The following is a 51,654-nucleotide window of genomic DNA, read 5'->3' as shown; positions in this document are numbered from 1 at the left end:
CGCGGCGGCGGCGCGCAGGGTGGGACTGCCGGCCAGGGCCTCCTCGATCAAGCGGTCCAGCTGGGCGTCGCTGTAGCGGCGCCACCAGTCGCGCTGCGGCCAGGCGGCGGGCGACAGCGGGGACTGGCCGAGGGCGGCCTGGGACGGCAACTGGTCGGGGTCGTACAACCGCGCCTGCGGTGTCAGGCCACCGTTGCTGGCGCAACCGGCCAGCAACGCGGCCGCGCCGGCCAGTGCGGCCAGGCGCAAGATGGGCTTGCTCATGATGATTCCTTGTGGAGAATACGATAAGCCCAGTATGGTTTATTGCATTTGTAAATTAAATCCCGGGCTGGGCGGGATGGCGGCCAATCGTCGGCGGTTTGGGGACAGGCGTGCAAATCGCGCGTCGCGCGGGGCCATAATCGACTATTTGCACATGTCAAACATTGAGGATTTTGTAGCGCTGCCCGATATCCTGGCACCGGCGCTGCGCGTGGTGTTTTGCGGTATTAATCCCGGCGTCGAGGCGGCCACCTGCGGTCACCATTTTCTTGGCCGCGGCAACCGCTTCTGGCCGGTGCTGCACGAGGCCGGCTTCACACCGCACCGACTGGTGCCGGGCGAGGACCGCGACGTGCTTGCCTACGGCATCGGCCTGACTACGGCGGTGGCGCGGCCGACCCACAGCGCGGCCCAGCTGCGGCAGGAAGAGTTCGCGGCGTCGGCGGCGGCCTTGCTGGACAAGCTGGCGCGCTACCGGCCGCAGTGCATCGCCTTTCTCGGCAAGGCGGCCTATCTCGGCATCACCGGCCAGCGCGACGCGGCCTGGGGCGCGCAGGACCAGCCGCTCGGCCCGAGCCGCGTCTGGCTGCTGCCGAATCCCAGCGGCTTGAACCGCACCTTCAGCCGCCAGCAACTGGTGGATGCCTACAGCGCCCTCAACCGCTCGCTGTCGCTACGCCGCTGATCAGCGGGGAGGCGATGCGCCCGCGCAGGCGCGGCGCCACGAAGTCGAGAAAGGCGCGCAGCTTGAGCGGCAACGGCGACTGGCCCTTATGCATCAGGCTGACGGGCAGGGGCTCGGCCTCGTAGTGGTCCAGCACCACCTGCAAGCTTTGCCGGCGTAGCGACTCCGCCACCTGGTAGGACAGCACGCGGATCAGGCCCACGCCGAGCGTGGCCGCATCGATGGCCGCTTCCGCCGTGTTGACCGACAGCCGCGAGTGCACCGGCACCGACAGTTCCGTCTTGCCGGCGCCGAACACCCAGGCGCGCTTGGATGCCAGCACCTCGAAGGTGATGCAGTCGTGCGCCGACAGCTCGCGCGGCGTTTTCGGCGTGCCGTGCGCGGCGAGGTAGGCGGGGCTGGCGCAGATCACACGGCGCACGCTGCCGACCCGCACCGCCATCATGCTGCTGTCGGGCAGCTGGCCGATGCGCAGGGCGACGTCGATCTGTTCTTCCATCATGTGGGTGACGCGGTCGGTCAGCACCAGGTTGATGTTGATTTCCGGGTACTGCGCGAGGAATTCCGCCACCACCGGCACCATGTGCAGGCGGCCGAACACCACCGGCGCCGTCACCACCAATTCCCCCTTGGGCATGGCGTATTCGCCGGTGGCGGTGCGTTCCGCCTCGCCGATTTCCTCGAGGATGCGACGGCAGGCGCCCACATACGAGGCGCCGGCCTCGGTCAGCGACAGCTGGCGCGTGGTGCGCAGCAGCAACCGGGTGTTCAGGTGACTCTCCAGCTCGCCCAGCTTGCGGCTGACGGTGGCCAGCGGCATTTCCAGCTTGCGCGCGGCGGCGGACAGGCTGCCGGCATCCACCACGGCAACCAGGATGGACATGGATTCCAGGCGGTCCATACGAGATCCTATCAAATTTTGGAAGAGTGATTCCCGATCTTATGGGATTCTCTTTGTGGGCGCAAGTATCTAGACTGCAAGTCATGACTTCAATCAATGGAGAGATGCCGTGAGCGCCCAGACTATCCATCCCGCCGACGTACCGGTCCAGCCGGTCGCGTCGCGCGCCAGAATCCTGATGATGGCGGTGATCGCGGGCGCCGTGATCACCAACCTGTACTGCATCCAGCCGATTCTGCCGCTGATCGCCGCCGACCTCGGACTCGACCTGGCCACCGCCGACCTGGTGGCCAGCGTGGCCTTGCTGGGCTTTGCCACCGGCCTGGCGCTGTTGCTGCCGCTGGGGGACCGTTACGACCGGCGCAAGCTGGTGCTGGTCCAGATCGTGCTGGCGCTGCTGCTGGCGGTGGTGGCCTCGCTGTCGCGCAGCGTGGGGCTGCTGATGGCGGCCTCGTTCGGGCTGGGCGCGGTGGCCTGTGTGCCGCAGCAATTGGTGCCGTTTGCCGCGGTGATGTCGGCGCCGGCCGAGCGTGGCCGTTCGGTCGGCACGGTGGTCAGCGGCATCATGGTCGGCATCCTGCTGGGCCGCACTGTCAGCGGCGCGGTCGGCGCGGCCTGGGGCTGGCGCGCCGTGTATGGCGTCGAGGCGGCATTCATGGTGCCGGTCGGGATCGCCGCCGCGCTGTTGCTGCCGCGTGGGATGGCCGGCACCACGCTGTCCTACGGCCAGTTGTTGAAATCGATGTGGCCGCTGATGCGCGACCACCGCGCCATCCGCGCCTCCATGCTGATCCAGGCGCTGCTGTGGGCCTGCTTCAACGCGTTCTGGGTCAACCTGGCGGCGCTGCTGGCCAGCGGCCCCTGGCACCTGGGCAGCGGCTGGGCCGGCGCCTTCGGCATCATCGGCGCTTCCGGCGCGCTGGCGGCCTCGTTCAGCGGACGCGCCACCGACCGGCTGGGCGCGCGTGCCGTGATCGCCGCGGCGATCGGCATCGTCACCTTGTCCTATCTGCTGCTGGCCGGCGCCGCCACTTCGCTGGTGCTGCTGGTGCTTGGTGTGATCGTACTCGACATCGGCGTCCAGGCCGGTCTGGTGGCCAACCAGACCCGCGCCTTTGCCGCCGATCCCAAGGCCCAGGGCCGCATCAACAGCCTGTACATGACCGCCACCTTCGGCGGCGGCGCTCTCGGCGTGGCCGCCAGCGGCTGGGCCATGAGCCATTACGGCTGGAGCGGCGTGTCCTTGTCCGGCATCGCCCTGGGCCTGATTGCCGCGCTGTGCCACTGGCGCCAGCGCTCTTGAACCCCCGTCTTTTTTCACAAGGAGTCTCATCATGTTACGTACCCAAACCCTGATCGCCATGGCCCTGGCCGCAAGCGCCTACAGCATGACTGCCGCCGCGGGCGAAATCGACGCCAAATACTACGGCGCGCCGGCGGCGGCCAGCGCGGCCAGCCGCGTGATCGAAATCGGCAGCGACACCCGCCACGTGCAGGTAACCAACGGTGAGGTCATCACCTTCAGCGTCGGCGGCCAGCAGTACACCTGGAACTTCCAGGTATATGGTCAGAGCCGCGCCATCGCGCTGGCGGCGCTGCTGCCCAAGACCATGCATGCGGACGGCGTGACGGTCTACGTCGCACCGGATCCGCTGTACCGTTAAATCTCGCGCGGGAGCGGTCCGATGAAACTCACTTTACTGATACTGGATGGCGTGCAGGCGCTCGACGTGGCCGGGCCGCTGGATGTGTTCAGCGAGGCCAATCAGTTCCTGGCCGAAGCCGACCGTTACGAAGTGACCCTGGTGGGCGAGCAGGCCGGCAGTGTGGCCAGTTCGAGCGGCATGGAGTTCAAGGTGTCGCACGGCTACCAGGATTTCAGCGGCCATAGCGATCTGCTGCTGGTGGCCGGCGGACCGCGCTATCCCGACTATCGCCCCGTGCCGGCGCTGGTCGGCTGGCTGGGCCGGCAGGCGCAGGCGGCGGGGCGCTACGGCGCCGTCTGCAACGGGGTGTTCCTGCTGGCGCATGCCGGCCTGCTGGCGGGGCGCGAAGTGACCACCCATTGGGATCACACGGCGCGTTTGGCCCAACAATTCCCGCAATTGAGCGTGCGGCCGGACAAGATCTTCGTCCGCGACGGCAACGTGTTCACTTGCGGCGGCGTCAGCGCCGGCATCGATTTGTGCCTGGCGCTGGTGGCCGAGGACTGGGGCCACGAGCTGGCGGCCAAGGTGGCGGAACGTCTGATCGTCTACCTGCGCCGCGATGGCGGGCAGTCGCAATACAGCCCGTATCTGGCGGCGGCGCCGGAGGAGGAAACCCTGGTCACGCGCGTTTGGAAATACGTCACCGACAATATCAGCGTAGCCTTGAGCATCGAGGAGATTGCCGATGCGGTGGGCGTAAGCCGGCGTACTTTTTCACGGGCATTTGCCAAGCATATGCATGTGACGCCGTCGGTGTTTGTCGACCAGTTGCGGGTCGATCACGCGCGCAAGCTGCTGGAAGACAGCGATATACCGATGAAGACCGTGGCCTTCCAGAGCGGCTTCAATAGCGCGACGCAGATGCGCATGATCTTTTCGCGCCAGCTCAACACCACGCCGCGGTTGTACCGCGAGCACTACCGCAAGAATGCAAGCATCAACTATCCAGGAGGACGATATGATCACCCAACTCAATCTGCGCCAGAATCTCGACGACTTTGAAGCGCTGTACGACATGCTGAGCGACTCGCAGGAAGGACTGGACACGCGCCAGTCCGAAATGTTCAACGCCCAGCTGTTGCTGCTGCTCTGCAATCACATCGGCGACATGAAGGTGCTGGGCGAAGCCTGTGCGCTGGCCCGTGTGAAGATAGAGATCGCTCAGATGCCGAACTGACGCAACGGAGCGTTTTTCCATGCAAATAAGCATGGCGTTGGTCAGACTAGCGCAAGCCAGCGCTTGCGATACTCGTCCCAGCCGCGAAGATCGGCTGGCGCGCACAGGGTGTTGGCGCCGACGGGCCGTTCGCCCCAGTGGTGCAGCATCCAGCCGCCGCAGGTGGTGCCGGCGGTGTCGTCGGAGCAGAAGATGGTCTGCCTAGGACGCAGCGCCGCCAGCAGCGGGCCGAAGTGCGGATTGCCGGTGTAGCTGCCTTCCACCACCACCGCGCCGGCGGCGCCCAGTGCGGTCAGACAGTGGTCGCTCATCAGCACGCAGTACAGCGTCGCCAGCGCGTAACGTTCCTGCGGGCTTTGCGGCGCCGGGCCGGTGGTGCTGCCGGCGCGGCCGGCGAAAGGGCCGCCGGCGGCGGAGAAGCAGGGCAGGGCCATGGTGCCTTGTTCGATCAGGCGTTGCAGGTCTGCCACGCTGCAGACGACGGCATCGGGGCCGGCCAGTTCGGCGAATTCGCGGCCTCCCATGAAGCGCATGCAGGCCACAGGCTGGCCGAGGGCATTACTGTTGGCCAGCATGTCGGCTTCTTCGCGCAGGCCGTCCAGCGGCATGCCGATGGCGGCGGCGATGACCCAGGTGCCGGTGGACAGCACGCTCAGTGGCTGCCGGTCTGCCGCGGTCTGGATATGGCGCAGCAGCGAGGCGTTGCTGTCGTGGATGCCGCAGATGATTTTGCATTGCGGCGGCAGGCCGGTCTGCTCCGCCAGCTCGGGCTTGATCTCTCCCAGCACCGCCCAGGCGTCGCGCAGCGGCGGGAACAGGGCGCTCCAGCCCATGCGCCCGACCAGCGATGAATACTGTTTGCGCGCCGGCTGCCACAAATCCGTATGGCAGCCGAGCGACGTCACCTCGCTGGCCGCCATGCCGGACAAGCGCCATGCCCAGTACTGCGGGTACATGAGGATGTGACGCGCACGCTGGAATTCGGCGGGATGGCTCTGCGCCAGCCACACCAGCTGGCGGCCGAGATTCAACCCCGCCGGCAGCAGCGGCGAGCGGGTGGCTTCGTAGCCGGGCCGCAGCGCGCGGTAGTCGGACTGCGACGCCGGCGGCTCGAACTCGTAATCGAGCACCGGCAGCACCAACCCGGCATCGTCCACCAGAGCGGCAGTAGCGCCGTGGGTCACCGGCACGATGGCATCCACCTGCGCCATGCCGGCAAAGGCGCGCATGGCGTCCAGCATCCAGTGCCACATGCGGTCGGTGTCGTAGTGCGGATACGGGGCGTCGTGCAGCACCGCATTGGCCATGCGGCGCTCGTCCAGCACTGCGCCGGCGCGGTCCAGCAGCGACAGTTTGACGTTGGTCTTGCCGATGTCAAGAACCACGGTCGCATCAGCCGTCATTTGGCGACCTTCTTCCCGCGCAGCAGGCGTGGCAGGGCGATGGTCACCAGCAGCAGCACACCGACCACGATGGTCATATAGATGCCCGGGATATTCGCCAGCGACAGGCCATAGGTGACCGTGCCGAGCGTCAGCACCGCCAGCATCACGCCGCCGATGGTGCCGGCGCCGCCGGCGATGCTCACGCCGCCGAGGATTACCATGGTGATCACTTCCAGCTCCCAGCCCATGGCGATGTTGGGGCGGGTGCTGCCGATGCGGCCCGTCAGCAGGTAGGCGGCCAGTCCCGACATCAGGCCGGTCAGCATGAACAGCGCCAGGCGGTAACGCTGCACGGCGATGCCAGAGAACAGCGCGGCGGTGGGGTTATTGCCGATGGCGTAGATGCGGCGTCCCCAGGCCGTGGCGTGCAGCACCACCGCGAACAGCGCGGCAAACCCCAGCAGCAGCACGAATTCGCGCGGGATCACGTCGAAGAAGTAGCCCTGGCCCCAGTCGGCCATGACCTGCGGGTAGCCCGTGTAGGCCTTATCGCCCAGCACCACGCTGGCCAGGCCGCGGAACAGCGACACGGTGCCGATGGTGACCACGATGGAGGGCAGCGCGAAGCGCGTCACCAGCAAGCCGTTCAGGCAGCCGCACAGCGCGCCGGTGGCCAGCGCGATCGGCAGCAGCGCTTCCGGCGGCGCACCGGCCGCCTTGGCCATGCCCATCGCCACCGAGGACAAGGCCAGGATGCCGGACACCGAGATGTCGATCTCGCGGATGATGATCAGCAGCGCCATCGGCAGCGCGATCAGCGCCTTTTCGCTGAAGTTGAAGGTGCCGTCAGCCAGGTTGTAGGGATCGAGGAAGGCCGGCTGCAGTACGCCGTTGACCACGAAGGCCAGTATCAGCAGCAGGGCGAGCAGGGCTTCCCAGCGGCCCAGCGCGGCGGTGAGTTTAAAGCCGGGTTTATCGGCGATGACGTAGCGTGAGGTAGTAGGCACGGATTCAAGTAAAGTCGAGTTCAAGCGGTGCTCCCGGTATTCAGATGCAGCGGCAGGATCTGCCGCCCCTTGCTGCGGCCGCCGCGCGAATTGATCAGCACAGCGGTCAGGATGACGATGCCGGTCAGCGCACTTTGCCAGAAAGGTGAGACTTTGACCACCGGCAGCGCGTTGCCGATCACCGCCAGGAACAGGCCGCCCAGCGCGGCGCCAGCCACGTTGCCGCAGCCGCCGGCGATGCTGATGCCGCCGATGACGCAGGCGGCGATCACGGTGAATTCGAAGCCGTAGGCGATTTCGGTGTAGGCCACGGCGTAGCGCGCCACCCACAGGTAGCCGCACAGGCCGGCCATCAGGCCCGAGATCCCGTAAGTCCACAGCAGCCGTCGCGCGATCGGGATGCCGACGTAGCGCGCCGACGCCGGCTCGTTGCCGATCGCGTACAGGTCGCGGCCGAAGCGGCTGTGGCGCGCGATGAACCAGGCGGCCAGCACGGTCGCGGCGGCGATCCACACCAGGTGGGTGATGCCCAGCAGCCGCCCGAGCGGGAAGGCGATGAAGTCAGCCGGCATCTGGTGCGACGAGACCCAAGCGCCGCCCGACAGCACGAACACCATGCCGCGGTAGACGCTCATGGTGCCCAAGGTGACCACGATGGGCGGCAGCTGCAGGTAGCCGATCAGATAGCCGTTCACCAGTCCCAGCGCCAGGCCGATGGCGGCCGCCGCCAGCATCACCAGCGGCAGCGGCAGGTCGGGATTGTGCGACGCCAGCAGCGCCGACATCATGCCGGCCAGCGCCAGGCTGGAGGCCACCGACAGGTCCACGCCGCGCGTGACGATCACCAGCATCTGCGCCAGCGCCAGCATGATCAGCAGGGTGGAATCGGTGAGCAGGTTGCCCAGACTGGCGGCGCTCAGGAACACCGGCGCGCGCCAGCCGACCAGCAGGATCAGCGCCGCCGTCAGCAGCGCCAGCTGGATTTCGCGTAGTTTCAATAGCTTCATGTGGATGCTCCCGATTCAGTGGCCGGCGCAGCTGTGCGCACCGGCGACGCCGCGCTTATCGCGGCTTTGTGCGCCGCGGTGACGCCCGATGCGGCGGCGACGACGACTTCCGGCGTCGCCTCGGCGCGGCTGTATTCATTGACGATATGGCCCTGGTGCATGACCACCACGCGGTCGGCCAGGCCCAGCACCTCCGGCAGCTCGGACGACACCAGTATCACCGACATACCCTTAGCCACCAGCTCCGCCACGAAACGGTGCACGGCGGCCTTAGAGCCGATATCGATGCCCTTGGTCGGCTCGTCGAGAATGATCACCTCCGGATGGGTTGCCAGCCATTTGCCCAGCACTACCTTCTGCTGGTTGCCGCCCGAGAGCTCGGACACCAGCTGGCACAGGTTGTGCGCCTTCAGCTCCAACTGCTCGGCGTAGTGGCGTGCCACGGTATTTTCGCGCTGGCGGCGGCCGCGCAGCACGAAGCCGATCTTGCCCAGGATGGGCAGGGTGATGTTGTGCAGTATCGGCAGCGACAGGTGCGCGCCCTGGTGCTGGCGGTCTTCCGGCACATAGGCGATGCCGCGGGCGATGGCGTCGGCCGGACAGCCTATCTTCAGCGGCCGGCCATGCATCCGCACCTGGCCGCGCGCGCCGGCGCTGAGGCCGAACAGGGCCTGCATCACCTCGGAACGGCCGGCGCCCACCAGCCCGTAGAAGCCGAGAATCTCGCCGCGCCGCAGCTGGAAACTGACATCGCGGAACTCGGTCGGGTGGCAGAACTTTTCCACTTCCAGTATGACTTCGCCGGGTGTCACCTCGGCCTTGGGATAGGCCTGATGCACGGCGCGGCCGACCATCAGCGCCACCAGTTCCTGCTCGCTGATGTCGTCCAGCGCGCCCTCGGCCACGAACTGGCCGTCGCGCAGGACGGTGTAGCTGTCGGCCACCGCGTAGATCTCGTCGAACTTGTGCGAGATGAAGATCACCGCCGTGCCGGCCGCGCGCAGTTGGCCGATGATCCGGTACAGCTCGTGGATCTCATGTTGCGACAGCGCGGCGGTGGGCTCGTCCAGGATCACCACGCGCGCCTCCTGCGACAGCGCGCGCGCGATCTCGACGAAGTGGCGCTGCGCCACGCTCAGGTCCTTGACCCGCGCGCGCACCGGCAGCGACACTTCCAGCCGCGCGAACAGCCGCTCGGCCTCCTGCTCGATGCGGCGCCAGTCGATACGGCCGCCGTTGCGGCAGGGCTGGCGGCCGACGTAGATGTTTTCCGCCACCGTCAGCTCATCGAACATCACGGTTTCCTGGTGCACGGCGGTGATGCCGGCGCGCGTGGCGTCCTGGGCGTTGTGGAAGCGCAGCGGCTGGCCGTTCAGCTCCAGCGTGCCTTCGTCCGGCTGGTAGATGCCGGTCAGCGTCTTGACCAACGTCGACTTGCCGGCGCCGTTCTCGCCCACCAGGGCCATCACTTCGCCGGCACGCACGCTTAGCGACACCTTGTTCAGCGCCACGATGCCGGCAAAGCGCTTGCTCACGCCGGACAGTTTGAGCACCGGCGCGGCATCGCGCCGCAGGGCGGGGCGGGCGGCGTTTTCACGCCGCGCCGTCGGATTCATATGCATGCTCACCGCCTAGAAGATCTTGGAAAACTGCTCGACATTCGACTTGTCGTAGACGAAGGGCGGCGCCATGGCGCCGTCGCCGCTGGCATCCAGCGCGATGGTGCCCATGCGGCCGGCGCTGACGCTGCCGCCAGGTTTGGCCGAGGGATCGCCCTTGACGAAATCGTAGGCCGCGTAGGTGATGGCGTAACCGAGATCGATCGGATTCCAGATCGCGAACTCGCGCACCGCGCCGCTCTTCACGTGACCGGCCATCTCCGACGGCAGACCCAGGCCGGTGACGTACACCTTGCCGACCAGGTGCTCATCCACCACCGCCTTGCTGGCGGCGTTGATACCGACCGTGCTCGGTGAAATGATGGCTTTCAGGTTCGGATAGCTGCGCAGCAGGCCGACCGCCTCGCGATAGCTCTTGTCCGACTGGTCATCGCCGTAGGCCGTGGCCACCAGTTTCAGCTTGGCGTATTCCGGCTTTTCCAGCACCTTCTTCATCACGCCGATCCAGATGTTCTGATTGGTGGCCTGCGCCGACGCCGACAGGATGGCGATCTCGCCGGCGCCGCCGACGGCCGCCGCCGCCATCTGGATCTGCTTCTCGCCGATCAGTTCCGCGTTGGAGGGATTCAGTTGCATCAGCCGGCCCTCCGGCGCCAGGCCGCTGTCGAAGGACAACACCTTGATGCCGCGTTGCATGGCCTTCTTCGCGATCGGCACCAGCGCGTTGGGATCGTTGGCCGAGATGACGATGGCGTTGACCTTCTGGCCGATCAGCGAGTTGATGATTTCGATCTGGCCTTCGGCGCTGGGCGTGGTCGGTCCGGTATAAATGATTTCCACATTTTTCAGCTCGGCCGCCGCCTCGTCCGCACCACGGTGGGCGGCATCGAAGAAGCCGTTGCCCAGGTTCTTGACCACCATGGCGATGCGTACCTTGCCGTCGGCTTCGTGCTTGCCGCAGCCGGCCAGCGTGCCTGCCGCGAGCAGCGCCGCCGCCGTGGACAGGGCGCTCAATAATTTATTCAGTTTCAATGCGAAATCTCCTGATACAGGTCGGTCAGTTGGTAGTCGAAGGCGCTGCTGAAACTGGCCGGCGAAATCATGGCCGGCACCGGTTCCGGCTCCACCGTCACCACTTTTACGCCGTGCTGCTCCAGCAGCTGCACCGCCGACTCCGACGCATGGGTATCGGTGATAACACAGGACACGCGGTTCAGTCCACACAATATCAAGCCGGCCTTCTTGGCGAACTTGGAGCTGTCGGCCAGCACGATCAGTTCCTCGGCCTGCGAGATCAGGCGCTTTTCGGCCTGGATCAGCAGCGGGTCGGCTTCCATCAGGCCAAGCAGCGACAGGCCGTAGGCGCTCATGAACATCTTGGCCGCGTAGTGGTGTTGGGTGATGTCGTTGTCGAAGGGGCTGAGGATCACGTTCTGTTCGCGGTAGACCTGGCCGCCGGGGACGATGATCTCGTTTTCGCTGGAAGTCAGCAGGCGTTCCGCCATCAGGAAGGAGTTGGTCAGGATCTTCAGGTGCTGATCGACCAGGAATTCCGCCATCATGAAGGTGGAGGTGCCGCCGTTGATGATGATGGTTTCGCCTTCGCTGCACATGCTGGCGGCGTAGCGCGCGATCGCGCGCTTGCGTTCGGCGTGGCACTGTATGTTGTGCTGGAAGGTCTCGCTGGTCAGCGGATAGGCGCGCTTTTTCTGTTCCAGGTTGGCGGCGCCGCCGCGGGTGCGCGTCAGCAGGCTGCGCGCCGCCAGCCAGCTGATGTCGCGGCGCACCGTGGCCGGTGAGGCGTTGAGCCATTCCACCAGTTCCGGCACGGTGGCGCTCTGGTGCTCCGCTAATAATTTCAACAAACGTTTGCGGCGCTTGTGATTGATCATTTTCGTCTCCAGTTTTGTCTCGCAACCCGCAGAGCCAGGTTGTCGTTTTATTTATTTAGATTATTCACTTCGAAAACCGCCGTCAATCAGCACTTGATCAATCTGGTGATTGTTTGGGTCGGCATTTTGCGGGGCGCTCAACTTGTTGATTATTTCGGCCTTGCTCATCTTCTTGATCAGTCGCCGATTGACACTCACGGCCCGCTGATTTCTACTGACTGCGCTTGCCAGCCCGGCAAAACAGGACACATACCAACGGAGATCAGCAATGAATGTACCGAAGCAGAAAGAACCGATCAGCTCCCTGTGGGACGACAGCCTGGCCGCTCAGATGAGCGAGCCGGAGTTGCTGTTGTACCGCTCCAATTTGCTCGGATCGGATCTGCGCATCACCAATTTTGGCGGCGGCAATACCTCGGCCAAGGTCATGATGGCCGATCCGCTCAGCGGCGAGCAAGTGGAGGTGCTGTGGGTGAAGGGCTCCGGCGGCGACTTGGGCAGCATCAAGCTGGATGGCTTCTCGACCCTGTACATGGACAAGCTGCGGGCACTGAAGCAGCGCTACCGCGGCCTGGAACATGAGGACGAGATGGTCAGCTATCTGCCGCACTGCACCTTCAACCTGAATCCGCGCGCGGCCAGCATCGACACGCCGCTGCACGCCTACATCGCGCGCAAGCACGTGGACCACATGCACCCGGACTCGGTGATCGCCATCGCCGCCTGCGCCAACAGCCGCGAGCTGACGCAGAAAATCTTCGAGGGCGAACTGGGTTGGCTGCCGTGGCAGCGTCCCGGCTACGACCTCGGTCTGAAACTGGAAGAAGTTTCGAAGGCCAATCCGGCGCTGAAGGGTATCATCCTGGAGGGCCACGGCCTGTTCACCTGGGGCGATACGGCCAGGTCCTGCTACGAAAATACGCTGGCGGTGATCAAGCGCGCCGGCGAGTGGCTGGATGCGCACGTCCGGCAGCCATCGTTCGGCGGCGCCGTGGCGCAGCCTTTGCCGGCCGAGGAGCGCGCGGCATTTGCGGCCAGGCTAATGCCTCTGCTGCGCGGCAAAATCAGCAAGGACGAATTCAAGCTCGGTCACTTCGACGATCAGGACGCGGTGCTGGAATTCGTCTGCAGCCGCGACCTGCAGCCGCTGGCGGCGCTGGGCACTTCCTGCCCGGACCACTTCCTGCGCACCAAGATCCGTCCGTTCGTGGTGGATTTCGACCCGGCGCAGCCGGATTTCGACAAGCTTGTGGCCGGCCTGGATGCGGCGCTGGAGGCGTATCGCGCCGACTACACGGCCTACTATGAGCGCTGCAAGCGTGCCAACAGCCCGGCGGTGCGTGACGCCAATCCGATCATCTACCTGATCCCCGGCGTCGGCATGCTGTCCTTCGCCAAGGACAAGGCCACCGCGCGTATCGCCGGCGAGTTCTATGTCAACGCCATCAACGTGATGCGTGGCGCGAATGGTGTCGACAAGTATGTCGGACTGCCGGAGCAGGAAGCGTTCGACATCGAATACTGGCTGCTTGAGGAGGCCAAGCTGCAGCGCATGCCCAAGCCGAAATCGCTGGCCGGCCGTATCGCGCTGGTGACCGGCGGCGCCGGCGGCATCGGCCAGGCGGTGGCGAAGCAGTTGCTGCAGGAAGGCGCTTGCGTGCTGCTGACCGATATCGATGCCGAGGCGCTGGCGGAGGCGCAAGGTGCGCTGGCCAAGGTGGCAGGTAAGGACAACGTCGCCAGCGTGGTGGCCAATATTACCAGCGAAGAGGCTGTGGACGAGATTCTGAAAGCGTCGGCGCTGCAGTTCGGCGGCGTCGATCTGCTGATCTCGAACGCCGGCATCGCCTCGTCGGCGCCGCTGGAAGACACCACGCTGGAGGTGTGGAACCGCAATCAGGACATTCTGGTCAAGGGCTACTTCCTGGTCAGCCGCGCCGCCTTCCGTATCATGAAGCAGCAGAAGCTGGGCGGTGCCATGGTCTTCGTCGCCAGCAAGAACGGCCTGGTGGCGTCGGCCGGCGCCTCGGCTTACTGCACCGCCAAGGCGGCCGAGATTCATCTGGCGCGCTGCATCGCGCTGGAAGGCGCGGCGCATGGCATCCGCGTCAACGTGGTGAATCCGGACGCGGTGATCCGCGGTTCGCGCATCTGGGACGGCAAGTGGAAGGAAGAGCGCGCGCAATCGAACAAGATCGGTGCGGATGATGTGGAAGAGTTCTACCGCCAGCGCAGCATGCTGAAACTGAGCGTGCTGCCGGAAGATATCGCGGAAGCCGTGTATTTCCTGGCCTCGGACAAGGCGGGCAAGAGTACCGGCAATATCTTGAACGTCGATGCGGGCAACGCTGGGGCATTTACGCGTTAAGATCGCCGCTCAGGAATTTGCCGGCAGCTCCCGAAAGGGGCGATAACAATATGAAGGAGACATCATGAGCACCATCATCGACCAAAATCTGGTCGCCAGACACAACGGCCAGTTGCAGGCCAATCTGCACGCCGATTACGACGCCCTGGCCGGCGTGCTGTCGCGTCGCGGCGTCGATATCGAAACCCTGACCGTCCACGCCCAGCAATTCGCCGTGGCCCTGCCCAGCTGGGGCGCCGGCACCGGCGGCACGCGGTTTGCCCGCTTCCCCGGCAAGGGCGAGCCACGCAACGTCTTCGAAAAACTCGATGACTGCGCCGTGATCCACCAACTGACCCGGGCTACGCCGGGCATTTCGCTGCACTTCCCGTGGGACCGAACCGATGATCCCAAAGCACTGCGGGAACAGGCCGAAAGCCATGGTCTGTACTTCGACGCGGTCAACTCGAATACGTTCCAGGACCAGCAGGGCCAGGAGCACAGCTACAAATACGGCAGCCTGACCGCGCAAAGCGCCGCCACCCGTGCGCAGGCCGTGCAGCACAATATCGATTGCATCGAGCTGGGACGTGCGCTGGGTTCGAAAGCGCTGACGGTGTGGATCGGCGACGGCGCCAATTTCCCCGGCCAGCACAATCTTCGGGGGTCGCTCGAACGCTACCTGGACAGCATGCGCTCCATTTACGCGGCGCTGCCCGACGACTGGCAGGTCTTCATCGAACACAAGCTGTTCGAGCCGGCCTTCTACGCGACCACCATCGCCGACTGGGGTACCAGCTTCGCCTGCGCCCAGCAACTTGGGCCGAAGGCCAAGTGCCTGGTCGATCTCGGCCACCATGCGCCGAACACCAACATTGAGATGATCGTCGCGCGGCTGGCGCAGTTCGGCAAGCTGGGTGGTTTCCACTTCAACGACAGCAAGTACGGCGACGACGATCTGGATTCCGGCTCGATCAATCCGTTCCAGCTGTTCCTGGTGTTTAACGAGCTGGCCGACGCAGCGCAGCGCGAGGGCGCTTCGTTCAAGACCGCGAATATGCTGGATCAGTCGCACAACGTCACCGACCCGATCGAGAGCCTGATGAGCAGCGCGGTGGAAGTGCAGCGTGCTTATGTCCAGGCGGCGCTGGTGGACCGCGCGGCGCTGCGCGGTCATCAGGAAGCCAATGACGTGCTGCAGGCGGCGCAGACGCTGAAGCAGGCTTTCCGCACCGACGTCAGCCCGATTCTGGCGATGGCGCGCCAGCGCTCGGGCGGCGCGATCGATCCGGTCGGCGCTTATCGTGCGGCCGGCTATCGCGAGCAGGCGGCAGTCGCGCGTCCTGCCAGGGCGGGCGCCAGCAGCAGCGGCATCGTCTAAGCGCCGGTGGTCACGCTCATGAACCAGCATACCCCGCGTGGGCGGGCGGCTTGCCGCCTGCTGATCTTCACCACTTGCCTGACTGCCGCAGCGCACGGCCGGGCCATGCCGGCGGCCGATGCGGCGCCGCCAGGCACTGCGGCCAGCATCGAAGGCGTCGCGCCGGGTCGCGCGCTGGCCGCTGCCGCTGTGGCGGGCGCCGCCGATGGCAATGCAGCCGACGGCGTTACCCATTTCTCGACTGTCGCCGAGGTGCAGCGCCATCTGGCCGCGCCGCCGGACGATGCCCGCCCGATGGTGCGCTGGTGGTGGTTCGGTCCGGCCGTGGTCAAGCCGCAGCTGGAACGCGAGATGCTGGCCATGAAGCAGGGCGGCTTCGGCGGATTCGAGATCCAGCCGGTCTATCCGATGGAGCTGGACGATCCGTCGCGCGGCATCCGCAACCTGCCGTATCTGTCGCCGGAATTCCTGGACGCCGTCAGCTTCGTCAACCAGAAAGCGCATGAGCACAAGCTGCGCGTCGACATGACGCTGGCCAGCGGCTGGCCCTATGGCGGCCCGCACGTGCCGGTGACGGAGGCCGCATCGCGCATGCGCGTCGCACCGGTCGATTTGCCTGCCGGCGCCGACTCGGTGGCGCTGCCGTCGATCGGCAGCGGCGAACGTCTGGTGGCGATCTTCGTCGGCAGCGGCGACGCCAGGAAATTCGACGCCACCGCCCTTAAACTGGCCGCACCCGCCCAAGCCAATGGCCGCGCGCAGTTCGCGCCGGCCGATGGCGCACGCGTGGCGGTGTTCTACATCGCCAGCCGCACCGCCCAGCAAGTCAAGCGCGCCGCCCTGGGCGCCGAAGGCTTCGTGCTCGATCACCTGAGCCGCAGCGCCATCGACCATCATCTGGATCAGGTGGCGGAACCGCTGCTGCGCGCCTTCGGCGACCAACCACCTTATGCCGTGTTCTCGGACAGCCTTGAGGTGTATGGTACCGACTGGACCGACGACTTCCTGGCCGAATTCCAGCGCCGCCGCGGCTACGATCTGAAACCGCACCTGCCGGTGGTCTACGGCGGCCAAGGCCAGGACGCCGGCGCGCTGCGGCGCGACTGGGCGCTGACGCAGACGGAACTGGTCAACGAGCGCTATCTGACGCCGGTCGATGACTGGGCCAGAAAACATCACACGCGTTTTCGCTCGCAGACTTACGGCGAGCCGGCCGTGTCCCTGTCCAGCAACCGTCTGGTGGCGCTGCCGGAAGGCGAGGGACCGCAATTTCGCCAGTTCTCCTTCACCCGGCTCGCCACCTCGGCCGGCCACCTGTACGGTCGCAACGTGATCTCGGCCGAGACCTGGACCTGGCTGAATTCCCCGGCCTTCAGCGCCACGCCGCTGGACATGAAGGTGGAAGCCGACCGCATGCTGCTGCAGGGCGTGAATCTGTTCATCGGCCACGGCTGGCCTTACACCCCGCCCGGCGTGCAGGAACCCGGCTATGCTTTCTATGCGGCGGCCGTGTTCAACAACCACCAGCCCTGGTGGAACGTGATGCCGGACGTGACCTCCTACCTGGCGCGCACCAGCTATCTGCTGCGTCAGGGCGAGCCGGCCAACGACGTTGCGCTGCTGCTGCCCAACGATGACGCCTACGCCGAAACCAGACCGGCCAAAGTCTCGCTGTCGGCGGAGATGCCCCACTTCGTCACCCCGGTCCTGATGGAACAGATCCTGGACGCCGGCCACAACGTCGATTTCCTCGATGCCGAGGCGCTGCGCGACAGCGGCAAGCATTATCCGCTGATCGTGCTGCCGCACACCACGCGCATGGCCCCGGATACGCTGGAAAGGCTGATCAGGCATGTGAGCGCAGGGGGCAAGCTGATTGCAGTGGGCAGCAAACCGTCGCTGGCGCCGGGTTACGCGGACGCTGCCGCCGTCACCGCCAAGGTACGCAAACTGAGCGAACAGCTGTTTAGCATGCCCGGCGTGCAGCTGGTGGCGGACGACGTGGCGCTGGGCGCGGCAATCGGCAAGGCGGTGGCGCCTGACTTCCGCGCGGCGTCGCAAGCGGCCGGCCTGGGCTTCATCCGCCGCAAGCTGGCCGACGGCGACATCTACTTCATCGCCAACACCAGCAACCGCGAAATCCGCACCACGGCCACCGTGGCCGCCAGACGCGCCAACGCCGCCTGGTGGAACCCGCATGATGGATCGGTGACGCCAGCCCAGGTTGTGCCGTCGATGGGATTGGTGCTGGCGCCGTACGAATCGCGCGTGCTGGTGCTGTCGGACAGCGTCAAGGCGACTGGCACCTCGCCGACGGCCGCACCCACGATCGTCACGCTGGCTGACCTGAGCAACGACTGGCAACTGAGCTTCCCTGGCGCCGGCGGCGCGCTGGAGCAGCCGCGTGGTCTGGCCAAACTGGGTTCCTGGGCCGACGACGCGGCCACGCGCTATTACTCGGGCATCGGTGTCTACCGCAAGGACGTTGCGCTGGACGCCGCCCAGTTGAAAGGCGGCCGTATCAAGCTGGACTTCGGCATCGGTACGCCGCTGGAGTCCACCCCCACGGTGCCGTCCGGGATGCGCGCCATGCTGGACAGTCCGATTCGCGAAGCGGCCGTGGTCTATGTCAATGGCCAGCGCGCCGGCGCGATCTGGCATCCACCTTACCAGCTTGATGTCGGCGCCTTGCTGAAACCCGGCGCCAACCGCATCGAGGTGCAAGTGGCCAACCTGTCGATCAACCTGATGGCGGGCCAGGAGCGGCCCGATTACCGGCTGCTGTCGGCACGCTATGGCCAGCGCTTCGTCCCGCAGGACACGCACCTGATCACCCCGCGCCCATCGGGCATGCTGGGCACGGTGCGCCTGCTGTCCGTAACCAATCCATGAGGTGGCGATGAAACCGGGTATATGGCTGCGCTTTGCCGCGCTGATGCTGTTGATGCTGGGCGGCGCCGCATCCGCCAGGGATTATGAAGCGACGCAGTTCGGCGCAAAAGGCGATGGAGCCACGCTGGACACGGCCGCGATCCAGAAGACCATCGACGCCGCCGCCAGGGATGGCGGCACGGTGGTGTTTAAAGCGGGCACTTATCTGAGCGGCTCCATCTTCGTCAAGAGCGGCGTCACGCTCAGGATCGACAAGGGCGTGACCATCCTGGGCTCGCGGCGGCTGCAGGATTATCCGGTGATGCCGACCCGCATAGCCGGCATCGAGATGCGCTGGCCGGCAGCCCTGGTCAACGTCTATGAGCAGAACAAGGCGGCGATCGTGGGCGAGGGCGTCATCGATGGCGACGGCAAGGTGTTCTGGGACAGTTACTGGAGCCTGCGCAAAACCTACGAGCCGCGCGGCCTGCGCTGGGCCTCCGACTACGATGCCCAGCGCCCGCGCCTGATCCAGGTGTTCAATTCGAAGGAGATCAAGGTCGGCGGCGGCCTGCAGTTGCGCCGCTCCGGCTTCTGGACCCTGCACATCTGCTATTCCAGCGACGTCACCGTGGATGGTGTGGTGATACGCAACAACGAGGGCGGACTGGGACCATCGACCGATGGCATCGACATCGACTCATCCAGAAAGGTATTGGTGCAGCATGCCGACATCGACGTCAACGACGACGCCTTGTGTCTGAAAGCCGGCCGCGACTCCGACGGACAGCGCGTGGGGCGCAGCACAGAGGACGTGGTGATACGCGATTCCATCGTGCGTTCCGGCGCGGCGGGCGTGACCTTCGGCAGCGAGACGTCGGGCGGCTTTCGCAATATCGAAGCCTACAACATCACCACGCTGAAGGGCGTGCCGGTGGGGATTTTGTTCAAGTCAGCCCACACGCGCGGCGGCTTCGGCGAGAACCTGCGCCTGCACGACTTCAGGATGATAGACACGCCGGTGGTCCTGCGCATCACCATGAACTGGAATCCGAGCTACAGCTACGCCAAAATCCCGGACGACATCAAGGACTATCCGCCGTACTGGAAAGTGCTGGCCACGCCGGTGCCGCGCGAAAAGGGCATCGCCCATTTCCACGACGTCCGTATCTGGAACATCCACGCGCGCGGCGCCGCCACTGCATTCGAGGTGGACGGCTTCCCGGAGGCGCCGCTGACCCGCTTCGCGCTGGAAGGCCTGGACATCGAGGCCGCCAAGGGAGGCCATATCTACGACGCCAAAGACTGGACCTTCTCCAAAGCGCAGCTGAAACTGGGCGTGCCCGTGGCGCTGGAAAACGACACAGGCGTACAAGGCTTGCCGGCGGCATCAGTCAAGGTCGGCCCGCGCGCGCAGAAGGAAGACCCATCCAAAAAGAGTTTTGAACAACAGGACAAGAGCTGAATATGAGACTGAAGAAAATCGCCTTACTGGTCACCCTGGGCCTGGTCAGCAGCATGACGCTGGCGCAGCAAGCGAACTACCCGCTGCCGACGCCGGCCATGCAGGCCATCATCGACAAGGATACCAGCCGCTTTTTCGGCGACGCGCCGGCCGACGCCGGTCCTCTGGCTACAGATCTGTCGCCTGCGCTGACGCCGGCCGCCATCGACAAGGCCATGCGCAAGGTGGCGGACTGGCAGCTGCCGCGCACCATGCGCCATCTGGACAAGATCTGGACATCGGCGGTGCTGTTTGCCGGCTTCATGGCCGCCTCGGAATCGAGCGGCGATCCCAAATACCGCGACGCCATGCTGGCCATGGCCAATCAGTTCGAGTGGAAGCTGCGCACGCCATATCCGAATGCGGACGATATCGCCGTGGCGCAGACTTACCTGGAGCTGTACTTCCAGCAGCCGTCGCCCGAGCGCATCGCCGCGACCAGGACGGAGCTGGACAGCCTGATCAACCTGAAGACACTGCGTCCCGGCGACGAGCGCCAGCCATGGTGGTGGTGCGACGCGCTGTTCATGGCGCCGCCGGTGTGGGCCAAGATGTACAAGGCCACCGGCGAGCGCAAATACCTCGACTACGTGCACACGCAATGGCGCGTGACCTACGATCTGCTGTACGATCAGGAGGAGCATCTGTACGCACGCGATGCCAGCTACAAGAGCAAGCGCGAGGCCAACGGCAAGAAGATCTTCTGGTCGCGTGGCGAGGGCTGGGTGATGGGCGGCCTGGCGCGCACGCTGGACTACATACCGGCCGACGATCCGCAGCGGCCGTTCTACATCCAGCAGCTGCAGCAGATGGCCGCAAAGATCGCGCAGATACAGGGGCCGGACGGACAGTGGCACGCCGGGTTGCTGGACCCGGCGACCTATCCGCTGCCGGAGACCTCCGGCGCTTCGCTGTTCGTGTTCGGCATGGCGTATGGCGTCAACCATGGCTATCTGGATGCGAAGACCTATCGCCCGGTGATCGAGCGTGCATGGGCGGGCTTGCTGAAGAATGTGTATGCGGACGGCCGCCTGGGCGGGATACAGCAGACCGGCGCGGAGCCGGCATTTTACCTGCCTTCGTCCAGCTATAACTACGGCGTCGGCGGCTTCCTGCTGGCGGCGGCCGAGTTGAAGAAGATGGCGAAATAAGTAAAGAGTGGAGGCCGCGCGGCCTCCCTTACGTCTAGCGCGGCCCCTGGTACATCAAGCCGCTGTCGTTCAGGCCGAACTTGTACTTCCTGTTCATCGCGATGATCTCGGCTCCGGCCAGCAGCACGGGACCGTAGCCGTGGGCGGCGCGGGTGCTGACCGGGCGATAGTAGTAGAACGCCGGATCGAATGCCATGCCCGTGCCCACGCACACGCCTTCCACCTCGCCCTTCGCGTTCACCTTGGCCGCCACCGCGTTCCAAGCCAGGTTCGCCATCGGTCCGAACATCTCCTTGTCCAGATAACCGCGATTGACGGCGCGTGCGATTGCGTAGGTGTAGATCGCCGAAGCCGACGTCTCCAGATACGAATCGGGCCGGTCGATCAGCTGGTGCCACAGGCCATCCTTGTCCTGGAACTTCGCCAGGCCGTTGGCATGCGCGCGCAGTTGCGCCTCGACCGCCTTGTAGTCCTTGTGATTCTTCGGCAGCACCTCCAGCAGTTCCACCATCGCCATCAACGCCCAGCCGTTGGCGCGCGCCCAGTGCATCTCGGGATGATCGCGCATGCCTTCCACGTAACCGTGCATGTAGATGCCCAGCTGCGGATTGAACATGCGCCTCGAGAACTGCAGCACCTGGCGTGCCGCGTCGTCGTAGTATTTGCTGTTGCCGGTGGCCTTGCCCATCAGCGCGATGGTCGGTATGCCCATGAACATATCGTCCAGCCACAGCGTATCGGCCAACGGCCGCTGTCGGATCCTGCCTTCGGCATCGGGGCCGCCGCGCGCCAGCGTGCCATCCTTGAGGCGATATTCCTTCTCGGTGACGAAGGCGCCGCAGATGCCCACCAGCTGACCGTAATCGACCTTGATGCCGGCGTTCTTCGCCTGCAGGAAGCTCATGCACAGGGCGCCGGCATCGTCCAGGGCGTGCGGATTGAGCAGCCCCTTGATCGGCGCCTGCGCGTTTTGCTTGTCGGCCTGCACCGCCGGCGCGTAGACGCGTGCCAGGTCGGACAGCAGCTGATGGCGCTTGACGGTGTAATCGGTGTAGCGATGGTCGCCGGTGGCGGCGCCGGCGGCCAGCATGCCGGCGTAGGTGACGCCCCATTCGTAGCTGGTGAGGCGGAAGTCGCCGGGCTTGAGTACCGCCTCCGGATCGGCCTTGGCCGGCATGGCCATGACGGCGTGCGTGTTCTTGTTGATCAGTTCCGCCGGTGTGACGGCGTCCAGGTAGGACAGCACGCGGTCCAGCACCGCCTTGACTTCGCCGCTCTCCATCACCCGGTAGGGATTCGGATAGTGCACCGCTTGCGCATGCAGCATGGCGTCGGCCGGCGCCGGGCCTTTTTCCTGCACCGGAGGCGCTTCCTGCGCCATGGCGAGGCCGGTGAACATGGCGCTGGTCAGCAGACTGCATGCCTGCATCTTGAATTGATTGAGCTTCACTGAGCGGCGTCTCCAATTTTAGTTATTCGCTCCATCACACTAGCGGATCCGCGCGCACCTCGCAATGCGGTGAGCGCCACGAGCGCGTAATAGTCGCGCAGTTGATTGAAGTTGTGCATTTCCTCAATCAATAACTTGAGTATTTGCGCGAATCAAGGGGACACCCCATTGCAGTGATCGCGTGTGTGGACGACGATGATGTCGCAGTCAAGACCTACAACAGGAGACAGTCAGAAAATGAGTACAAAGAAAAGACCAGCCTTTCAACCGACCCTGATCCACATCGCCGTCATCGCCATGCTGGCCGCCGCGCAGGCGCAGGCGCAGGAAGCCGCTCCCGTCGCCACGCCGCCGGTGGACCCGAACAACGACACCGTGGTGGTGGTCACCGGTTTCCGCGCCAGCTTGAACAGCGCGCTGAACACCAAGAAGAACTCCGACGGCATCGTCGACGTCATCAAGGCCGAGGATATCGCCAAGTTCCCCGATGCTAACCTGGCCGAATCGCTGCAGCGCGTGCCCGGTGTGGCGCTGGCGCGCGGCGACGGCGGCGAGGGCAAGCAGATTACCGTGCGCGGCCTGAACGCCGGCTTCACCCGCGTGCGCATCAACGGCATCGAAGGCGTGGCCGCCACCGGCGCCTCGGACATCAACGGCAGCACCAACCGAGGGCGCGGTTTCGATTTTTCCGTGTTCGCGTCTGAACTGTTCAACAGCCTGGAAGTGCGCAAGACCTCGGAAGCGGCGGTCGAGGAGGGCTCGCTGGGCGCCACCGTCGACCTGCGCACCGCGCGTCCGTTCGACTTCAAGGGCCGCACCGTCAGTATCGGCGGCCAGGAGTTCCATAACGACCTGACCGACAAGACCCAGCCGCGCGTGACCGCGCTGTTGTCCGACCGCTGGGACACCCCATACGGCAAGGTCGGCGCACTGATCTCCGGCGCCTGGTCCAAGCGCCGCGCCACCGAGGAAGGCTACGAGGCGGTGGAACTGCTGAGCGCCAGCGCCGACGGCGGCTTTTGCTCGCCGCTGGGCGCGGCGGTGCAGAACCCGGTCAACACGCCATCGAAAGGCATCACTGCCGCCAATTGCGGCTTCGGCCAGCCGCGCACCTCGGTGCCGGCGGCCTATAACGACGTGATGAGCCGCCTCGATAACTACGGCGGCACGGTGGCCAATCCTGCCGCGGGTTCGGGCGCCTTCGCGCCGCGTATCCCGCGTTACCGCCGTTCGCAGACGGACTACGAGCGTACCGGCATCACCAACTCCTACCAATGGCGCCCGAATGCCGATACCGAGATCAACCTCGATCTTTTGTACGGCAAGTTCGCCAACACCCGTTACGACAACTACATCGAAGCAATTTCCTTCGGCCGCACGCTGGGTGCCGCCAACGGCAAGCCGCAGACTTCCATCCTGGACGCACACTTCGACCAGAACGGCAGCTGGGACTACGGCAAATTCGATGGTGTCGATGTGCGGACCGAGGGTCTGGTGGACGTCTACACCACCAAGTTCCGGCAGCACGTGGTGTCGGGCAGTCACAAGTTCAGCGACACGGTCAAGATGGACTTCATGGCCGGCAGCTCGAACTCCAACCTGAATGAGCCGATGCGCGCCACGGTACAGCTGGATGCGCCCAACGTCAACGGCTTCTCCTGGGACTTCCGCAACAACCGCAACGTGCCGACGCTGAACTTCGGCATGGACATCACCAATCCGAACAACTTCAGCTTCGCGCCGCAGGATGCCGACGGCACCGTGCATGGCCAGTTCGTCGGCCGCTATCTGGACACCACGAACAAGCTGCAGACCACCGCCGTCAACCTGTCGTGGGAAATCAACGACAACCTGACCACCCGTTTCGGCCTGTCCAAGCGCAAAAACACCTGGAGTAATATCGAACTGGCCTCCGGCGGCAACGGCCTGACGCTGCCGGCTGGCGTCACCATGTCCAGTATCACCAGGCAGCTGACCGGCTTTGGCAGTGGCCTGGGCGGCAGTGGCGTTCCGAGTTCCTGGGCCGCGATCGACCTGGATAAATTCCGCCAGGTGTACGACATCGAATGCCATTGCTCGGCGGTGTCGGGATCGCAGTACAACCTGCTGACGCAGAATAACCGCCAGGTGGAAGAGAAGATCGATGCCGCCTACGGCATGGTGGACTTCAATTACGACCTGCTGGGCATCACCTGGCGCGGCAACCTTGGTGTGCGCGGCGCCGACACCACGGCCACCTCGACGGCGCTGATCAACGTCAACGGGCAGATGCAGCCGAATACCGGCGTGAAGAAATACCGTGACTGGCTGCCGGCGCTGAACCTGACCGCGCAGCTGCCGAAAGACGTGTTCCTGCGCTTCTCGGCCGGTAAAACCCTGTCGCGTCCAGAGTACGTCGACCTGGCGCCGTCGGCATCGGTATCGACCACCTCGCAGGCGGTCACCATCGGCAACCCGAACCTCGACCCGATCCGTGCCAAGACCTACGACCTGCAGGCCGAGTGGTACTACGCCAAGAACGCCATGGTCTCGCTGGGCTACTTCCACAAGGACATCGGCACCTTCATCCAGACGGTGAACGAGCGCGCGGTGTATTCCTCGCTGGGACTGCCGAACGACCTGCTGGTGTTCAACGGCTGCTCGATCACCGGCGCCACGCCGGCTTGCCCGACCTTACCGAGTTCCGAAGTGGTGGTCAGCCGCAAGGTCAACACGCCGGGTGGCCCGCTGAACGGCATGGAGTTCAACCTGCAGGCGCCATTCAGCTTCCTGCCCGGCTTCTGGAGCAATTTCGGTCTGCTGGCCAATGCGACCCACGTCAAGTCGCGCATCACCTACATCACGCGGGTAGACAATCCGACCACGCCGGCCAACGAGCAACTGACCCAGGTGGCCAACTTCACCGGCCTGTCGCCGAACACGCACAACCTGACCTTGTATTACGAGGACCAGAAATTCAGCGCGCGCGTCTCGGCGGCGTATCGCTCGGCCTACATCCTGTCGGTGCTGGGTGACGTGACTGGCGCGGACTACACCACGGTGGACGGCTCGACCAACGTCGACATGAGCATCTCCTACAACCTGACACCGAACCTGCGGGTCAGCCTGGAAGGGCAGAACCTGACCGATACGCCGTTGCGCTATGGCCGCGACAACCAGCGTAACGACACGCTGTTGTACGTGCATTCGGGCCGGTCATTCGTCGTTGGCCTGAACTACAAGTTCTGACCATGGTAACCATGGGGACAGACCACGATTTTAGAATATTGCAAAATCGTGGTCTGTCCCCTGTTTGCGCATGCTTGAACACGCCCGTGCGCCCGCAGCGCCGTCGCCAAGCAGCAGCGCCAGATCGACTTCGACGATCCGCAGCCGTTTGGGCGTGGCATCGTTGCCAGCCCAGGTCGATGCGGAAAATTCTGTTCAATTCTCTGATTGATTGCCCCGCGCCGTAGGAAAACGCCGGCGGCCGCTTCATACTGCCGTAGACATTCTGGAGGGACTCGCTTGTACAACACCACACGACGACATTTCTTGCAGCGGTCGGCCCTGCTGTGGGCCGGCCTCGGTATGCCAGCGCTGGCACAGACGCAGACGCAGGCGGCGACGGCGGCTGGCCGCCTGAACTACCTGTTCAATTTCGGCTGGAAGTTTTATCTGGGCGACGTGCCCGACGCCAGCGCCGCCGCGTTCGACGACAGCGCCTGGCGCGCGCTCGACCTGCCGCACGACTTTCAGATCGAGCAGCCATGGGACAAATCGGCCGGTGAGGCGCGCGGCTTCAAGGCGATGGGTGTGGGCTGGTATCGCAAGCACTTCAAGGCCGATGCGGCGTGGCAGGGCAGGAAAGTGCTGCTCGACTTTGAAGGATTGATGCTGTTCGGCGAAGTCTGGCTGAACGGACAAAAGGTCGTCGATATCGATTACGGCTACCTGGGCGCCGAGGCCGATGTCAGCAAGATCCTCAACTACGGCGGCGACAATGTGGTCGCCGTGCGCGCCTCGACTGGCAAGACCTGGCAGCAGCGCTGGTACACGGGCGGTGGCTTGTTCCGCGATGTGTATCTGGTGGTGAAGGAGACGGTGGCCATCGCGCGCAATGGTGTCTTCATCAGGACGCCGCAAGTGTCCGAGCAGCGCGCCGAGGTGGCGGTACAGGTGGAGTTGGACGGCATCTCCAATCAAAGTTTGGATGTGACCCTGTTGACCGTCATTTACGGTCCAGATGGTGCCAGGCTGGCCGAGACCCGCACGCGGGCGCCGCAGGGCATCCGGCTGGCGACGGTGGAAGCGGCACTGCCGGCCATCGGCATCAAGGCACCCAAGCTGTGGTCGTGCGAAACGCCGCACCTGTACACGGCTGACATTTCGCTGCTCAAGGACGGCAAACTGGTGGACCGCGTCAGCGAGCAGTTTGGCATCCGTACGGTGGAATTCAGCCGTGAGAGCGGCTTCAAATTAAACGGTCGAAAAGTCTTCCTGCAAGGGATCGCCAACCACCACGACCTCGGGGCGCTGGGTGCCGCGGTATATGAGCGCGCCATCGAGCGTCTGTTCCTGCAATTGAAAGCCTTCGGCTTCAATCACGTGCGGACTTCGCACAATCCGTATTCGAAGTCCTTCATGCGGCTGGCCGACAAGCACGGCATCCTGGTAGTGGACGAGCTGACGGACAAGTGGAGCGAGCGTGAATACTGGCCGGGCCAGAAACCGTTCTCGCAGCTGTGGTACAGGATGATCCCCGAGTGGATCAAGCGTGACCGCAATCATCCTTCCGTGATCATGTGGAGTTTGGGGAATGAGCTGCAGATGCGCGAAGACTACGCCGGCTTTCCGACCGGCGACTGGGGCGTCACCACCTACAAGCTGCTGGATACGCTGGTGAAGCGCTACGACGCCACGCGCAAGACCACGGTGGCCATGTTCCCCTCGCGCGCCAATGGCGGCGTGCGCGGCACACCGGAATTCAACACCAAACTGATTCCACCCGAGTTGTCTCTGGTGACGGAGGTCGCCAGCTTCAACTACCAGTTCCCGGCCTACCAGGCATACCTGCAATATGCGCCGCACCTGATCATCTACCAGAGCGAAGCCGCCACTTCAACCCTGACCGGAGCTTACTTCGGCATGGACAAGGACAAGATGGTTGGCCTGGCCTACTGGGGCGCGGTGGAATATTGGGGCGAATCGAACGGCTGGCCCAAGAAGGGTTGGAACTTTTCCTACTTCAGTCATGCGCTGGAGCCGTTTCCGCAGGCTTACCTGGTCAAGAGCGCGTTCAGCGACATGCCGCTGGTGCGCATCGGCGTGGTCGACGGCGTCGGTGAACAGCTCGAGTGGAACGATGTCCAGGTGGGTAAGGTCAGCGTCTCCTCGCACTGGAACCGCGCCTCAGGCAGTCAGCTCAATCTTTTCACCTATACGAATGCCGATGAAGTGGAATTGCTGGTCAACGGCGTTACGGTTGGGACGCAGCAGAATCCGCGCAACGATCCCGCCCGTCGAAACATCATTTACTGGAAGTCGGTCGCCTATGGCAATGGTGGCCAGGTCGTCGCCGTGGCGCGCACGCAGGGCAGGGAAGTGGCGCGTCATGAGCTGCAAACCACGGGCAAGGCGGCGGCGCTGTCCATCGAAGTGGAGGCCTCCGATTGGCAGGCTGGCGGCATGGACCTGAAATACCTGAAGATCCGCGCGGTGGATGGACAGGGCCATCCCGTGCCGACCGCCGCCGGCGATGTCACGGTGGAAGTCAGCGGTGACGCCAGCCTGCTGGCGCTGGACAATGGCGATCACTCGACCAATGAGCTGTTCACGGGCAAGCGCACGACGCTGCACAACGGCTTTGCCCTCGCCATCCTGCGTTCGGGGATGGCGCCGGGCGTCGTCAACGTCAAGGTGTCGGCGCCCGGCCTGGCGAGCGCGGTTAAAGTGCTGAGGACTGATCGCTCTCCGCCTTTGGCGCTTGCGTGAGCACCCATATGAAGTAGAGCCCCCTGGCTGCCTTGGCGCGCGCCAGATGACGGGCAGGGTCCGACCGGGACGCCGGCCAGTTTCAACTCGTTTGTGCGCGCCGCAGGCGCATGGCGAAATCGCGCAGGAAGTCGGCGCGCCACTGGTTGACGGTCTTGACGCCCTGGTTCTGCCCTTCGGCGTACTGTGGCGCGGGATCGTCCGTCCACCAGTTCGGGTAACGGGACGAGGGCTGCCGCGCCTTTTCCGGCGCCGGCATCACGGAAGTAAAACCACCGGTCTGGCCATCCAGGCCTGGATGGTTGCTCTTGATGCGGTAGCTCCAGCGCTTGTCCTCCTTGGGCGAGAACAGGAAGTGCCAGGCGCCGTCGTCATGCGGATAGCCGATGAATTCCTGCTTGTCGACCTGCAGCACGGCGTTGGCCCGCGCCGGCGCCGGGCCGGATGGCCGGTACACCAGATCGATGACGGCAAACGTCTCGACCACGTCGGCCTGGCTCGGCGGCCGCGTGTACGTGATGCGCGGACGATCCCAGGCGCGCACGAATCGTCCACCCCAGCCGCCGGCATCGGGCCGCTCGGGATGTTTGCCGAACAAATAGGTCAGCGAAGGCGTATCGCCCATCTTCACCTGCGGCGCGATGCCGGCGAAATAGTCGCCCAGCGCGCCCACGCCTTTTACATGCTCTTGAACGAAGCGCGCGTTTCCCAGATCGCCCGACTGGTCGCCGCCGCTGAACCAGCCGCGATAGGTGGAGTTGTTCTCGATGGTCCAGAGATCGGGATGCTCGCGCGCCAGATAATCGTAGGCGTTGACCGACCATTTTTTGTTGGGGCCTCCTATCATGTAGACCCGCAGTCGAGGCTTGATCGCGGGGTCGTCGTGCAGCGCCTGCGCCAGGTCTTCGAAGCCGCCCCACAGCAGCACCCACAACGGCCGCGCATCGTCGCGCCTTGCGCATTCGATGATCCAGTTCGAACCTTCGGTCGCCTGGTCCCAGCCTTTGGGGCCGGCCAGGTCGGAGCCACCCTGTTTGCAAATGCCGCGCAGGCGTTCCGGTGTCGGATAGCGGTCGGACCAGGTACGCAGGTTGGGATAGTCGTTCTCGTAAGCGTCGATGATGGACAGCAGATGGCGCTTGCGGTTGCGGCCTTCGCCCCATGGCGAGGCGATCAGGCCTTCCAGATCCAGCATGTCGGCGTACACCAGCAGGTGCACCAGCGACTGGAAGTCGTCGAAGTCGGTTCCGCCGATGTCGGTGGATACGATCACGCGCGGGCGTTGGTCGCTGGCGGATGCGGCAAATGCATGCTTTCCGAACGGAAGGGTGAGGCTGAGGCCAAGCAAATCTCGTCGCTTCATTGTGCCGTCCCGGGTTATATTTTTAAGAAGTCTCCAACGAAGACATTCAAACGCAGATGAAAAAACTACTTTCCCTTTTGCTGCTCGCCTGCACCATCGGCGCATCGGCGCAAGACCGCGTCGAAAACTTCGGCATGTTCGAAATCGCGTTGACAGGTTACGCGGCCGGCAATCCCGACATCGATCTCGAGCTGAGCGCCACCTTCACGCACGATAAGGAAAGCTACACGCCGGAAGGCTTTTACGATGGCGATGGTGTCTATAAAATCCGTTTCATGCCTCCCGTCGTGGGACAGTGGCGCTACGTCACGCACAGCAATCACCCTGACCTGAACGGCAAAAGCGGCACGCTGACCAGCGTCGCCTCGGCCAATAAAGGACCGGTGAGGGTCGCCAACGTCTACCATTTCGCCTACAGCGACGGTGCACCGTTCCGCCCCTTCGGCACCACGCTGTATGAATGGGCCTTCCAGCCCGAGAGCAAAAAACTGGAGACGCTGGCGACGCTGCGGCAGGCGCCGTTTAACAAGGTGCGCATGCTGGCGGTGCCGCCTTACAAGCAGTATTACGTCGAAGGCGCGAACAGGCTGACGCAGTTCCCCTATCAGGGCACATCGCGCGCCGACTTCGATTTTTCTCGCTTCAATCCCGCATACTTCCACAGCCTGGAGCGCGACGTCAAGCGTCTGAGCGATCTCGGCCTGCAGGTCGATCTGATCATCTTCCGCCCTTATGACAAGGGGCAGTGGGGTTTCGATACCACCAGCGATTTGACCAATCAGCGCTTCGTGCGCCACCTGGTGGCGCGCTTCGCGGCGTTCCAGAATATCTGGTGGAGCATGGCCAACGAGAACAGCTACATCCGCCATCTCACCGACGAGGACTTCGACCGTTACTTCCAGATCGTGCAGAAGTACGACCCCTACGGCCATCTGCGCTCGATCCACAATGCCGACCGGATTTACGACTACAACAAGCCGTGGGTCACCCACGTCAGCCTGCAGTACTACAATGCGGTCAAGGTGTTCGGCGTGTCGCCGCTGCTGCGCGATATCTATCGCAAGCCCATTGTCCACGACGAAATCAACTACGAAGGCAATTCGGACAGCCGCTGGGGACAGCTCAGCGGCAAGGAACTGACGCGCCGCTTCTGGATCGCGCTCACTGGCGGCGCCTATGCCACGCATGGCGAGATTCTCGACAATGGCTGGATCGGCGGTGGCGGTCATCTGGCCGGAACCAGTCCACCGCGCATAGGCTTTTTGCGGCAGATCGTGGAGGCGGGGCCATCTCGGGGGCTGACGCCGATCGACCAGGCGTTTGTCATGAATGCCGCCGGCAAGGCTGGTGAATATTATTTGTACTATTTCGGCGACGAGCAGCCCACGGAGTGGCCCTTCGTCCTCCCGGTCAAGGAACTGCAGAAGGGCATGCGTTTCAAGGCCGATATCATCGATACCTGGAACATGCGCATCACGCCGGTGCCGGGTACTTTCGAGTTGGGCGATGCGACGCGCTACACCGTGGCGGATAAGGACAAGAAGACGATCACGCTGCCGGGCAGACCGTACATGGCCTTGCGCATCGAGCGTGTCGGCGGCGCGCCGGTCGAAAAAGCGCCCGGCGGCAAGCCGCCGGTACTCGAAGAAGAGTTGTGAGTACGCCTCCCTGCCGGTCAGTCCGCTTTTGCGGTGGTCTGACCGCCTTTCCCTCTCAAATAATCAACATTTTGATCAGTTTTTTCGCTGCCGGATGGTGAAAAAGCAACAGCGAATTTGCACTAACTGATTGATTTGAAGACTATTTTCAGATTCTCCCCAGTTTCGGCCAAACGTTTTTGTTGTTAAGGTGGTCCGACCACTTTAGTATCTGGTTCTACCGATTATAAAAAGTGATCGAACCAATTCGATCCGACAGAGAGGAGATACCAATGAAATCTACACGCCAGGTACGTGTAAAACGTTTGGCTTTGGCCGCCGCGGTGGCCAGCGCCGTGATGCAAATGACCACCGATGCGCACGCCCAGCAAACCCCCGCCACGCCTGAAGCCGAAGCGCCGGTGTCGATCGTCGTCACCGGTTCGCTGATCCGCCGCGTCGCCGACGAAGGTGCGACGCCGCTGGTCACCACCAAGTCGACCGAGCTGGAATCGCGCGGTAACACCGAGCTGAAAGACTTCGTGCTGGAGCAGCCGCAGTCTCTGTCGCTGGGCACCAACTCCGGCGCCGCCGGTCCGGTGACCAACCTGCGCGGCCTGGGACCGATGCGTACCCTGACGCTGCTGAACGGCCGCCGCCTGGCCAACGAGCCGCTGCAGGATCAGTATGTGTCGGTCAACGTCATCCCGCGCATGGCGCTGGACCGCGTCGAGACCCTGAACGGCGGCGCCGCGTCGATTTACGGCGCCGACGCCATCGGCGGCGTGCAGAACTATCTGACCAAGCGTAACTACAAGGGCGCTTCGGTCAAGGCCGAATACGCGACACCGGAAATGAGCGGCGGCGGCCAGACCAAGAGCTTCGGCGCGATCGCCGGCTGGGGCAATCTGAATTCGGACGGTTGGAACTTCTACGTCGCCGCCGACCACCAGGAAAAGACCGCGCTGTTCCAGGGCGACCGTCCCGACCAGCACGACCCGGCGGTGCTGCGCGGCCTGGGCCTGGGCCTGGCGCCCGATGCGCGCAATCCTTCGCCGTTCGCCAACTTCGGCTTCACGCGCGCGGCCAACTCCAACTACAACCCAAGCTTTGCCTCCGGTTGCGGCGCGCCGTATGCGTCGCCGACGCTGGGCAACAACAGTCTGGCGGCGACGCCCGTATATGCGCCGGGCTGCTTCCGCAATCCGCTGTACTGGAACGCCGTCAGCGACGGCAGCAAGATCACCACCATGGCCGGCCGCGCCAGCTGGAACGTGGGCGAGGGACACAAGATCGACCTCGATGTGCTGCACTCCGAATTCACGGTGCAAAAATTCCGCGGCATGCAGGTGCCCGGCACCACCAACCCGTTCACCACCTACTCGCTGCCGGCATCCAGCCGCTTCTATCCGGGTAACGGCATCACGCCGGCGGTGCAGGTGGTGGGCAGCAATACCGGCGCCAATACGCCGACCATGTACATCGACCCGAGCAAGACGCCGGGCACGGTCAGCAATCTGAATATGAACGGCCGCACGATTTACTTCCAGTGGGGACCTGCCGAACTGGGACCGGCTTATCGCAACGATGAGCAGAGCAACGACCGCATCGTGCTGTCGGCGGAAGGCACGGTGCTGGGCTGGGATTACCGCGCCGGCATCAACTACGGCCGCTCCGAGCGCGACACCCGCGCCGGCGAAGGCTATGTGCTGTACTCGAAAATCCAGGAAGGCTTCGACAAGGGCATCCTGAACCCGTTCGGCCTGCAGGATGCGGCCGGCGCCGACTACCTGCGCAGCGCGCAGGCGCTGGACTACACCTACCGTCTGAACAAGGCCTTTAACGAAAGCGTCGACTTCACGCTGTCGAAAGCCCTGTGGCCGCTGGGCGGCGGCGATCTGACGGTGGCGGTGTCCGGTGAGCTGCGCAAGGATTCGGCCCGCGTCGGTGCCACCCCGCTCGACTATGTGCTGAAGAAGGCGAACGGCAGCTACAACATTGACGCCTCAGGAAACGTGGTGCAAACCGACCTGGTGGGCGAAACCCCGCAGGGCGTGGCCAAGGACCTGGAGCGCAAGATCTCGTCGCTGATGATGGAGGTCGATGCGCCGCTGACCGACAAGTTACTGCTGAACGGCGCGGTGCGCGCCGACCATTACAACGATCTGAAACAGACCACCGTCAATCCCAAGCTGGCCGCGCGCTGGCAGCCGATCCAGGCGCTGGTGCTGCGCGGCTCCGTTTCGACCGGCTTCCGCGCGCCGTCGATCATGGACATCCAGAACCCGACGCCGGAAGTGCGCACCCAGGTCATGGACGATCCGGTACTGTGCCCAAGCTCGCAGCCGACCGTGCCCGCCACCGGCACGCCCAAGCCGGGCTACACCTTCGACCAGGTGTGCAACGTCACCACCACCTACTGGACGAAGTCGCCCAACAACTCCTTCCTGAAACCGGAAAAGTCGCGTGGCTTCTCGCTCGGCTTCGCGCTGGAACCGATGAAGGACCTGACCCTGACCGTGGACTACTGGGGCCTGCGCATCAGCGACGTGCTGGGCGCGACCTCGATCGCCGAGATTCAGCAGAACCCGGCCAAGTATGAGGCCTTCATCCTGCGCAATGCGGACGGCACGATCGATCACATCGTCGCCAGCCAGTCCAACCGCGGCCAGACCCGCATCCGCGGCGCCGACGTGTCGGGCAGCTACCGCTTCCCGAAAACCGGTTTCGGCGATTTCGACGTGAAGCTGGACGGCACCTGGTATCAGAAGTACGAGTTCCAGGGCGAGAAGGATGGTCCATGGCTGCAGAACGTCGGCATCATCACCAACGATGGCCGTTACGGCAGCGCCGGTCCCAACGCCGGCCTGGCGGGTATGCCGCAGATTAATCCGCGCTGGAAGCACACCGCCGCGCTCAACTACAGCTATGGCAACTGGCGCGCGACCCTGTCGCAACGCTTCAACACCGGCCTGACCGACTTGACGCCGCGTGCCGGCTCCAGTCTGACCAAGGTGGACTCGTACAGTCAGTTCAACTTCAACATGCGCTACCTGGGGATCAAGAACACCACCATTTCGCTGGGCGTGAACAACATCACCCAGGAATGGCCGCCGTTGACCGCCAACACCATCTACAATGGCTATATCACCAGTATGGCCGACATGATGGGCCGGGTGTACCGCATGTCGGTGGAATACAAGTTCTGACACCATGAGTATTTCTTCCTCGGGGCGCCGCGCCATGTTGAAATCCGCCGCCAGCGTGTTGGCCGTCACCAGTCTGCCCTTGCGCGGACTGGCGGCGGCCGTCGCCGACCCGTGGGCGCGCGCGCAGCGGATCATCGACACCTTCGCCAAGCCGCTCGGTTTTCCGGCCCGGGACTTCGTCATCACCAGCTTTGGCGCCCAAGCCTGTGGGCTGGTGCAGGTGGACGGACTGGTCGAGATGCGCAAGAAGGGCCAGCTGCAAACGCCGGCGCCGCAATCGCCCGACGCGTATCCCGCCATCCGCGCCGCCATCGCCGCCGCCCACAAGGCCGGTGGCGGCAGGGTGCTGATCCCGGCCGGGAACTGGTACTGCAAGGGACCGATCGTGCTGCTGTCGAATGTGCACGTGCACCTGGCGGCTGGTGCGCGCGTCTTCTTCAGCGCCAATCCGCGGGACTTCGCGCGTGACGGCGATGTCGACTGCGGCGCCAACGGCAAACTGGTGCTGTCGCGCTGGCAGGGCAACGACTGCCTGAACTTCTCGCCGATGGTGTATGCGCGTGGGCAGAAGAACATCGCCTTCACCGGCGACGACTGGACCAGCATCATCGACGGCCAGGCCGGCGTGCCGTTCGAGGACGGCAGCGGCGGCTGCTGGTGGGGCATGAATCCGGTGGCGGCGCTGCCGGGCGCCCTGCATCAGAACAAGCCGAATCCGAATAATCCGGAAGAGCTGGTGCCGAATGCGGCGCAGATCCGGCCCGACTGGCGTTCGGACGACAAATTTTTGCCCATTCTGTCCGAAGCGGGCATACCGGCCGAACGCCGCGTGTTCGGCCTCGGTCACTATCTGCGTCCCAGCATGGTGGAATTCATCGACTGTACCGATGTGCTGCTGGAGGGCTATCTGGTGATGAACACACCGTTCTGGATACACCACCCGGTGAACTGCCGGAATGTGCACTTCAGCAAGGTGCGCATGGACAGCATCGGCCCGAACTCGGACGGCTTCGATCCCGAGTCCTGTGACACGGTGCTGGTGGACGGCTGCCTGTTCAACAACGGCGACGACTGCATCGCCATCAAGTCTGGCAAGAACCGCGATACGCAATATGGGCCGACGCGCAACGTGGTGATACAGAACTCCATCATGAACAGCGGCCATGGCGGCGTCACGTTGGGCAGCGAGATGGCGGCCGGCATCGAGCATGTGTATGCGCAGAAAATCGAGTTCCGCAACGCCTTCTGGCAGGACAACCCGCTGGGCACGGCGATCCGCATGAAGAGCAACATGAATCGTGGCGGCTTCCTGCGTCACTTCTACGTGCGCGACGTGACCTTGCCGAACGGTGTGCAGACGCGCGGCCATTCGTACAAGATGCTGCCCGGTTCCGCGCTGGAGGGGCAGATCGTGTCCACCAGCGGTGGCGCGGTGATCACCATCGACTGCGATTACGCGCCCGGTGACGACAGTGTACGCAATCGTCCGCCGCAGGTATCGGACGTGCACATCTCGAATGTGCGGGTGGCCAATGCAAAGACTGCGGACGGCGATTACTCGTGCTACCAGGCGATGGTGATCCTGGGACCGGTGGCCGGCAGTTTCAACGGCGCGGCGGGCACGCCGGTGCTGCCGGTGTCGAACATCAGCATCAGCGACTCCGACTTCGGCACGCCGCGCAACCGCGAGCAGCCCTGGTTCGCCTACAACGTCGACGGCCTCAAACTGCGCAACGTGCGCATCGCCGGCAAAACCTACAACCAATAATCCGGGGTCAGGTCGGGCGATTGCCGGACCTGACCCCGGAGTTCTGCCATTTCTGGTAGGCGGTGAGGGCTTTCTGGCTGTAGCTGCCATACCAGGCGTAGCCGTCGCGGCGTTCGGCCGAGATTTCGCGTACGTCGTCGTGCAGCGTCAGGTCGCGGTCGCCAAACACCGGTTTGCCTGTTTCAAGGCTGATGTAGCGGGCCCACAGCAGCGGGGCGCCTGGCTGTTCGACCAGCGCCCGGCCTTGCGGTGTCTTTTGCCAGGCGTGGCCGGTGATGGCGGTCGCCTGCAGCCATTTGACGCCGGCTTCGATGGCGGCCATGATTTGCGGCGTCGGTCGTTCTATCTGCATCAGATATACAAGCAGGCCGGAACTTTCGGCGCTGGACAGGGCGTCCGGCTCGAAGTTGCGCGCGCCCACAGGCCTGAGCGTGATCGGATCGTATTGCTGCGACCAGGCGGTCAGGCTGCCGGCGATGCTGACTTGCGTGGCGAGGATGTAGGCGACGGCGCGGCGTTCCGCCTCGGCTGCCTGGCTGCGCCGGGCCGGCGGCACGAAGGCGTAATCGTCCTGGCCGGCGGCGATGGCCGAGAGCAGCGTGGCGATGTTGACCATGGCGTCGTCGTTGTAGGTGATGGCGTCGTGGTAGCCGCCTTGCAGCGGATAGATCTGCGGCCAGCCGCCGTTCGGGTACTGGGCGCCGAGCGTGTACTGCAGGCCGCGCAGGAAGCTGGCGCGGTAAACTTCGCCTTCGGCGCCGGGCGCCTGGCTGGCGACCCGTGCCAGGAAGCGCATCTCGGTGATGGTGGCATCGTTGTCGAAGGTGCCGACCCAGTCCCACGGCACGCTGTCGGGCGCCTTGCTGGTGTGGCCGGCGACGTAGGGCTGGCCGGGCTGGCGCTGGGCGCCATCGCGCGCCATGTTCTTGCTCCAGCCGCCGGCCGGCGTCTGATAACTGACAATGACGTCGGCCACGTGGCGCGCTTCGGAGGAGGCATACCACGCTGCGGGACGGTCGAGCGGCATGGTCTTTCCGCCACCCGAAGATTCCATCACGGTGGCCGGCAATGCTTGTACGCGTTCGGCGCGGAAGGCTGCCCTGTCGGCCGCCATGCGCGCGCGGGATCGGGCCAGATAGCTTTCCCATTCGGGCCGGCCGACGACCCGTGCATCGGTCAGCGCGGTGGCGGGGACCGTGTGGCCCACTACGGCCGCGTGGACGGGAAAGGCAAGCGCCAGGGCGATCAGCAGACAGGTTTTCATGCGCGCGGCTGGAATGGTCATGGTATCTCTGATGATAGCAAGCCAGGCGCGCAAAAGGCGTCAAGTCAATGAGCGATTGCGGAAAAATCCCGCTCTGCGCCGGTCAACGGAGCATGGCTGCAGGATCGTCCGGCACCGGTACGCCGAAATCGGGCGTACCGTCGGCGCGCCAATGGATGATCTGGGCGCGGGTGTTGCGGTTGGGGTCCTTGAGCGGGTTGCCGGCGATGTCGCGGTAGTTGCGGGCATGGTAGATCAGGATGTCCTGCTTGCCGTCAGGTGTGGTGGTGAAGCCGTTGTGGCCCGGACCATACTGGCCATTTTGCGCGCTGCTGGCCAGCACCGGCACCGATGACTTTTTCCATGAGCGCGGGTCGAGCAGGTCGGCGCCGGCGTCGGCGGTCAGCATGCCCATGGCGTAGTTGGCGTCGGTGGCGCTGGCGGAATAGGTGGCCATGTAGATCGCCGTCAGATGCTGCTCGGCGCCGGGCGGACGCTGGGTCCAGACCAAGTAGCGCTGCTGGCCGATGGCGAAGGTGGTGGCGTCCAGCGAGAACGATTCCCAGCCGGTCTTGATCTGACCGCGCTCGGTCCATGCGCCTTCCAGCGGATTGGGCGACGGGTTCTCCAGCACGTAGAGCCGGATATCGAACGGCGCGTCGACACGGCTGGCGGTGAAGTAGAGATACCAGCGACCGTCGATGTAGTGGATCTCCGGCGCCCAGATGTTGGCGCTCATGAGCCCCGCATCATGCTTGCGCCAGATGACTTTCGGTTCGGCCCGGCCCAGGTCATTCAGATCCTTCACCCGCCGCAGTTCGATGCGGTCGTATTCGGGGACGGTGGCGGTGTAATAGTAATAGCCGTCGCTGTGCAGTTCCACCTGCGGGTCCGCACGCTGCGGCACCAGCGGATTGTGGAAATCCGCTGCGGACGGCCCGGACATCATCAGTGCGGCGGCGAGCGCGCAAGCCAGTTTCATCGTGTCTCCTTGGTTTTTCTGTAATGATGTGCCGGAAGCGCGCCGGCATCCAATAACTTTTTGTCGCGCAGGGATATTGTTTTGGTAAATTTCGAAACCCGGCTTGATGAAATTCGCACTCGGCCGGGTGGAGAAACGGGGTAATCTCTCCGCATAAATCAAACAGGAGACGTCATGAAAGTTACGCGCGCGATCGGTCTGGTCGCTCTTTGCCTGGCCGCTGCCTCGGCGGCGGCTGAATCCACTGCACCGGTCAGGGTCACCGGCGGCGAGATCGCCGGTCTGCGGGCTGGCGGGTTGAATACTTACTTCGGCATCCCCTACGCCGCGCCTCCGGTGGGGGAGCTGCGTTGGCGCGAGCCGCAACCTGTGGTGCCGTGGAAGGGCGTGCGTCAGGCCGGCAGCTTCGCGCCCGCCTGCGCCCAGACCGCGGTCTGGATCACCGAAACCAAGAGCGAAGACTGCCTGTATCTGAACATCTGGGCGCCGCGGCAGGCAGATAAGCTGCCGGTGATTTTCTGGATACACGGCGGCGGTTATTACGGCGGCAGCGGCGCCCAGAAGGGATATGACGGCACCAACCTGGCCGGTCGTGGCGCCGTCGTGGTCACCATCAACTACCGGCTCGGCATCTTCGGCTTCTTCGCCCATCCCGAGCTGACCGCCGAGTCGCCGGTGCATGCCAGCGGCAATCAGGGCTTGCTGGATCAGGTGGCTGCGCTGAAATGGGTAAAGGAAAACGTTGCGGCATTCGGCGGCGATCCCGATCGCGTGATGATCGTCGGTGAATCGGCCGGCGCCGCCTCGGTGGCCATCCTGATGGCGTCCCCACTGGGCAAGGGCCTGTTCCAGAGCGCGATCGGCGAAAGCGGCAATTTTGCCGCGCCCAATAGCGCCGTTGACAGCCCCTTCGACAGCAAGGCTGGCGGGGCCAAGGGGCTGGCGCTGGCCAAATCGGTCGGCGCCAGGGATTTGCGCGCGCTGCGCGCCATGAGCGTGGCGGACCTGCACAAGCCGTCCTGGAAATCGGACGTGGTGGTGGACGGCTATCTGCTGCGCGAAGACATGACGACTACCTACCGCAATCATCGCCAGAATGATGTGCCCTTGCTGGTCGGCTGGAACGCCGAGGAGGGCAAGGATCTGGCGCCGGAGATTCTGGGCACCAGCGAATTCACCACCGCCCGGCATCGCGAACTGGCGGCCCGATTGCTCGGATATGCGCCAAGCTCCGCGTTGCTGGCCGCCTATCCCGGCGCCACCGACGCACAGGCGAAAACCTCGATCGATAAGCTGACCACGGACTGGTGGGGCTGGCGCATGATTTACTGGGCCGATCTGCAGGCCAGATATGGGCGTTCGCCGGCCTATGCCTACTTCTTCAGCCACCAGCCGGCCACGCCGGCCACGCCGTGCGGCTACGGCTGCGGCGCCGGCCATGGCGCGGAAATCCGCTACGTGTTCGACAACCTGGCACAGGATCCGCGCGCCTGGACCGGCACTGACCGTCAGCTGGCGGATCGCCTGGCCACCACCTGGGTCAACTTCGCCCGCAGCGGCAACCCGAACGGCAAGGGCTTGCCGGCGTGGCCGCGCTACACCGGCGATCAAGCCACCGTGCTGCGCATCGGCGGGCAGCATCAGCTGCCCGATTTTGCCTTATTCGGCAGGGAGTGAGCGCTGCCGGCGAAACTGTTCCGGGTCGATGCCGTAGGCGTCCTTGAACAGTTTGCTGAAGTGGCTGCGGCTGCGGTAGCCCAGCCGCGCGGTGATGGTCTTGACCGGCATGTCGGTCTGGCGCAGCAGTTCTTCCGCGCGCTTCAGACGCAGGGTGCGCAGCATGACCAGCGGCGAACTGCCATAGCAGGCGACAAACTCACGGTGAAACACGGTGCGGCTCATGGCCGCCGCATCCGCCAGGCCGTCCAGCGTGTAGTCGCGGCCCGGGTCCTTGTACATCAGGTCGACGATCTGCCGCAGGCGCTGGCGCCGGGTGACCACCTGCGCCGGCGGTATGGCTCCGGTTTGCGGCCAGGCGTCGCGCACCAGCGCCGTCACCAGTCGCCGCGCCAGGCAGGTGATGATGGCGCCCGATCCCGGACCGCCATAGGCCGATTCGCGCAGCAGTTCGGGAATGGCGCCGGTGAACAGTTCCGTGCCGTCCGCCTCAAGTGTGTGCGGCAGCGCGAGGAAGTCGAACAGGCTGCGGCCGTCGAGCAGGCTGGCGCCGAGCAGCCCGTGCGCCAGCGTGAGCCCGGAGGCGATGCCGCGGCCGGGCTGCGGCGCCGCATCGCCGGGTAACAGCAGCAGCTGGCCGGCCGTGACCGCCAGCGGGCCAGCCGTCAGTTGCAGCACGCCGCTGCCAGCCAAGACCGCGACAAAATGCACTTGCCCGCAAGCGGCATGCGGCAGGACGTCGTCGGCCAGCGTGATGCGCCGGAACGCCGTGGCCGTGATGTCCAGTTGTCCGAGCGCCTGATCCAGGCTGAGTGTCATGGCAAGTTCCTACTTTTTGTCGATCAGTTTCAGCACCTGGTCCGTGGTCATCACGGCATTGGCGATGTAGCGGAAGTTGACCAGCGCGCTGCTGTAGCCGTCGCCGTCCGGCAGCTTGGGACCAGCCACCGCGTCGCGCACCACCACCACTTCAAAGCCGCGCTCCAGGAATTCGCGCAGATGCGATTCCACGCACAGGTTGGAGGCCATGCCGGTCAAAATGATCTTGTCGATGCCTTGTTTGCGTAACTGTAGCATCAGATCGTTGCTCTGCGGGCCGTACAGCTTGTGCGGCGCGGCGATGATGGTCTCGCCGTCTTCGATGTACTGCTTGAACTCGGGCATGAAGTCGGCGCCCGACCCGCGGAAGCCGTCCAGCGTCAGCGCGCCGTGGCGGTCGAACATGTGCAGCTGGTGCTGCGCGGTTTCGATCGGTGCGGCGAACTTCCACTTGTGGTCATGCGGGTAATAGTAGTGCGGCGAGATGGCGACCGGGATGCCGGCACGCTTGGTGGCGGCGAACAGCTGCAGCAAATGCGGCACCAGCTTCTGTTCCGTCACGCTTTCGCCGACCAGCGCCCAGGAGGCGCCTTTGGGACTCATGAAATCGATCTGCGGATCGATCACCACCATGGCGGTGCGGCTGGCGTCCCATTTGAAGGTGGAGGCGGGCAGCGCCGGCTTGTCCGGGCCGGCGTAAGGATCGGCGCTGCTGGCGGCGGCGGTGGCGCCGGCGATCAGCAGAGAGGCTGCCAGGGTAAGGATGCGTTTCATAGGTGTGCTCCGGTGAGTGTCAGGAGCCTTTACGATACCGGCACCCCGGAACGAATTGGTTCATCCGGGGTGCTGATTCGTTCCGTTATGCCGCGCCGCCGCGCCAGCCGCCGCCCAGCGCCTTGTACAACACGATGCGGTTCTGCAGTTCCGCCAGATTGGTGCGGATGGTCTGCTGCTGGGCGCTGAACAGCGAGCGTTGCGCGTCCAGGTATTCCAGGTAACTGGACTGGCCGGCGTCGTAGCGCTGTCTGGCCAGGTCGTAGCGTACCTGTTCGGCGCTTTCCTGGGCCTTGACCGCATCCAGCTCCTCTCCCAGGGTGGCGCGCCCGGCCAGCGCATCGGCCACCTCGCGGAAGGCCACCTGGATGGCCTTGTCGTACTGCGCGATGGCGATGTCCTTGTCGGCCCTGGCCACGTTCAGGTTGGCGCGATTGCGGCCGCCGTCGAAGATGGGCAGCGAAATCTGCGGCAGGAAACTCCAGGAGCGGCTGCCGGCGTCGAACAGACCGGAAAGCTCGTCGCTGGACGAGCCGAAGGCGCCGGTCAGCGTGATGCGCGGGAAGAAGGCGGCGCGCGCCACGCCGATATTGGCGTTGGCGGCGCGTAGCAGTGCCTCCTGGCGGCGTATGTCGGGCCGTGATGTCAGCAGTTCCGACGGCAGACCGGCGGGCAGTTCGGCCATGGCCTTGCTGTCCCAGGACGCGCCTTGCGCCGGCAACAGCTCGGGCGGGAGCGGACGGCCGGCCAGCACTGTCAGCGCATTTTCGTCCAGCGCGCGCTGGCGGCTGGCCTGGGCCTGGGCCGCGCGCGCCGCCTGCAGCAACGATTCCGACTGGCGCAGGTCATATTCCGAACTGGCGCCTTGCTGGCGCATCGCGATCTGGCGCTGATGGGATTCGGTGCGGCTGGCCAGCGTCTGCTGGCTCAGGGCCAGCAGGCGTTCATCGGCCAGCACGGCTTCGTAGACGCTGGCCACCTCCGCCACCAGGCTGATTTGCGCGGCGCGCTGCGCTTCCTCGGTGGCGGCGTAGCGTTCCAGCGCCGCCTGGCTGAGGTTGCGCACGCTGCCGAACAGATCGAGTTCGAAGGCGGTGACACCGACGCCGGCGGTATAGCTGCTGTTGACGCCGCCCCGGCCGCCGGGCGCCACCGAGTCCGGCAGGCGCTGGCGGGCGCCGGACAGGCCGGCGTTCAAGGTGGGCAGACGGTCGGCCGACTGCACCTGATACAGGGCGCGGGCGCGCTCGATGTTCAGCGTCGCCACGCGCAGGTCGCGGTTGTGCTCCAGGGCGATGGCGATCACCTGTTTCAGCTTCTCGTCCTGGAAGAAGTCCTGCCAGCGGATGTCGTGCGCGGCCTGGCCGTTGGCGGCGATGCCGGCTGGCGCCGGCCAGTCGGCGGCCACCGGCGAGGCTGGGCGTACGTAGGTCGGCGCCAGCGAGCAGGCCGACAGCAGCAGGCCCGCCAGGACCAGCGGCACGGTGTGAAGGACGGTTTTCATGCTACCTCCTGTTGGACGAGGTGAATCGGAGCTTCGGTACGGGCGGTATCTTTTTTGCTGACCTTGAACCACAGCGAGTACAGGGCCGGCATGAACAGCAGCGTGAGCACGGTGCCGACGCCGACACCACCGATCAGCACATACGCCAGCGGCCCCCAGAAGCTGGAATGGGTTAGCGGGATGAAGGCCAGCATGGCCGCCACCGCGGTCAGGATCACGGGACGGGCACGGCGCACGGTCGATTCCACCACCGCTTCGTACCTGGTCGCGCCATGCGCCAGGTCGTGCTGGATCTGGTCGACCAGGATCAGCGTATTGCGCATCAGGATGCCGGCCAGGCCGATCAGGCCGAGGATGGCGTTGAAGCCGAACGGTTTATCGAACAGCAGCAGGGTCGGCACGGCGCCGACCAGGCCCAGCGGCGCGGTGGCGAACACCATCCACATGGTGGCGAACGAGCGCACCTGCAGCATGATCACCAGCAGCATCAGGATGATCATCAGCGGGAACAGCTTGGCCAGCGCGGCGTCGGCCTTGGCGCTTTCTTCCACCGAGCCGCCGGTGTCGATGTGGTAGCCGGCCGGCAGGCTGGCCTTCAGTTGCGCCAGCTTGGGCAGGATGGCGTTGGTGACGTCAGGCGGCTGGGCGCCGTCGCGCACGTCGGCCTGCACGGCGATGAACGGTTCGCGGTTGTAGCGCTTCAGTATCGCGTCCTCCATGCGGGTTTCGATATGCGCCACCTGCGACAGCGGGATGGAGGCGCCGCTGCCGGTGGTCAGCGTCAGATTGGCGATATCCTTCAGACCCGTGCCTTCGTTGCGCGGGCTGCGGATCAGCACTTCCACCGAGCGCAGACCCTCGCGGACCTGGGTCGATGGCAGGCCGTTCAACAGCGCCTGCAATTGGTTGGCGGCGTCGCGCGGATTCAGGCCGACCTGGCGCAGCCGTTCCTGGTCCAGCACCAGATGTTCGGTCGGGGTCAGATTGCCCCAGTCCAGATGGGCGCCACGGGTGTCCGGATTGTGCTCCATGATGGCGCGCACCTGTTCGGCGATGGGACGCAGCTGGGCGAGGTCCGGACCGGTCACGCGGAACAGCACCGGGTAGGGCACCGGCGGTCCGAACACGAACTGGGTGGCGCGTACGCGGGCCTGCGGGAAGCTTCCGTCGGCGATCAGCTTCTGCATTTTCAGCTTCAGCACATTGCGGTCGTGGGCGTTCTCGGTCAGCACGATCATCTGGGCGTAGGCGGGATTCGGCAGCTCGGGATTGATGCCGAGGAAGAAGCGCGGCGTGCCCTGGCCGACGTAGCTGGAGACGATTTTGGTTTCCTTTTCCTGTTTCAGCGCGCTCTCGATATTGCGCACCACGGTTTCGGTGGCGCCGAAGGAACTGCCCGGCGGCAGATTCACTTCGATGGTCAGTTCCGGACGCTCGGAATCGGGGAAGAACTGCTTCTGCACCGCGCCCATGCCGACGCCGGCCAGCAGGAACAGCGCCACGGTGATGCCGGCGGTGACCCACTTATGGTCCACGCACCAGCGCACCAGGGCACGCAGGCGCCGGTAGTTGGGCGTGCTGTAGATGGCGTCGTGGCCGCCGTGCTTGACCGGAATATCCGGCAGCATCTTCACACCCATGTAGGGGATGAAATAGACCGCCACCACCCAGGAGGTCAGCAGCGAGAAGGCCACCACCCAGAAGATATTGCCCGCGTATTCGCCGGCGGTCGATTTGGCAAAACCCACCGGCAGGAAACCGATGATGGTCAACAGGGTGCCGGACAACATCGGTGCGGCGGTCGAGCTCCAGGCATAGGTGGCGGCGGCGATGCGGTCCAGGCCTTCTTCCATTTTCACCACCATCATTTCGATGGCGATGATGGCGTCGTCCACCAGCAGGCCGAGCGACAGGATCAGCGCGCCCAGGGTGATGCGGTCGAAATCGCGGCCGGTCATCAGCATGATCATGAACACGGCGCCCAGGGTCAGCGGCACGGCGGCAGCCACCACCAGGCCGACGCGGAAGCCCAGCGTGGCCAGGCTGACCACGATCACGACGGCCAGCGCGACCACGAACTTGATCATGAATTCATCGATGGATTCGGTGATGGCGCGCGACTGGTCGGACACCAGCTGGAATGCGATACCGGTCGGCAGTTCCGCGCTAATGGCCTGCTGTTCCGCCTTGAGCGCCTTGCCCAGTTCCAGGCCGTTGTAACGCTTCTTCATCACCACCGCCAGGTCCAGCGATGCCTCGCCCTGGTTGCGGATGACGAAGCTGGCCGGATCCTCATAACCACGCCTGACTTCGGCCACGTCGCCCAGCTTGAGCGTGCGCTCGCCGGCGGCGAGCGGGATCTGTTTGATCGCTTCCACGCTGTTGACGGCACCATCGAGGCGCAGCTGCACGCGCGGTCCCCTGGTTTCGACGAAGCCGGCCGAGGTGATGTCGTTCTGCTTGCCCAGCGCGTCGATCACCGCCTGTGCCTTGATGCCGAGCGTGGCCAGCCGCTGATGCGAGATTTCGACGAAAATCTTTTGCTGCTGCTCGCCCAGGATGTTGACCTTCTGGACGCCCGGCACGTGCAGCAGGCGCTGGCGGATGTCTTCCGCCTGCAGCACCAGCTGGCGATGCGGCAGCTGCCTGCCGGTCAGCGAGAACAGGGCAAAGTACACGTCCGAATATTCGTCGTTGATGATCGGGCCGATCACGCCGCGCGGCAGGTTGATGGCCTCATCGCCGAGCTTCTTGCGCACCTGGTAGAAGCTGTCCTCGACGGCCTTGGCCCCGGTATCGTCACGCAGGTACAGCTTCATGATGACGATGCCGGGGCGCGAAGTCGACTCCACGCGGTCGTAGGTTTCCAGTTCCTGCAGGCGCTTTTCCAGGCGGTCGGCCACCTGGCGCTGCATTTCCTCCGCCGTGGCGCCGGGCCAGGAGGCGGTGATGGTCATGACCTTGACCACGTAAGTCGGGTCTTCGGCGCGGCCCAGTCGCAGGAAGGCGAAGGCGCCTGCCGCCACCACGGCGATGATCAGGAACAGGGTGATGGCGCGCTCGCGTACGCCCAAGGCGGAGAGGTTGAAGGCGCTCATGAGCCGCTCCCGGTTCTCACGGCGGCCAGCAGGCTGACTTTCTGGCCGGCCTTGAGCAGGTGGCCGCCGTAAGCGACCGCGCGTTCACCCGGCGCCAGGCCTTGCGACAGCACCGCCTGTTCCTCGCCCAGCTTCTCGACCTTGACAGCGCGCAGGCTGACGGTGGAATTCTTGCCGTCGATGATCCACACGCCGGTGCCCTTGCCCTGGTCGACCAGGGCGCTGACCGGGACGCTGATCTGCGATTGCGGCGTGCCGTCCATCCGTACGGTGACGGTGGCGCCCAGCGGCGCCTGGGCTGCGGCGCCGCTCAGGGTATAACGCGCCAGATAGGTGCGGGTCTGCGGATCGGCCACCGAGGCCAGTTCGCGCAGCGTGGCCGGGAACGACTGGCCGGCTTCGCTGTACAGCGCGGCGCTGGCCGGCTGTTTCGCCAGTGTCAGGGCGTTCTCCGGCAGGTAGACCAGCGCCTCGCGCGCGCCGTCGCGCGCCAGCCTGACCACGGTCTGGCCGGCGGCCACCACCTGGCCGGCGTCGGCCGGGACTTCCATCACCACGCCGTCCATATCGGCCAGCAGCACGGCGTAATCGCGCTGGTGTTCGGTCTGGCGTGCGCGCGCCGCTTCGGCATTGGCCTGGGCGATGGCGCTGTCGGCGGCCGCCTTGGCCTGTTCGTAAGCCTGGGTGGAGACCGCGCCGGTGGCCAGCAGCTTGCGCAGGCGGGCTTCCTCGGCCACGGCCTGCGCCTGGCGCGCCTGTGCCGCTTCCACGGCGGCGCGGGCGGCGGCGGCGGCCAGCTCATAGTCGACCGGATCGATGCGCATCAGCGGCTGGCCTTTGCGCACGCTCTGGCCCGGATCGACCAGGCGTTCCACTACCTTGCCGGCGACGCGGAAACCCAGGTTGCTCTCGGTGCGCGCGTGCACCACGCCGGTGAAGCTCGCTTGGCCGGCATCGGCCGGCGCGGCGGTGAACCAGGCCACCTTGGCGGGGCCTTCGGGTGGGGTGGTGGGACGGCTGCAAGCCGCCAGGCTCAGCAGCATGGCGGCGCCCAGGATACTGTGGGGCGGCAGTGGTAAGCGTATCGGTTTCATGATGGGCCTCAATTTAGATGTTAAATGACATGTAAAATAGAGTATCAACGTACTCTATAAATTGCAAGATGTTTTTGGCGGTGCTGGGAAAACAGTGGTTTTGCGGCTTTGTATCGAACCGCGTCACGCGGAGCATTTATTTTTGGCGTATGATTGGAATCTAATTAGCGTGAGCAATGCAGGCCCAAAATGAGGAAGTCGAAAGCTGAAACTGCCGAAACCCGCAAACGTATTGTTGCGGTAGCATCCAGCGTGTTCCCCCGGCGCGGTTTGAGCGGCGCCGGGGTGGGGGATGTCATGGAAGCCGCCGGGATGACCCTGGGCGGCTTTTACCGTCACTTCGAATCCAAGGAGCAGTTGATCGCCGAGGCCAGCGAGGCGGCCTTCCGCGAGTTCGTGGCGGCGTCCGACGCCGCCGTCGCCGGCAAGCCGCCGCGCGAGGCGCTGGAGATCATCGTCCGCATCTATCTGCACCAGCTGGAAGTATGCGATGGCCATGGTTTGTGCCCATTGGCCAATCTGGCCAGCGAGCTGCGTCACGCCGACCCGCAGATCAGGGCCGTGGCCGACGCAGGTTATGCGCGCATGGTGCGGCGCTTCGGTTCCTATCTGGCGCAGCTGGCGGTGCGCGATTGCCGGCGCGTGGCGGAGGCGATCGTTACCACCATCGTCGGCGCGGTGGCCTTGTCGCAGCTGGGCTCCGACCAGGCCGCGCGCGAGGCCATCCTGGCCAACGCCGAGGACACCGTGAGGCTGTTGGTGGACAGCGGCATCGCTTAACTGTCAAACGGCGCAGACGGCGCATAGACCACGGCGCCCCGGTGCGTTCGTCCTTGCCAGGCCCCATGGCGCGTGTATGAAGTGCCGGGCTTCAAAAAAAGACTTGAATAAATTTGGATGGCTATCATAATCCAATTTATATCAAACAGGATTGGGAAATTATCATATGCGCAAGTCCAAGGCCGAGGCGGCGGAAACCCGCAAGCGTATTCTGGCGGCGGCTTCCGGCGAATTTCTGCGTCACGGCATCGGCGCCACCGCGATTGCCGATGTGATGGTGGCCGCCGGCATGACGCAGGGCGGCTTTTACCGTCACTTCGAATCGAAGGAGCACCTGGTGGCGGAGGCCAGCGCCGCCGCCTTCGAAGCGATCTTCGCCGGCTTCGATGCCGCCGCCACCGGCAAGTCGCCGCGCGAGGCGATCGAATTGATCGTGCATCTGTACCTGCATCAGCTGGACGCGAGCGAGCAGGGCGCGCTATGCCCGCTGGTCAACCTGGGCAGCGAATTGCGGCACTCCGACGAGCAGGTCAAGGGCGTGGTGCTGGACGGTTACTCGCGCTTCGTCAAGCTGTTTGCCGCCTGTCTGATGCGGCTCGATTACACCGATTACGTGGGGCTGGCCGAGTCCATCGTGTCCGTGATCGTCGGCGCCGTGTCGATTGCCGGCCTGGCGCCGGACCGGAAAATCGCCGACACCATCCTGACCAACGCCGAAAACACGGTGAAAATGCTGTTGCAAAGCGCGCCTGTCAGCGCCGCGCTGGTGACGCAGCGCGCCTGACAGTCCGCCACGGGCGGTGCGCAGCCTTGCGTTGCCGCGCGCATGTGGGCGAGAATGGCCTTTCGCTCACAGAAAACGCCCGCATGAAACTGTTCACATACAAACGTCTGCTGCCGCTGTTGCTGGCCGCGGCGCTGCCGTCCCAGGCGCAGGATACCCGCTACGTGCCGCACGCCTCCTACACCCAACTGGCGATTCCGGCGCCGGCCTGCACGACCATGAACCAGCCGTGGGAGGGGCCGTGGAATCCGTGCAGCGCCGCCGACCATGCCGACTGGCTGCGGGACTTGCGCCACTGGCGCGACGAGCGCCGCATCCGCATCGGTTACGACGGCAGCCGCTATGCGCGGCCATCCTCGGCGTGGACCCAATCCAGTTTCATGCAGGCGCAGATGATGGTCGAAGACCGCTATGTTTACGACCCCGTCACCCGCAAGTACACGGTGGACCGCTATCTGGACGATCTGGAGCGGCGCTTCGGCGGCATCGACGCCGTGCTGGTATGGCCGACCTATCCCAACATCGGCCTGGATGAGCGCAACACCATCGACATGGTGCGCTCGCTGCCGGGCGGTATCCCGGCGGTGAAGGGGATGGTGGCCGACTTCCACCGGCGCGGCGTGCGCGTGATGTTCCCGATGATGCTGTGGGACCAGGGCACGCGCGCCATCGGCCGCTCCTGGCCGGACGAACTGGCGGCGCTGATGGCGGAAATCGGCGCCGACGGCATCAACGGCGACACCCAGGACGGCGTGCCGCTGGCCTTTACCCAGGCCGCCGACAGGATCAATCATCCGCTGGTGTTCCAGCCCGAGGGCCTGCCGTCCGACGAAGCGCTGGCCTGGAACCTGATGACCTGGGGCCAGTACACCTTCCCGTTCGCGCCGCACGTGGACCGCTACAAGTGGCTGGAACCGCGCCACATGGTGAACATCTCCGACCGCTGGAACCGCGGCAAGACCGACGATCTGCAATTCGCCTTCTTCAACGGCGTGGGCTGGGAAAGCTGGGAAAACATCTGGGGCATCTGGAACGGCGTCACCGCGCGCGACGGCGAGGCGACCCGGCGCGTTGCCACGCTGGAGCGCCTGTATGCGCGCTTCCTGGTCAGCCCAGAGTGGGAGCCGCATTATCCGATGCGCCAGTACGGCATCTTCAGCAGCCGCTGGCCGCTGGCGGACGGCACCCTGTGGACCATCGTCAACCGCAACGAGTACGACAGCGACGGCGTGCAGCTGAGCGCTCCTTATCAACCGGGCGCGCGTTATTTCGACGCCTACCACGGCGTCGAGCTGCAGCCGGTGCGTGATGGCGACCAGGTGCTGTTGTCCTTTGCCGTCGAGGCGCACGGTTACGGCGCGGTCCTGATGAGCAGCACCGCGCCGCAGGACGGGCTGGACCAGATGCGCGCCCTGACCGCGAGGCCGCTGCGCGACTACCCGGCGCAATGGCAGCCGCTGGCGCAGACCCTGACGCCCATCGCCGCGACCCGGCCGGTACGCACGGCGCCCGAGGGCATGGTCGAGATCCCGGCCGGCCAGTTCGATTTCAGCGTGCGCGGCCTGGCCATCGAAGGCGGCAACGGCGTCGGCGTCGACGTGCAGTATCCGTGGGAAGCGGACGCGCGCCGCTTCCACCAGCACGGCATGCGCATCGCGCGCTTCTTCATCGACCGCCATCCGGTGAGCAATGCCCGGTTCAAGGCATTCATCGACGCCACCCACTATCATCCGGCCGATGACGCCAACTTCCTCAAGCACTGGCGCAACGGCAGCTACCCTGCCGGCTGGGCCGACAAGCCGGTGACCTGGGTCAGCCTGGAGGATGCGCGCGCGTATGCCGCCTGGGCCGGCAAACGCCTGCCGCATGAATGGGAATGGCAGTACGCGGCCAGCGGTGGCGACGGCCGCGTCTACCCGTGGGGCGACGGCTGGCGCGATGACGTCGTGCCGAAGCCGGCCACCGGCCGCGAAGTGGCGGCGCCGGACGACGTCGGCGCCCATCCGCAGGGCGCCAGTCCGTTCGGCGTGCAGGACATGGTCGGCAACGTCTGGCAATGGACCGACGAGTACAGCGACGAGCACACCCGCTTCGCCATTCTGCGCGGCGGCAGCGCGTACCGTCCGCAGGGCTCGATCTGGTACTTTCCGCAGGCTTACCGCAACGACCAGCACGGCAAGCTGCTGCTGATGGCGCCGGGCCGCGACCGCGCCGCCACCGTCGGCTTCCGCTGCGTCAGCGATGCGGAATAGGGCTACAGGACACTACGTTCTCATTGGAAAGTTTATACTGTGGCTCACGCTAGAAAGGACACACTATGAGCACGCTCGATCCACTGACCGGCCTGGCCGACCGCATGGCATTCCGCGAAGGTTTGCAGGCGGCACTGCAGCGCTCGATGCGCGGGCACAGTCACATCGCGCTGGTGCTCATCAACCTCGATAACTTCCAGGCCATCAACGACCAGCACGGCCAGGACCACGGCGACGCCATGCTGCGCGCCACCGCCGGCCGGCACCCTGACATCGCCAGCCGCAGGCCCATGCCGGCCAGACGGTTCGGCACGCGCAGCTTGCTG

The 51,654-nt window shown here is 64.8% G+C and carries 36 protein-coding genes and 1 pseudogene; 20 read left to right on the top strand and 17 right to left on the bottom strand.

Annotation, left to right across the window (positions count from 1 at the left end; translation table 11 throughout):
• Positions 1 to 264 (bottom strand): annotated as a pseudogene (locus E4L98_RS04205) (efflux transporter outer membrane subunit); the annotation flags it as partial.
• Between the two features lie 154 nt (positions 265 to 418).
• On the opposite strand from E4L98_RS04205, the gene mug reads away from it, so the two are divergent.
• Entirely contained in the window at positions 419 to 949 is a 531-nt protein-coding gene (gene mug, locus E4L98_RS04200; protein ID WP_135200314.1) for a G/U mismatch-specific DNA glycosylase, read from the top strand.
• Here mug and E4L98_RS04195 read toward each other — a convergent pair.
• The gene (locus tag E4L98_RS04195; protein WP_135200313.1) at positions 921 to 1,850 is read right to left on the bottom strand and encodes a LysR family transcriptional regulator; all 930 of its coding nucleotides are present in this window, start codon (positions 1,848 to 1,850) and stop codon (positions 921 to 923) included. The two genes, mug and E4L98_RS04195, sit on opposite strands and share 29 nt — an antisense overlap.
• 109 nt (positions 1,851 to 1,959) lie before the next feature.
• On the opposite strand from E4L98_RS04195, the gene E4L98_RS04190 reads away from it, so the two are divergent.
• The 4 genes from E4L98_RS04190 to E4L98_RS04175 are packed head-to-tail and all read left to right on the top strand — an operon-like array spanning position 1,960 to position 4,736.
• Positions 1,960 to 3,153: an MFS transporter gene (locus tag E4L98_RS04190; protein WP_229257240.1), complete on the top strand. Its 1,194-nt coding sequence runs from the start codon at positions 1,960 to 1,962 to the stop codon at positions 3,151 to 3,153.
• 31 nt (positions 3,154 to 3,184) lie between these two features.
• A complete protein-coding gene (locus E4L98_RS04185) occupies positions 3,185 to 3,514 on the top strand; it encodes a CzcE family metal-binding protein (protein WP_135200312.1) in 330 nt (109 codons plus the stop codon).
• A gap of 21 nt (positions 3,515 to 3,535) precedes the next feature.
• Positions 3,536 to 4,561: a GlxA family transcriptional regulator gene (locus E4L98_RS04180; RefSeq protein WP_135200311.1), complete on the top strand. Its 1,026-nt coding sequence runs from the start codon at positions 3,536 to 3,538 to the stop codon at positions 4,559 to 4,561.
• Complete coding sequence (locus E4L98_RS04175; RefSeq protein WP_135200310.1) at positions 4,518 to 4,736, top strand: DUF2783 domain-containing protein; 219 nt, start codon at positions 4,518 to 4,520, stop codon at positions 4,734 to 4,736. Before E4L98_RS04180 ends, E4L98_RS04175 begins: the two co-directional genes overlap by 44 nt.
• Positions 4,737 to 4,777: 41 nt before the next feature.
• On the opposite strand, the gene E4L98_RS04170 is transcribed toward E4L98_RS04175, so the two are convergent.
• Genes E4L98_RS04170 through E4L98_RS04145 form a run of 6 tightly spaced genes read right to left on the bottom strand, consistent with a single transcriptional unit; the run spans position 4,778 to position 11,646 of the window.
• Positions 4,778 to 6,139: an FGGY-family carbohydrate kinase gene (locus E4L98_RS04170; protein ID WP_135200309.1), complete on the bottom strand. Its 1,362-nt coding sequence runs from the start codon at positions 6,137 to 6,139 to the stop codon at positions 4,778 to 4,780.
• On the bottom strand, positions 6,136 to 7,128 hold the full coding sequence (locus E4L98_RS04165; RefSeq protein ID WP_229257239.1) for an ABC transporter permease: 993 nt from the start codon (positions 7,126 to 7,128) through the stop codon (positions 6,136 to 6,138). Before E4L98_RS04165 ends, E4L98_RS04170 begins: the two co-directional genes overlap by 4 nt.
• A 20-nt stretch (positions 7,129 to 7,148) precedes the next feature.
• Positions 7,149 to 8,135 (bottom strand): ABC transporter permease, encoded by a 987-nt coding sequence (locus E4L98_RS04160; protein ID WP_135200307.1) that lies wholly within the window; start codon positions 8,133 to 8,135, stop codon positions 7,149 to 7,151.
• Positions 8,132 to 9,751: a sugar ABC transporter ATP-binding protein gene (locus tag E4L98_RS04155; protein ID WP_135200321.1), complete on the bottom strand. Its 1,620-nt coding sequence runs from the start codon at positions 9,749 to 9,751 to the stop codon at positions 8,132 to 8,134. The genes E4L98_RS04160 and E4L98_RS04155 overlap by 4 nt, the downstream gene beginning before the upstream one ends.
• A gap of 15 nt (positions 9,752 to 9,766) precedes the next feature.
• Positions 9,767 to 10,786, bottom strand: coding sequence for a rhamnose ABC transporter substrate-binding protein (gene rhaS / locus E4L98_RS04150; protein ID WP_135200306.1), 1,020 nt, complete (start codon positions 10,784 to 10,786; stop codon positions 9,767 to 9,769).
• Entirely contained in the window at positions 10,783 to 11,646 is an 864-nt protein-coding gene (locus tag E4L98_RS04145) for a DeoR/GlpR family DNA-binding transcription regulator (protein WP_135200305.1), read from the bottom strand. The genes rhaS and E4L98_RS04145 overlap by 4 nt, the downstream gene beginning before the upstream one ends.
• 268 nt (positions 11,647 to 11,914) lie before the next feature.
• Between E4L98_RS04145 and E4L98_RS04140 the strand changes: the two genes are divergently transcribed.
• The 5 genes from E4L98_RS04140 (at position 11,915) to E4L98_RS04120 (ending at position 20,900) form a co-directional block, all read left to right on the top strand.
• Positions 11,915 to 14,014 (top strand): bifunctional rhamnulose-1-phosphate aldolase/short-chain dehydrogenase, encoded by a 2,100-nt coding sequence (locus E4L98_RS04140; RefSeq protein WP_135200304.1) that lies wholly within the window; start codon positions 11,915 to 11,917, stop codon positions 14,012 to 14,014.
• 64 nt (positions 14,015 to 14,078) lie between these two features.
• Complete coding sequence (gene rhaI / locus E4L98_RS04135) at positions 14,079 to 15,374, top strand: L-rhamnose catabolism isomerase (protein ID WP_135200303.1); 1,296 nt, start codon at positions 14,079 to 14,081, stop codon at positions 15,372 to 15,374.
• 18 nt (positions 15,375 to 15,392) lie between these two features.
• Positions 15,393 to 18,266, top strand: a complete 2,874-nt coding sequence (locus E4L98_RS04130; RefSeq protein ID WP_229257237.1) for a glycosyl hydrolase — start codon at positions 15,393 to 15,395, stop codon at positions 18,264 to 18,266.
• Positions 18,267 to 18,273: 7 nt separating this feature from the next.
• On the top strand, positions 18,274 to 19,710 hold the full coding sequence (locus E4L98_RS04125) for a glycoside hydrolase family 28 protein (RefSeq protein WP_135200302.1): 1,437 nt from the start codon (positions 18,274 to 18,276) through the stop codon (positions 19,708 to 19,710).
• A 2-nt stretch (positions 19,711 to 19,712) separates the two neighbouring features.
• Complete coding sequence (locus E4L98_RS04120; RefSeq protein ID WP_205746658.1) at positions 19,713 to 20,900, top strand: glycoside hydrolase family 88/105 protein; 1,188 nt, start codon at positions 19,713 to 19,715, stop codon at positions 20,898 to 20,900.
• 34 nt (positions 20,901 to 20,934) lie between these two features.
• Here the strand turns inward: E4L98_RS04120 and E4L98_RS04115 are convergent, their stop codons facing one another.
• Positions 20,935 to 22,350, bottom strand: a complete 1,416-nt coding sequence (locus E4L98_RS04115; RefSeq protein WP_229257236.1) for a glycoside hydrolase family 88/105 protein — start codon at positions 22,348 to 22,350, stop codon at positions 20,935 to 20,937.
• Positions 22,351 to 22,587: 237 nt separating this feature from the next.
• Between E4L98_RS04115 and E4L98_RS04110 the strand changes: the two genes are divergently transcribed.
• Positions 22,588 to 25,578, top strand: a complete 2,991-nt coding sequence (locus E4L98_RS04110) for a TonB-dependent receptor (RefSeq protein WP_167761271.1) — start codon at positions 22,588 to 22,590, stop codon at positions 25,576 to 25,578.
• 306 nt (positions 25,579 to 25,884) lie between these two features.
• A complete protein-coding gene (locus E4L98_RS04105; RefSeq protein WP_205746657.1) occupies positions 25,885 to 28,323 on the top strand; it encodes a glycoside hydrolase family 2 TIM barrel-domain containing protein in 2,439 nt (812 codons plus the stop codon).
• Positions 28,324 to 28,405: 82 nt separating this feature from the next.
• Here E4L98_RS04105 and E4L98_RS04100 read toward each other — a convergent pair whose 3' ends face one another.
• Entirely contained in the window at positions 28,406 to 29,596 is a 1,191-nt protein-coding gene (locus E4L98_RS04100; RefSeq protein ID WP_229257235.1) for a DUF1593 domain-containing protein, read from the bottom strand.
• 146 nt (positions 29,597 to 29,742) lie between these two features.
• Between E4L98_RS04100 and E4L98_RS04095 the strand changes: the two genes are divergently transcribed.
• From E4L98_RS04095 to E4L98_RS04085, 3 genes are all read left to right on the top strand, one after another.
• A complete protein-coding gene (locus E4L98_RS04095) occupies positions 29,743 to 31,344 on the top strand; it encodes a DUF5605 domain-containing protein (protein ID WP_135200299.1) in 1,602 nt (533 codons plus the stop codon).
• 272 nt (positions 31,345 to 31,616) lie between these two features.
• The gene (locus E4L98_RS04090; protein WP_135200298.1) at positions 31,617 to 34,532 is read left to right on the top strand and encodes a TonB-dependent receptor domain-containing protein; all 2,916 of its coding nucleotides are present in this window, start codon (positions 31,617 to 31,619) and stop codon (positions 34,530 to 34,532) included.
• 34 nt (positions 34,533 to 34,566) lie between these two features.
• The gene (locus E4L98_RS04085) at positions 34,567 to 36,300 is read left to right on the top strand and encodes a glycoside hydrolase family 28 protein (protein ID WP_135200297.1); all 1,734 of its coding nucleotides are present in this window, start codon (positions 34,567 to 34,569) and stop codon (positions 36,298 to 36,300) included.
• Between the two features lie 7 nt (positions 36,301 to 36,307).
• On the opposite strand, the gene pelA is transcribed toward E4L98_RS04085, so the two are convergent.
• Both pelA and E4L98_RS04075 read right to left on the bottom strand, forming a co-directional pair.
• Positions 36,308 to 37,585: a pectate lyase gene (gene pelA, locus E4L98_RS04080; protein WP_205746656.1), complete on the bottom strand. Its 1,278-nt coding sequence runs from the start codon at positions 37,583 to 37,585 to the stop codon at positions 36,308 to 36,310.
• Between the two features lie 82 nt (positions 37,586 to 37,667).
• Complete coding sequence (locus E4L98_RS04075) at positions 37,668 to 38,546, bottom strand: glycoside hydrolase family 43 protein (RefSeq protein WP_205746655.1); 879 nt, start codon at positions 38,544 to 38,546, stop codon at positions 37,668 to 37,670.
• 174 nt (positions 38,547 to 38,720) lie between these two features.
• Here E4L98_RS04075 and E4L98_RS04070 point away from each other — a divergent pair, with 174 nt between their 5' ends.
• Positions 38,721 to 40,223 carry a carboxylesterase/lipase family protein gene (locus E4L98_RS04070; RefSeq protein WP_135200296.1) on the top strand — a complete coding sequence of 501 codons (1,503 nt, stop codon included), beginning with the start codon at positions 38,721 to 38,723 and terminating at the stop codon, positions 40,221 to 40,223.
• Here E4L98_RS04070 and E4L98_RS04065 read toward each other — a convergent pair.
• The 5 genes from E4L98_RS04065 to E4L98_RS04045 form a co-directional block, all read right to left on the bottom strand.
• A complete protein-coding gene (locus E4L98_RS04065; protein ID WP_135200295.1) occupies positions 40,206 to 41,042 on the bottom strand; it encodes a helix-turn-helix domain-containing protein in 837 nt (278 codons plus the stop codon). The two genes, E4L98_RS04070 and E4L98_RS04065, sit on opposite strands and share 18 nt — an antisense overlap.
• Before the next feature lie 9 nt (positions 41,043 to 41,051).
• The gene (locus tag E4L98_RS04060) at positions 41,052 to 41,816 is read right to left on the bottom strand and encodes a cysteine hydrolase family protein (protein ID WP_135200294.1); all 765 of its coding nucleotides are present in this window, start codon (positions 41,814 to 41,816) and stop codon (positions 41,052 to 41,054) included.
• An 85-nt stretch (positions 41,817 to 41,901) separates the two neighbouring features.
• A complete protein-coding gene (locus E4L98_RS04055) occupies positions 41,902 to 43,320 on the bottom strand; it encodes an efflux transporter outer membrane subunit (protein ID WP_135200293.1) in 1,419 nt (472 codons plus the stop codon).
• Positions 43,317 to 46,418 (bottom strand): efflux RND transporter permease subunit, encoded by a 3,102-nt coding sequence (locus E4L98_RS04050; protein ID WP_135200292.1) that lies wholly within the window; start codon positions 46,416 to 46,418, stop codon positions 43,317 to 43,319. Before E4L98_RS04050 ends, E4L98_RS04055 begins: the two co-directional genes overlap by 4 nt.
• On the bottom strand, positions 46,415 to 47,512 hold the full coding sequence (locus E4L98_RS04045) for an efflux RND transporter periplasmic adaptor subunit (RefSeq protein ID WP_135200291.1): 1,098 nt from the start codon (positions 47,510 to 47,512) through the stop codon (positions 46,415 to 46,417). The genes E4L98_RS04050 and E4L98_RS04045 overlap by 4 nt, the downstream gene beginning before the upstream one ends.
• Positions 47,513 to 47,701: 189 nt before the next feature.
• Here E4L98_RS04045 and E4L98_RS04040 point away from each other — a divergent pair, with 189 nt between their 5' ends.
• From E4L98_RS04040 to E4L98_RS04025, 4 genes are all read left to right on the top strand, one after another.
• The gene (locus E4L98_RS04040) at positions 47,702 to 48,292 is read left to right on the top strand and encodes a TetR/AcrR family transcriptional regulator (protein ID WP_135200290.1); all 591 of its coding nucleotides are present in this window, start codon (positions 47,702 to 47,704) and stop codon (positions 48,290 to 48,292) included.
• Positions 48,293 to 48,458: 166 nt separating this feature from the next.
• On the top strand, positions 48,459 to 49,076 hold the full coding sequence (locus tag E4L98_RS04035; protein WP_135200289.1) for a TetR/AcrR family transcriptional regulator: 618 nt from the start codon (positions 48,459 to 48,461) through the stop codon (positions 49,074 to 49,076).
• Positions 49,077 to 49,159: 83 nt separating this feature from the next.
• Positions 49,160 to 51,328, top strand: a complete 2,169-nt coding sequence (locus tag E4L98_RS04030) for a formylglycine-generating enzyme family protein (protein WP_135200288.1) — start codon at positions 49,160 to 49,162, stop codon at positions 51,326 to 51,328.
• A gap of 65 nt (positions 51,329 to 51,393) precedes the next feature.
• Positions 51,394 to 51,654, top strand: a 261-nt coding sequence (locus tag E4L98_RS04025) for a diguanylate cyclase domain-containing protein (RefSeq protein ID WP_135200287.1), incomplete at its 3' end; no start/stop codon positions are given.

The organism is Duganella callida, from assembly GCF_004614165.1.
In the GTDB taxonomy this organism is placed as follows: Bacteria; Pseudomonadota; Gammaproteobacteria; order Burkholderiales; family Burkholderiaceae_D; genus Rugamonas; species Rugamonas callida.
This window is presented reverse-complemented; position numbering and strand designations above follow the sequence as displayed.

Excerpts from the sequence above, each read along its gene's own strand:
- E4L98_RS04195 (WP_135200313.1), bottom strand. The coding sequence starts at position 1,850 with ATGGACCGCCTGGAATCCATGTCCATCCTGGTTGCCGTGGTGGATGCC.
- E4L98_RS04070 (WP_135200296.1), top strand. The coding sequence starts at position 38,721 with ATGAAAGTTACGCGCGCGATCGGTCTGGTCGCTCTTTGCCTGGCCGCT.
- E4L98_RS04155 (WP_135200321.1), bottom strand. The coding sequence starts at position 9,751 with ATGAATCCGACGGCGCGGCGTGAAAACGCCGCCCGCCCCGCCCTGCGG.
- E4L98_RS04060 (WP_135200294.1), bottom strand. The coding sequence starts at position 41,816 with ATGAAACGCATCCTTACCCTGGCAGCCTCTCTGCTGATCGCCGGCGCC.
- E4L98_RS04095 (WP_135200299.1), top strand. The coding sequence starts at position 29,743 with ATGAAAAAACTACTTTCCCTTTTGCTGCTCGCCTGCACCATCGGCGCA.
- E4L98_RS04050 (WP_135200292.1), bottom strand. The coding sequence starts at position 46,418 with ATGAGCGCCTTCAACCTCTCCGCCTTGGGCGTACGCGAGCGCGCCATC.
- E4L98_RS04035 (WP_135200289.1), top strand. The coding sequence starts at position 48,459 with ATGCGCAAGTCCAAGGCCGAGGCGGCGGAAACCCGCAAGCGTATTCTG.
- E4L98_RS04185 (WP_135200312.1), top strand. The coding sequence starts at position 3,185 with ATGTTACGTACCCAAACCCTGATCGCCATGGCCCTGGCCGCAAGCGCC.
- E4L98_RS04160 (WP_135200307.1), bottom strand. The coding sequence starts at position 8,135 with ATGAAGCTATTGAAACTACGCGAAATCCAGCTGGCGCTGCTGACGGCG.
- E4L98_RS04120 (WP_205746658.1), top strand. The coding sequence starts at position 19,713 with ATGAGACTGAAGAAAATCGCCTTACTGGTCACCCTGGGCCTGGTCAGC.
- pelA (WP_205746656.1), bottom strand. The coding sequence starts at position 37,585 with ATGACCATTCCAGCCGCGCGCATGAAAACCTGTCTGCTGATCGCCCTG.
- rhaI (WP_135200303.1), top strand. The coding sequence starts at position 14,079 with ATGAGCACCATCATCGACCAAAATCTGGTCGCCAGACACAACGGCCAG.
- E4L98_RS04030 (WP_135200288.1), top strand. The coding sequence starts at position 49,160 with ATGAAACTGTTCACATACAAACGTCTGCTGCCGCTGTTGCTGGCCGCG.
- E4L98_RS04145 (WP_135200305.1), bottom strand. The coding sequence starts at position 11,646 with ATGATCAATCACAAGCGCCGCAAACGTTTGTTGAAATTATTAGCGGAG.
- E4L98_RS04065 (WP_135200295.1), bottom strand. The coding sequence starts at position 41,042 with ATGACACTCAGCCTGGATCAGGCGCTCGGACAACTGGACATCACGGCC.
- E4L98_RS04040 (WP_135200290.1), top strand. The coding sequence starts at position 47,702 with ATGAGGAAGTCGAAAGCTGAAACTGCCGAAACCCGCAAACGTATTGTT.
- E4L98_RS04085 (WP_135200297.1), top strand. The coding sequence starts at position 34,567 with ATGTTGAAATCCGCCGCCAGCGTGTTGGCCGTCACCAGTCTGCCCTTG.
- E4L98_RS04180 (WP_135200311.1), top strand. The coding sequence starts at position 3,536 with ATGAAACTCACTTTACTGATACTGGATGGCGTGCAGGCGCTCGACGTG.
- E4L98_RS04125 (WP_135200302.1), top strand. The coding sequence starts at position 18,274 with ATGAAACCGGGTATATGGCTGCGCTTTGCCGCGCTGATGCTGTTGATG.
- E4L98_RS04170 (WP_135200309.1), bottom strand. The coding sequence starts at position 6,139 with ATGACGGCTGATGCGACCGTGGTTCTTGACATCGGCAAGACCAACGTC.
- E4L98_RS04175 (WP_135200310.1), top strand. The coding sequence starts at position 4,518 with ATGATCACCCAACTCAATCTGCGCCAGAATCTCGACGACTTTGAAGCG.
- mug (WP_135200314.1), top strand. The coding sequence starts at position 419 with ATGTCAAACATTGAGGATTTTGTAGCGCTGCCCGATATCCTGGCACCG.
- E4L98_RS04090 (WP_135200298.1), top strand. The coding sequence starts at position 31,617 with ATGAAATCTACACGCCAGGTACGTGTAAAACGTTTGGCTTTGGCCGCC.
- E4L98_RS04075 (WP_205746655.1), bottom strand. The coding sequence starts at position 38,546 with ATGAAACTGGCTTGCGCGCTCGCCGCCGCACTGATGATGTCCGGGCCG.
- E4L98_RS04045 (WP_135200291.1), bottom strand. The coding sequence starts at position 47,512 with ATGAAACCGATACGCTTACCACTGCCGCCCCACAGTATCCTGGGCGCC.
- E4L98_RS04130 (WP_229257237.1), top strand. The coding sequence starts at position 15,393 with ATGAACCAGCATACCCCGCGTGGGCGGGCGGCTTGCCGCCTGCTGATC.
- E4L98_RS04140 (WP_135200304.1), top strand. The coding sequence starts at position 11,915 with ATGAATGTACCGAAGCAGAAAGAACCGATCAGCTCCCTGTGGGACGAC.
- E4L98_RS04110 (WP_167761271.1), top strand. The coding sequence starts at position 22,588 with ATGAGTACAAAGAAAAGACCAGCCTTTCAACCGACCCTGATCCACATC.
- E4L98_RS04055 (WP_135200293.1), bottom strand. The coding sequence starts at position 43,320 with ATGAAAACCGTCCTTCACACCGTGCCGCTGGTCCTGGCGGGCCTGCTG.